The sequence below is a fragment of the Sinorhizobium sp. M4_45 genome (assembly GCF_002885915.1).
In the GTDB taxonomy this organism is placed as follows: Bacteria; Pseudomonadota; Alphaproteobacteria; order Rhizobiales; family Rhizobiaceae; genus Sinorhizobium; species Sinorhizobium meliloti_A.
In genome coordinates this window covers 166968-224638 of the sequence record NZ_NWVE01000010.1, presented here as the reverse complement: position 1 = coordinate 224638, position 57671 = coordinate 166968, and the positions used below count along the sequence as shown (strand labels likewise).

49 protein-coding genes and 1 pseudogene (2 of these 50 cut by a window edge) are annotated in these 57671 nt (G+C 57.7%); 27 read left to right on the top strand and 23 right to left on the bottom strand.

Going from position 1 to position 57671, the window contains the following annotated elements:
* From CN933_RS25140 to CN933_RS25085, 10 genes are all read left to right on the top strand, one after another.
* Positions 1 to 828, top strand: the 3' portion of a protein-coding gene (locus tag CN933_RS25140; protein WP_102762778.1) for an ABC transporter permease subunit. Its footprint begins 204 nt before the window's first position; the window shows 828 of its 1032 coding nt (coding positions 205–1032); its start codon lies off the left edge, out of view; the stop codon is at positions 826 to 828.
* Positions 825 to 1838: an ABC transporter permease subunit gene (locus CN933_RS25135; protein ID WP_102762777.1), complete on the top strand. Its 1014-nt coding sequence runs from the start codon at positions 825 to 827 to the stop codon at positions 1836 to 1838. Before CN933_RS25140 ends, CN933_RS25135 begins: the two co-directional genes overlap by 4 nt.
* Positions 1839 to 1840: 2 nt before the next feature.
* Positions 1841 to 2872 carry an autoinducer 2 ABC transporter substrate-binding protein LsrB gene (gene lsrB / locus CN933_RS25130; RefSeq protein WP_102762776.1) on the top strand — a complete coding sequence of 344 codons (1032 nt, stop codon included), beginning with the start codon at positions 1841 to 1843 and terminating at the stop codon, positions 2870 to 2872.
* Positions 2873 to 2935: 63 nt separating this feature from the next.
* On the top strand, positions 2936 to 4186 hold the full coding sequence (locus tag CN933_RS25125; protein ID WP_102762775.1) for a class II aldolase: 1251 nt from the start codon (positions 2936 to 2938) through the stop codon (positions 4184 to 4186).
* 964 nt (positions 4187 to 5150) lie between these two features.
* Complete coding sequence (locus CN933_RS25110; protein WP_102762773.1) at positions 5151 to 6083, top strand: nucleotidyltransferase and HEPN domain-containing protein; 933 nt, start codon at positions 5151 to 5153, stop codon at positions 6081 to 6083.
* Between the two features lie 88 nt (positions 6084 to 6171).
* Entirely contained in the window at positions 6172 to 7470 is a 1299-nt protein-coding gene (locus CN933_RS25105) for a capsular polysaccharide export protein, LipB/KpsS family (protein WP_102762772.1), read from the top strand.
* Between the two features lie 105 nt (positions 7471 to 7575).
* Positions 7576 to 8118 carry an HNH endonuclease gene (locus CN933_RS25100; protein ID WP_180980804.1) on the top strand — a complete coding sequence of 181 codons (543 nt, stop codon included), beginning with the start codon at positions 7576 to 7578 and terminating at the stop codon, positions 8116 to 8118.
* 354 nt (positions 8119 to 8472) lie between these two features.
* Complete coding sequence (locus tag CN933_RS25095) at positions 8473 to 9252, top strand: FkbM family methyltransferase (protein WP_146032686.1); 780 nt, start codon at positions 8473 to 8475, stop codon at positions 9250 to 9252.
* Positions 9253 to 9389: 137 nt separating this feature from the next.
* Complete coding sequence (locus CN933_RS25090) at positions 9390 to 10160, top strand: FkbM family methyltransferase (RefSeq protein ID WP_102762770.1); 771 nt, start codon at positions 9390 to 9392, stop codon at positions 10158 to 10160.
* A 21-nt stretch (positions 10161 to 10181) separates the two neighbouring features.
* On the top strand, positions 10182 to 11099 hold the full coding sequence (locus CN933_RS25085) for an FkbM family methyltransferase (RefSeq protein ID WP_102762769.1): 918 nt from the start codon (positions 10182 to 10184) through the stop codon (positions 11097 to 11099).
* Positions 11100 to 11347: 248 nt separating this feature from the next.
* Here CN933_RS25085 and CN933_RS25080 read toward each other — a convergent pair whose 3' ends face one another.
* The 5 genes from CN933_RS25080 to CN933_RS25060 form a co-directional block, all read right to left on the bottom strand.
* A complete protein-coding gene (locus CN933_RS25080; RefSeq protein WP_245425172.1) occupies positions 11348 to 12139 on the bottom strand; it encodes an ABC transporter permease in 792 nt (263 codons plus the stop codon).
* Between the two features lie 4 nt (positions 12140 to 12143).
* Entirely contained in the window at positions 12144 to 13409 is a 1266-nt protein-coding gene (locus CN933_RS25075; protein WP_146032685.1) for a KpsE/RkpR family capsule polysaccharide export protein, read from the bottom strand.
* A gap of 156 nt (positions 13410 to 13565) precedes the next feature.
* A complete protein-coding gene (locus tag CN933_RS25070) occupies positions 13566 to 14729 on the bottom strand; it encodes a polysaccharide biosynthesis/export family protein (protein ID WP_102762767.1) in 1164 nt (387 codons plus the stop codon).
* A 151-nt stretch (positions 14730 to 14880) separates the two neighbouring features.
* Positions 14881 to 15924 carry a polysaccharide pyruvyl transferase family protein gene (locus CN933_RS25065; protein ID WP_102762766.1) on the bottom strand — a complete coding sequence of 348 codons (1044 nt, stop codon included), beginning with the start codon at positions 15922 to 15924 and terminating at the stop codon, positions 14881 to 14883.
* A gap of 12 nt (positions 15925 to 15936) precedes the next feature.
* Positions 15937 to 17028, bottom strand: a complete 1092-nt coding sequence (locus CN933_RS25060; RefSeq protein WP_146032684.1) for a polysaccharide pyruvyl transferase family protein — start codon at positions 17026 to 17028, stop codon at positions 15937 to 15939.
* A gap of 746 nt (positions 17029 to 17774) precedes the next feature.
* Here CN933_RS25060 and CN933_RS31645 point away from each other — a divergent pair.
* The 4 genes from CN933_RS31645 (at position 17775) to CN933_RS25040 (ending at position 21712) form a co-directional block, all read left to right on the top strand.
* Positions 17775 to 18512, top strand: coding sequence for a glycosyltransferase family 4 protein (locus CN933_RS31645; protein WP_180980803.1), 738 nt, complete (start codon positions 17775 to 17777; stop codon positions 18510 to 18512).
* Positions 18512 to 19231: a P-loop NTPase family protein gene (locus tag CN933_RS25050; protein WP_102762763.1), complete on the top strand. Its 720-nt coding sequence runs from the start codon at positions 18512 to 18514 to the stop codon at positions 19229 to 19231. Before CN933_RS31645 ends, CN933_RS25050 begins: the two co-directional genes overlap by 1 nt.
* 394 nt (positions 19232 to 19625) lie before the next feature.
* Positions 19626 to 20954 (top strand): glycosyltransferase family 4 protein, encoded by a 1329-nt coding sequence (locus CN933_RS25045; protein WP_245425170.1) that lies wholly within the window; start codon positions 19626 to 19628, stop codon positions 20952 to 20954.
* The gene (locus CN933_RS25040; RefSeq protein WP_102762762.1) at positions 20954 to 21712 is read left to right on the top strand and encodes a hypothetical protein; all 759 of its coding nucleotides are present in this window, start codon (positions 20954 to 20956) and stop codon (positions 21710 to 21712) included. Before CN933_RS25045 ends, CN933_RS25040 begins: the two co-directional genes overlap by 1 nt.
* Positions 21713 to 21765: 53 nt before the next feature.
* Here CN933_RS25040 and CN933_RS25035 read toward each other — a convergent pair whose 3' ends face one another.
* Together CN933_RS25035 and CN933_RS25030 are read right to left on the bottom strand one after the other, a co-directional pair.
* Positions 21766 to 23055 (bottom strand): glycosyltransferase family protein, encoded by a 1290-nt coding sequence (locus CN933_RS25035; RefSeq protein ID WP_146032682.1) that lies wholly within the window; start codon positions 23053 to 23055, stop codon positions 21766 to 21768.
* A 4-nt stretch (positions 23056 to 23059) separates the two neighbouring features.
* Positions 23060 to 24409 (bottom strand): glycosyltransferase family 4 protein, encoded by a 1350-nt coding sequence (locus CN933_RS25030; protein WP_102762760.1) that lies wholly within the window; start codon positions 24407 to 24409, stop codon positions 23060 to 23062.
* A 60-nt stretch (positions 24410 to 24469) separates the two neighbouring features.
* Here CN933_RS25030 and CN933_RS31355 point away from each other — a divergent pair, with 60 nt between their 5' ends.
* Positions 24470 to 25123, top strand: coding sequence for a tetratricopeptide repeat protein (locus CN933_RS31355; RefSeq protein WP_146032681.1), 654 nt, complete (start codon positions 24470 to 24472; stop codon positions 25121 to 25123).
* A 334-nt stretch (positions 25124 to 25457) separates the two neighbouring features.
* Here the strand turns inward: CN933_RS31355 and CN933_RS25025 are convergent, their stop codons facing one another.
* Entirely contained in the window at positions 25458 to 26885 is a 1428-nt protein-coding gene (locus CN933_RS25025) for a mannose-1-phosphate guanylyltransferase/mannose-6-phosphate isomerase (RefSeq protein ID WP_102762759.1), read from the bottom strand.
* 166 nt (positions 26886 to 27051) lie between these two features.
* Here CN933_RS25025 and CN933_RS25020 point away from each other — a divergent pair, with 166 nt between their 5' ends.
* Positions 27052 to 28497 (top strand): phosphomannomutase, encoded by a 1446-nt coding sequence (locus CN933_RS25020; protein ID WP_102762758.1) that lies wholly within the window; start codon positions 27052 to 27054, stop codon positions 28495 to 28497.
* Positions 28498 to 28682: 185 nt separating this feature from the next.
* On the opposite strand, the gene CN933_RS25015 is transcribed toward CN933_RS25020, so the two are convergent.
* The 4 genes from CN933_RS25015 to CN933_RS25000 all read right to left on the bottom strand — a co-directional run bounded on the left by CN933_RS25015 (position 28683) and on the right by CN933_RS25000 (position 32357).
* Positions 28683 to 29483 (bottom strand): 3-methyl-2-oxobutanoate hydroxymethyltransferase, encoded by an 801-nt coding sequence (locus CN933_RS25015; RefSeq protein ID WP_102762757.1) that lies wholly within the window; start codon positions 29481 to 29483, stop codon positions 28683 to 28685.
* Positions 29484 to 29568: 85 nt separating this feature from the next.
* On the bottom strand, positions 29569 to 30795 hold the full coding sequence (locus tag CN933_RS25010) for an NAD(P)/FAD-dependent oxidoreductase (RefSeq protein ID WP_102762756.1): 1227 nt from the start codon (positions 30793 to 30795) through the stop codon (positions 29569 to 29571).
* Positions 30796 to 30904: 109 nt separating this feature from the next.
* Positions 30905 to 31222: a MocE family 2Fe-2S type ferredoxin gene (locus tag CN933_RS25005; RefSeq protein WP_102762755.1), complete on the bottom strand. Its 318-nt coding sequence runs from the start codon at positions 31220 to 31222 to the stop codon at positions 30905 to 30907.
* Positions 31223 to 31265: 43 nt separating this feature from the next.
* The gene (locus tag CN933_RS25000) at positions 31266 to 32357 is read right to left on the bottom strand and encodes a fatty acid desaturase family protein (RefSeq protein WP_102762754.1); all 1092 of its coding nucleotides are present in this window, start codon (positions 32355 to 32357) and stop codon (positions 31266 to 31268) included.
* A gap of 208 nt (positions 32358 to 32565) precedes the next feature.
* Between CN933_RS25000 and CN933_RS24995 the strand changes: the two genes are divergently transcribed.
* Entirely contained in the window at positions 32566 to 33597 is a 1032-nt protein-coding gene (locus CN933_RS24995) for a LacI family DNA-binding transcriptional regulator (protein WP_102762753.1), read from the top strand.
* Between the two features lie 84 nt (positions 33598 to 33681).
* A complete protein-coding gene (locus CN933_RS24990) occupies positions 33682 to 36681 on the top strand; it encodes an AsmA family protein (RefSeq protein WP_102762752.1) in 3000 nt (999 codons plus the stop codon).
* A gap of 41 nt (positions 36682 to 36722) precedes the next feature.
* Here CN933_RS24990 and CN933_RS24985 read toward each other — a convergent pair whose 3' ends face one another.
* Positions 36723 to 38078, bottom strand: coding sequence for an IS110 family RNA-guided transposase (locus tag CN933_RS24985; RefSeq protein ID WP_102762751.1), 1356 nt, complete (start codon positions 38076 to 38078; stop codon positions 36723 to 36725).
* Positions 38079 to 38421: 343 nt separating this feature from the next.
* On the opposite strand from CN933_RS24985, the gene CN933_RS32050 reads away from it, so the two are divergent.
* The 3 genes and pseudogenes from CN933_RS32050 to CN933_RS32595 form a co-directional block, all read left to right on the top strand.
* On the top strand, positions 38422 to 39027 hold the full coding sequence (locus CN933_RS32050; protein WP_245425168.1) for a type II toxin-antitoxin system RelB/DinJ family antitoxin: 606 nt from the start codon (positions 38422 to 38424) through the stop codon (positions 39025 to 39027).
* Positions 38984 to 39352 (top strand): type II toxin-antitoxin system YafQ family toxin, encoded by a 369-nt coding sequence (locus CN933_RS24975; RefSeq protein ID WP_180980810.1) that lies wholly within the window; start codon positions 38984 to 38986, stop codon positions 39350 to 39352. The genes CN933_RS32050 and CN933_RS24975 overlap by 44 nt, the downstream gene beginning before the upstream one ends.
* Positions 39353 to 39494: 142 nt before the next feature.
* Positions 39495 to 39657: pseudogene (locus tag CN933_RS32595) on the top strand (AsmA family protein); the annotation flags it as partial.
* 224 nt (positions 39658 to 39881) lie between these two features.
* On the opposite strand, the gene CN933_RS24970 reads toward CN933_RS32595, so the two are convergent.
* Together CN933_RS24970 and CN933_RS24965 are read right to left on the bottom strand one after the other, a co-directional pair.
* On the bottom strand, positions 39882 to 40622 hold the full coding sequence (locus tag CN933_RS24970) for a sulfotransferase family 2 domain-containing protein (RefSeq protein WP_102762750.1): 741 nt from the start codon (positions 40620 to 40622) through the stop codon (positions 39882 to 39884).
* Positions 40600 to 42417 carry an ABC transporter ATP-binding protein gene (locus tag CN933_RS24965; RefSeq protein ID WP_102762804.1) on the bottom strand — a complete coding sequence of 606 codons (1818 nt, stop codon included), beginning with the start codon at positions 42415 to 42417 and terminating at the stop codon, positions 40600 to 40602. Before CN933_RS24965 ends, CN933_RS24970 begins: the two co-directional genes overlap by 23 nt.
* Positions 42418 to 42899: 482 nt before the next feature.
* Between CN933_RS24965 and CN933_RS24960 the strand changes: the two genes are divergently transcribed.
* Complete coding sequence (locus tag CN933_RS24960) at positions 42900 to 44081, top strand: polysaccharide pyruvyl transferase family protein (protein ID WP_102762803.1); 1182 nt, start codon at positions 42900 to 42902, stop codon at positions 44079 to 44081.
* Between the two features lie 62 nt (positions 44082 to 44143).
* On the opposite strand, the gene CN933_RS24955 is transcribed toward CN933_RS24960, so the two are convergent.
* The 3 genes from CN933_RS24955 to CN933_RS24945 all read right to left on the bottom strand — a co-directional run bounded on the left by CN933_RS24955 (position 44144) and on the right by CN933_RS24945 (position 47748).
* Positions 44144 to 44440 carry a hypothetical protein gene (locus CN933_RS24955; protein WP_026169002.1) on the bottom strand — a complete coding sequence of 99 codons (297 nt, stop codon included), beginning with the start codon at positions 44438 to 44440 and terminating at the stop codon, positions 44144 to 44146.
* Positions 44441 to 44611: 171 nt separating this feature from the next.
* Complete coding sequence (locus CN933_RS24950) at positions 44612 to 46645, bottom strand: acyltransferase family protein (protein WP_102762802.1); 2034 nt, start codon at positions 46643 to 46645, stop codon at positions 44612 to 44614.
* A 113-nt stretch (positions 46646 to 46758) separates the two neighbouring features.
* Positions 46759 to 47748 carry a KpsF/GutQ family sugar-phosphate isomerase gene (locus tag CN933_RS24945; protein ID WP_102762749.1) on the bottom strand — a complete coding sequence of 330 codons (990 nt, stop codon included), beginning with the start codon at positions 47746 to 47748 and terminating at the stop codon, positions 46759 to 46761.
* Between the two features lie 278 nt (positions 47749 to 48026).
* Here CN933_RS24945 and CN933_RS24940 point away from each other — a divergent pair, with 278 nt between their 5' ends.
* A complete protein-coding gene (locus CN933_RS24940) occupies positions 48027 to 48764 on the top strand; it encodes a hypothetical protein (RefSeq protein WP_245425167.1) in 738 nt (245 codons plus the stop codon).
* On the opposite strand, the gene CN933_RS24935 is transcribed toward CN933_RS24940, so the two are convergent.
* On the bottom strand, positions 48740 to 50233 hold the full coding sequence (locus tag CN933_RS24935) for an ArnT family glycosyltransferase (protein WP_102762747.1): 1494 nt from the start codon (positions 50231 to 50233) through the stop codon (positions 48740 to 48742). The genes CN933_RS24940 and CN933_RS24935 overlap by 25 nt on opposite strands.
* Before the next feature lie 317 nt (positions 50234 to 50550).
* On the opposite strand from CN933_RS24935, the gene CN933_RS24930 reads away from it, so the two are divergent.
* Positions 50551 to 51240, top strand: coding sequence for an LPS glycosyltransferase (locus tag CN933_RS24930; RefSeq protein WP_018098610.1), 690 nt, complete (start codon positions 50551 to 50553; stop codon positions 51238 to 51240).
* A gap of 132 nt (positions 51241 to 51372) precedes the next feature.
* Here CN933_RS24930 and CN933_RS24925 read toward each other — a convergent pair whose 3' ends face one another.
* The 3 genes from CN933_RS24925 to CN933_RS24915 form a co-directional block, all read right to left on the bottom strand.
* Positions 51373 to 52272, bottom strand: coding sequence for a glycosyl transferase (locus CN933_RS24925; RefSeq protein ID WP_102762746.1), 900 nt, complete (start codon positions 52270 to 52272; stop codon positions 51373 to 51375).
* A 63-nt stretch (positions 52273 to 52335) separates the two neighbouring features.
* Positions 52336 to 53067 (bottom strand): membrane-anchored protein, encoded by a 732-nt coding sequence (locus CN933_RS24920; protein WP_102762745.1) that lies wholly within the window; start codon positions 53065 to 53067, stop codon positions 52336 to 52338.
* Between the two features lie 39 nt (positions 53068 to 53106).
* Positions 53107 to 53937 (bottom strand): 3-deoxy-manno-octulosonate cytidylyltransferase, encoded by an 831-nt coding sequence (locus CN933_RS24915; protein WP_102762744.1) that lies wholly within the window; start codon positions 53935 to 53937, stop codon positions 53107 to 53109.
* Positions 53938 to 54087: 150 nt separating this feature from the next.
* On the opposite strand from CN933_RS24915, the gene CN933_RS24910 reads away from it, so the two are divergent.
* Both CN933_RS24910 and CN933_RS24905 read left to right on the top strand, forming a co-directional pair.
* Complete coding sequence (locus CN933_RS24910) at positions 54088 to 55002, top strand: glycosyltransferase family 92 protein (RefSeq protein WP_102762743.1); 915 nt, start codon at positions 54088 to 54090, stop codon at positions 55000 to 55002.
* Positions 55003 to 55059: 57 nt separating this feature from the next.
* Complete coding sequence (locus tag CN933_RS24905) at positions 55060 to 56031, top strand: mitochondrial fission ELM1 family protein (protein WP_102762742.1); 972 nt, start codon at positions 55060 to 55062, stop codon at positions 56029 to 56031.
* Between the two features lie 20 nt (positions 56032 to 56051).
* On the opposite strand, the gene CN933_RS24900 is transcribed toward CN933_RS24905, so the two are convergent.
* A complete protein-coding gene (locus CN933_RS24900; RefSeq protein WP_102762741.1) occupies positions 56052 to 56897 on the bottom strand; it encodes a glycosyl transferase in 846 nt (281 codons plus the stop codon).
* Positions 56898 to 57453: 556 nt separating this feature from the next.
* Here CN933_RS24900 and CN933_RS24895 point away from each other — a divergent pair.
* Positions 57454 to 57671, top strand: partial view of a heavy-metal-associated domain-containing protein gene (locus tag CN933_RS24895; RefSeq protein WP_102762740.1) — the 5' portion only. 4 nt of this gene lie beyond the right edge of the window; 218 of the gene's 222 nt are visible here — the first part of the coding sequence; the start codon lies at positions 57454 to 57456; its stop codon lies off the right edge, out of view.

Genomic DNA, 57671 nt, shown 5'->3' with positions numbered 1-57671 from the left:
TCGGTGCTTGGCCTCAGCGCCGCCGTGCTCGGCCTTTCACTCACAGCCGGCGTGAGCCTGCCGCTCGCCATCGCCTTCTGCCTTGCAACCGGTGCTGTCGCCGGGGCCTTCAACGGCCTGATGGTTGCCTATCTCGGCATTCCATCCATCGTCGCCACGCTTGGAACGCTTGGTCTATATCGCGGCATCATGCTTGTCCTGACGGGCGGGCGCTGGATCGAGGACCTGCCGCAGGGCCTCAAGGCGCTCGCTGCCAATCTCGGCTTCGGCTTCTCTGTCCTCACGATTGTTGTGCTGGCACTCGTTGCGCTCGCCTGGATCGTACTGCGCAAGACGCGCTTCGGCCGCAATTTCTACGCGGTGGGCGACAACCGCGCGGCTGCTCACCATCTCGGTGTGCCGGTAAAGCTGGTGCAGTTTTCCGCTTTCGTCGCAACGGGCATCTGCGCCGCCCTCGCCGGCCTAGTCTTCGCGGCACAGATCGGCTTCATCCCAAACCAGGCCGGCAACGGCATCGAACTGAAGGCCATTGCCGTCAATGTGCTAGGAGGCGTGAGCCTTCTCGGAGGCACCGGTTCGGTCGCTGGCGTCTTCGCCGCCGTCATCTTTATCACCTCGATCGACAGTGCCCTCGTTTTCTTGAAGATCCCGGCCTATTGGAACGACTTCATTGCAGGCGCGATCCTGCTCTCGGTGCTGCTGCTCGATGGCCGCATCCGCCAGGTTATCGACCGGCGCATCCGTGCCCGCCGCTATGGGGTGCACGAGCGCGGCCCAACACAATCCCGTGAGACGACGGCGGCGCGCAATGTGGAGGCAAGCCGATGAAAAAGCTGATCTTCCGCTGGGAGACCGCCCTCTTCGCCATGCTCGTCGCAGAACTTCTCATCTTCGGTCTCGTCAATCCGCGCTTCCTCAATCTCGCGAACCTAATCTACGGCACGTCAGACTTCGTCCAGATCGGCATCGTCGCCCTGCCGCTGACCCTTGTCATCATTGCCGGCGGCATCGACGTCTCTTTCGCCTCGGTAATCGGCCTTACCGCCATCATGTTTGGCGTCGCGACATTCTACGGCGTGCCGCTTCCGCTTTCCATCTTGCTCGCGCTGGTCACCGGCGCGCTCTGCGGGCTCCTCAACGCCACAGTCATCCACCTGTCGAAGATACAGCCGCTCGTCGTCACGCTCGGCAGCCTCTATCTCTTCCAGGGTACGGCGACCGTCGCTTCCGGTCTCGTCGGCGCGGGCGGCTACGAGGGCATCGGCAACTTTCCGGAGGCCTTCAACGCCTTCGGCTATGCCGAATTCCTCGGGCTGCCGGCACCTCTGGCGCTCTTCCTCGCACTCTCGCTCGTGCTCATCGTCCTTCTGCATTTCACTCGCTTCGGCCGCACAGTGTTCCTTTCCGGCCAGTCTGAAAGCGCTGCCCGTTTCGCCGGTATCCCGGTCGGGCGCGTCCAGACGATCACCTATGTCATTACCGGCGTTTCGGCGGCCATCGCCGGCCTCGTGATGTCGGCCTATTTCGGCTCCGCGCGCGTCGACCTCGGTTCGGCGACCCTGCTGCCGGCCGTCACCGCGGCCGTACTTGGCGGCGCCTCCATCTATGGCGGTCAGGGCTCCATCCTCGGCACCCTGCTTGCCACCTTCGTCATCGGTTACCTGCAGCAGGGTTTGCAGGCGGCCGGCGTCCCCAGCCAGATTTCCAGCGCACTTTCGGGAGGGTTGCTGGTTGTCGCGGTCGCATTGCGCCACGCAAGCGCGATGCTGGCCGATTTCATCGCAGTCGCCCGGCAACAGAGACAGAACCGGGCGGCCGTCACTTCAGGAGGAGAATGAGAATGATCAACACCATCGTGAAATCCGGCGCCCTCGCCGCGGCGCTTTTGGCCGGCACCATGCTCGCGTCCGGCGTTGCGCATGCGGAAAACCAGATCGCCTTCATCCCCAAGCTGGTGGGTGTCGGCTTCTTCACCTCCGGCGGCGCCGGCGCGGTTAAGGCCGGCGAGGAAGTCGGCGCGAAGGTCACCTATGACGGCCCGACGGAGCCGAGCGTGTCCGGGCAGGTCCAGTTCATCAACAACTTCGTGAACCAGGGCTACAACGCCCTTATCGTCTCCTCCGTCTCTCCGGACGGCCTGTGCCCGGCGCTGAAGCGCGCCATGGATCGCGGCGTGCTCGTCATGACCTGGGACAGCGACGTCAACCCGGATTGCCGCAGCTACTATATCAACCAAGGCACGCCTGAGCAGCTTGGCGGCCTTCTTGTCGACATGGCGGCCGAGGGTGTGAAGAAGGAAAAGGCGAAGGTCGCCTTCTTCTACTCGAGCCCGACCGTGACCGACCAGAACGCCTGGGCGGAAGCCGCCAAGGCGAAGATCGCCAAGGAGCACCCGGGCTGGGAAATCGTGACCACCCAGTACGGCTACAACGACGCGCAGAAGTCGCTGCAGACGGCCGAAAGCATCCTGCAAACCTATCCCGACCTCGACGCGATCATTGCGCCCGACGCAAACGCCCTGCCGGCAGCAGCGCAGGCTGCGGAAAACTTGAAGCGCGCCGAGGGCGTCACTATCGTCGGTTTCTCCACGCCCAACGTCATGCGGCCCTATATCGAGCGCGGCACGATCCAGCGCTTCGGCCTGTGGGACGTCACGCAGCAAGGCAAGATCTCGGTCTTCGTTGCCGATCACGTCTTGAAGAACGGCCCCATGAAGGTAGGCGAAAAGCTGGAGATCCCCGGCGTCGGTACCGTCGAAGTCTCAGCCAACAAGGTACAGGGCTACGACTACGAAGCCGATGGCAACGGCATCATCCTGCTGCCGGAGCGCACCGTTTTCACCAAAGAAAACATTGGCAACTTCGACTTCTAAGCCCGCACAAGCGGCGGGCCGCTCCGGCAGCCCGCCGATCTTAATTCAAGGACAGACAATTCTATGGAAAGCCGCTGGAACGACGAGGACGCAGCACGTTTTGTGGAGGCGGCACGCGCCGAGGGACAGAGCGAGGCACTCGGCCTGCGTATCTACACCTCCCGTATCATCGGCGGCGACCCGGACCTGGTGCTGCACGGCGGCGGCAACACCTCGGTGAAGGTAAGGTCTGACGAGGGCGAGGACCTCATGCACATCAAGGGAAGCGGCTGGGACCTCGACACGATCGAGGCAGCGGGCCTGCCCGCCGTGCGCCTTGCGCCGCTGCTCGAAGCCCGCAATACCCCGAAACTCTCAGACCCGGACATGGTCTTACTATTGCGTGCCAGCCTGATCGAGAAGGACGCGCCGAACCCGTCCGTCGAAGCGCTGCTGCACGCCTTCTTGCCCTTCGACTACGTCGACCACACGCATGCAACGGCGGTCCTGGCGCTCGCCGATCAACCGAACATGCGCGACACCGTTCGCCGCATCTATGGCGATCGCCTCGCCTATGTGCCCTATGTGATGCCCGGTTTCGATCTTTCCATCGCCGCCGACCGCATCTATCGCAACCATCCGGGTTGCGAGGGCCTATGGCTGGAAAATCACGGCCTCTTCACCTTCGCAAACGATGCCCGTGCTTCTTATGAGCTGATGATCGAATTCGTAACACTGGCGGAGCAGGAACTCGCACGCGCCGGCGTGGCGTTGTCGGGTCCCCAGCCCAATGACGGCGAGACAGACGCGGCGCTTGCTGCGCGGCTGGAAAAAGCACTGATGCGAGAAGGGTCGCCTTTTGCAAAGGGAGTCATCCTCGATTACCGTTCGACCGAAGCGATCCGCGAACTCACATCGAAGCCGAATGTGGAAGCGATCAGTCTGCGCGGCACGGTGACGCCCGACCACGTAATCCGCATCAAGCCCTGGCCGATGATCATCGGGGCCGATGCGGATGAATGCGCAATCGAGAGCGCATTAGCCGCCTATGCGGACCGCTACAGGACCTACTTTGAGAATAACGCGGCCCGCGCCAACGAGCCGAAACGGATACTGGACGTCTATCCACGCGTTGTTCTGGTGCTTGGCAAAGGCATGTTCGCAGTCGGCGCGAATACCAAGGCGGCCAAAATCTGCGGAGATCTCTGCGAACAGGCTGCGCGAGCAATCAACGCCGCGGAAGCGTATGGCTGCTTCACTCCGATCAGCGAGGCAGATCTCTTCGACATGGAGTACTGGTCGCTTGAACAGGCTAAGTTGAAAATAGCGGGATAGCATTTGGCCGCACAATCGGCCAAAAGTGGCACGATCGATGTTCTCGCCTTCCCGGAAAGGGATCGACTGCTCCGTCCTCGCTGGAGCACCGATCGCATACTTCAACGCCATAGGAGGTGATGACCTCCGAACCAATTTGGTGGTTGCACCTCCGTGATCGGAGTGCGGGTCCCAATCTTGGCACCGATCTGATCGACGTGGCCGGAGCCAAGAAATCGAGGACCTGTGTGTTGCTCGCGGGAGAAGACACCGCCTATCTTGCCTCATACAGCCTGGCGCGGAACGACGAAACCGAGCTCCAGCTTGTTTGCGAGAGCAGTGAACCTGCCCCTCACCTGCAGCACTGTGATGACCTGGGATGCAGCAGTTGGCCCGCCAGGGCCAGGGCAAGTGAAATGAGCGTACCAGGCGCAGACGCTTCAGCGTCGAAGCCAGTTCGCGCGCAACTTGACCGGTTAACAGCGCAGCCGCAGGAGGCTTAGCATTAGCGCGCGCCCGAAGGGCGGAAGCCGGGACCGACCGCGCCCGGCAAGCTGCTCCGCTTGGCCGCCCAGGTCCACCCCGTCTAAGCTCCACTAACAACCTTGCAAAATCCGTAATGATCGTAGCGGCCGACATTCGTTCCTGCTTGTTCAAGACGCTATGGCTGAAGCGGCGATTGTCGCCCTTGGCTCAGCTTCAGTTCGGGTGCGCGAAATGACGCGTCCCATTCAGGCGCAACGCCCGAGGCTAAGTTGACACTTCTTGTCTGCCATCCAAGAATCCGAAGACGTCCGAGAACAGCATCGCGGTATCGCGGTGATCGCCGGTGGCAGCGTTCAACCTTTCGCTCACCCACAGCCGCAGGTGCCGGCATGGCCAACACGATTTTACGGGTATGCACAAGAGTGACCGCGATCTACAGTAGTTGTGTTTCAATTAGTGGTTTCAAGGAATGGCCGAAGAGAAACGCGCACAATCGTCGATGAGATCGAGTCTCGAACACCTGCCGGAGAAGAAGCAGTGCGAGCTCGCGCGTATTGTCGAGGTCATTCACGAGGAGTTGGAAGACGCGCTGAAGGGCGGGACGAGCGATTTCAAGAAGCGCGGTCGTATTCTCAAAATCATTCTGTTTGGCTCTTACGCCCGCGGGACTTGGGTCGACGAGCCACACACGAAGAAGGGCTACAAATCCGATTACGACCTCTTGGTCGTGGTAAATGACCGGCGGCTGACGGATTTTGCCACCTACTGGTCAAAGGCGCAGGATCGCCTAATGCATCTGTCGGAGGTTCAGACGCCGGTAAGCCTCATTGTTCATTCGCGCCGGGAGGTGAACACGGCCTTATACGAAGGACAATATTTCTTCGTTGATATCCGGCGCGATGGCATCGTGCTCTGCGAACTGGACGACGAGCCGCTGGCGGAACCGAAATCACTGTCTCCGGCCGACGCCCTACGGGTGGCAAAGGAGCATTTTCAAAGACGTTTTCCCGAAGCCCAGTTGATGCTGCGGACAGCGGCTTGGCAATCCGGACAGATCGGTGATGCTACGGAGTGGGCCCGCCTCGCAGCGTTTAGTCTACATCAGGCTAATGAGCATGCTTACTCGACGCTCCTCCTGACCCTCACCAACTACAGTCCGCCATCTCACAATCTTAAATTCTTGCGCGGGCTGGCCGAGGATCACGAGCGTCGGCTGATCCAGGCATGGCCTCGTGAGCAGCACCGCTTCACGGCCTGGTACAACATTCTCAACGAAGCCTATGTAAAAGCACGCTATTCGAAGCACTTCGAAATAACCGAGGAGGCGCTTAGCTGGCTTCTCGAGCGAACCGAACATCTCCTCCGCCTCGTCGAGATGATTTGCACGGAACGACTCGGAGAGCTTGAACGGGCGACCGTCCGAGATGCATAATTTGTGGCAAGCAGCGAGCGCTCAAGACTGGCGGATCGACTGCGGCGCATGTAGATAGCAGTCTTGCTTTCTTGGATCCAAAGCGCCGATGGCGGTAACGCGACGACAAAGGGTAGATTTCGCCAATGTTTCCTCCGCTCCCACACCGGAGCCGGTGACGACCTTTGCCGTCCAGATCGTAGAATGGAAGAGGGAGCCTTTCGAACGATATTTCCCCAACAGGCGCTTCCACTTCCTCCCGATGAATGTCGGCGTGCGCGAATTCGAGCGCGTGTGGAGACCGCGAATTCTCGCCGAGAAGGACGCCGAGTTTCTCGCCTGGGGCCTGGAGCTGCCGGGCGCAGTGGAGGCTCTGGCAAAAGCGCGGAACATTCCCGTCACCTTCATAGAGGACGGTTTCCTCCGCTCGGCCCGGCCGAGTGCCAGCCGCACGCCTCCCCTCTCCCTGGCGCTCGACGGCCGGGCGCTTTATTTCGATTGCCGGCATGCCTCCGACCTTGAAGTGCTGCTGAAGACCTACGACTTCGAAGCGGATGCGGCGCTGATGGAGCGTGCGCGCGCCGGCATCGCGCTTCTCACCGAAAGCGGCATTAGCAAATATAATGGCGCGCGCCGGCGCACGGCCGAGGAGGTCTATGGCGAGAAGACGCGCAAGCGGGTGCTGGTCGTCGGCCAGGTGGAGGACGATGCTTCGATCCGCTACGGCTGTCTCGGCCGCATGACCAACAACGACCTGGTGCGGCTCGCGGCTTCGGAGCAAGCGAACGCCCAGATCCTCTACAAGCCGCATCCGGACGTGCTGAGCCGCGCCCGCCCGGCAAGGTCCGACCCCGCCGCCGTGGCGCATCTTTGCGAGCTGGTGACCGAGAGCCTGCCGCTGGCCGAGGCGCTGCGCACCGTCGACCACGTCTATACGATCACCTCGCTTGCGGGCTTCGAGGCGCTCATCCGCGGCATCCCGGTCACGACCGCAGGCTGTCCCTTCTATTCCGGATGGGGCCTGACGGACGACCGCCAGCCCAACCCGCGCCGCGGCCGGCACTTGAGCATCGAAGCACTTTTCGCCGGCACCTATCTGCTTTATCCTCGCTATTTCGATCCCGAGACTGGAGCCCAAACCTCATTCGAAGAAACAGTAACCGCGATCAGAAGACAGCTCGACGAGCCGCAGGACCTTCGCCCGCGCCGGCCGCAATGGCGCGCCTGGGGCCCGTACGGCCTTCTCGGCTGGCGCCATCTCTTGACCGCCTTCGTCACGCCGGCGATCCGCAAGATTGGCAGTGACCGCGATGTCGAAGACTTCAGGTCCGACCCGATCCGCTTCTTCCGCAATCTTTCCGAGCGGAAGTACCGGATCATCGGCCGCATCCTCTATCCGTTCGGGTGACTGACATGGGCTATCTCACCACCTATTTCCGTGTCGTCGGGGCCGTTCCAGCATGCGCTTTCTGAAAAGTGGACGGTGTTTCGACCCGGCCGCAGGAGAAGACGAGTGAAGGGCACTCGAATCACCTATTCGCCTGAGGAACTGGCTTGGATTGAGAAGTACAGTTCGCTCCCTCGCCGCGAAGCGTATGCAGCATTCATCAAGAAGTTTGGCCGAGCAGATGTATCGCTAGACAACCTCACGGCATTGTGCAAGCGCAAGGGCTGGTTTACAGGCCGAACCGGCCGTTTCGCTCCCGGAAGCGTGCCGGCGAACAAAGGCCAAAAGATACCTTACCATCCGAACAGCGCGAGCGTGCGGTTCAAGAAGGGCCAACTTCCCTATAACACCAAATATCTGGGCCACGAGCGCATAACCAAGGCGGGTTATGTCTTGATCAGCATCGGTGAGAAAAACCCGCACACTGGCTTCGAGCGCCACTACGTGCTCAAGCATCGTTATCTGTGGGAGCAGAAAAATGGCCCGCTGCCCGCGGGAGCCAGACTGAGGTGCCTCGACGGCGATAGGCAAAACACAGATCCGTCCAACTGGGAGGTGAGGCTTTCAAGGCGCCCGAAGCGGAGGTTAGGCTTTCCCTCTAAACTGTAGCGCGTCACGAAAGCAGCGAAATAAAGTGAGCATGCAGTGATCAACGTCACGATCAAAAACGAGCGGGTTGGGCATATCTGGTGATAAAGAAATACCCTACTGGCGATGCGGAGGATGCTGGACTAATAGACTGTAACGTGTACGTTCCGTGTCACTAGGAAGGACCGAGCATTGCCCGAAGAGGTTAACAGAAATGAGCTTCCTCCGTTGGGTGCAATGCGATTTTGGAACTTTCAGTGCACAAATAAACTTCGCCTAAACCACTCCAGGATGCAGCGCAGGGGTCAGTGCTAAAGCCTGCGAGCCGTATGTACAAAATGTCGACGAACTCCGCAGCGAGGGGCGATTGAACCTATGAAGTTAAATAATCATCACCTTCAAGAGGCACTTGGAGTAAACGCTTACTTCGTACATAGAGACCGCTTCGGCGACCTCTTCGAGGAAATGACATTCGCGATTTACACTGCGGTCCTGGGGAATGGTGATTGCGCTGTGGACTGCGGCGTCAACAAAGGCGACCATACACGGGCGCTAATGCGAGCATGCGGGCTGAACGGCCACGTCTTCGCGTTCGAGGCTGCGCCGCAGATGATGGAGATTGCCAAGCAGAACAATCCCGTACGTGAGACCATCAGTTTCACGGACAAGGCAGTTTGGCATCGGTCCGGAGAAGTGATGACATTCAACTTCTATCCTCTAGAGCACGGCCTGTCGTCGCTCGCCGTACGGACGGAAGGCAGCGAGCACGTACCGATCGAAGTCACCACAACGACCTTGGACGATGCGGTTGATAGACATGTTTCGCTGATCAAGCTCGACATTGAAGGCGCGGAATACCATGCCCTAAAGGGGGCCGAACGCATCATGACGGAAGATCGCCCGGTGATCGTCTTCGAAAATGGCAGGCAAACCTCCGCCGACCTGTTCGGCTATACGCGCGACGAGTTTTTCGATTTATTCCATAGCCGCGGCTACTTTCTCTATACCATTGCGGGAATGCCCTTCACGTCTGAGATGTGGGACACCACCATGCCGTGGCAGTTTCTGGCCCTTCATCCTCTCTCTCCGCGCACCCCAAAAGTCTTCCATGCGTGTCAGGCGTTTCACATGAGGCTGTTCAGCAATCATCGCTGACGCCGCCTACGCTGAGCTGATCCCCCGCTGCCTTCTCTCTGCCGACGCCGGCCAGATTTTCGATCTAAAGCTGCTGGACTAATTAGTATTGATGTGTAGGGTCTGGCGACTTCGAGTACTGGCGAGGAAGGCCTCAAATGAATACGCGATCGTTCCGAGCGTTTAGAGCGAGCTATGAAATACAGGGCGACCCGGACGATTCCTATTTTATGGCACTTCCTAATCATGATCTTGGGGCGCTCGCCAATTATTTGTATCGTCTCGTGGCCACCAAGGACATTCACATATCTCTCGATATAGGGGCGAACATCGGGCTTAGCACTCTTCTCATCGCTGAAGCCTGTCCGGGCAGCAAAGTCACCGCTTTCGAGCCTACCCCATCGGCCTATCGACACTTGACTGCGAACGTCGACAGAGCCGCAGGATGGAAGCAAATTTCGCTTCAGCCCTTAGCAGTCGGCGATCAGGTGGGCACCGCCAAGTTCAAAGACAAGCCCGGCAGCTCTCACCAAAATCACGTATTGATGTCAGGAAATGGCATCGACGTTACGATTACGACCGTTGACACGTTTTCAGAACTGCATTCACTTCCCAAGGTCGATTTCATCAAGATCGATGTGGAGGGCTTCGAACTGGCTGTATTGCATGGTGCGGTGAAAACGCTGCTTCGCCACCGGCCCACGATATTTTTTGAGTTCAACGAGCATGCGATAGTCAGCCACACGGGTATGGACCCGCGAGACTATTTTTCTCAAGTGAAGAGAACCCTTGGACTCCTCGCTGTTGTAGATCCTCTAAACGGCGACACCACCCCGCTTCCGCTCGACGAAGACGACGCGCTAGATTTTTTGCGCGCGAGGATGAAAACAGCGGAAGATGTCTTCGATCTAGTCAACCAAGCCGTCTGATCACAAAGAACCGGAATCACAATGTCACGACCTGATAGCGCAATCGCTTCTCGCACCGCCCTTCTGGATGACTTTTTCGGAGGATGGGAACCCTCCGACAAAGAGTTGTTCGCCTCTTTTTACCGGGATTGCGAAGGCACGCCTGGGATGATTACCGATTTCATGGGGATCAAGGCACGAACCGAGTATCACCCTTGGGCCGCACACATGGATGGATGGGTGATCAAAGACTTACCGATTCCCGACGACGCTCTGCGAGCTGAGGCCATTGAATACTTCGTGCTATTCGATGCCATTAACAATAGCCGCGATACGTTTAGGATGGCAGAGATCGGGGCTTCCTATGCACCATGGAGCTGTGCGGCATATATCAACGCAACTCGGCGGGGCCTAACACCTCACATCACAGCTGTCGAAGCCAGCCAAACGTTATACGACCTCATTCCGCAGCATATGTCAGACAATGGCGTAGACCCAACGATGGTCCGCACGATTAAGGCTGCGGTCGCGTCCCAACGAGGTACTCTCCATTTCCCTAAGGTGACCGACTACGGCCAGAACGGCGGTCAGGTCGTGGAGGGAGAACCCGAGGTTGATTATGTCGGGCGCGCTGTCGAGTACGAGGAAGTAACTGCGATCACGCTTACAGACGTCATCAAGGATGATGTGTTCGACCTCCTTCATGTTGACATCCAAGGCGTTGAAGCAGCAGTCCTCGCCTCGGCTATCGAACTGCTCAGCTCGAAGGTCCGGCGCGTCTTTGTTGGCACCCACTCGCGCCTCATAGAGGGGCGGCTGCTCGAGCTGTTTGCCGCTAACGGTTGGGCACTGGTTCGAGAGCGCCCAACCAAGTTTCAATACTTCGCCGACCGGCCAGACATCACGGGGTGGACCTCTCGCGACGGTGGCCAGTATTGGATCAACAATAAGCTTCTTTGATAACCAGTTTGTCGCAACGTCTCTGTTGGGCGCAGAGACGCTGCCATTTACCGTTGTAGTCAGATCCTCATATCCATGAACGCGAGAGCTCCGCGCTAAAAGGTCGCGCGCTTTACTCTCGAAACTTGCGTCGAAGGCGCTCGCCCGATGTAATCACCTCGATAACAAGCCTTGAACCTTGAACGGCTGTTACCTTGAATGCGGATCCGGCGGGCGCAGGCGCAATCAAGCGGCTCCCAAAACTCCGCTTAAACTGAGCGATGGTTGCGTAAAGCTCGCTCGAGCGCAAGACCGAGCAGCAACACCGCGCAGGTCCAGCCAGCCAAATAATTCATAGATAGGAGGTGCGTTGGATAGCTTGGATAAAAGCCAGTACGGAACAAGGCGACGAAATGCATTATTGGGTTATACGCGATCAATTCTCTGATCGGTGGAACCATGTATTCCGGAATAAAGAAGACGGCACTAAAAAAGATCTGGACGCGGGAGATCATCCCCCACACAAATTTCCACAAGGGGAAGAGGTAGATGATGAATGAATTAATCAAACCAAGGCCGAAAGAAAACAGTGCGATCAGCACTGCGAATTGCACGATCCGCTCCGGATCATATGGTATGGCGAAACGGGACATGCCGAAGGCATAGATCATCGCAAAAAACAACAGGAACAGAACGCTGAACGAGAGGAACTCGACGAACGTTCGAGCAATCGAATAGTCAATAGCCTCGACATAAGGAATAGCCGTTACCGACTTCGCGGCCTCGATCGCAGTTGCAGCCCGAATGCTCATGGTTCTGAAGAAAAGGACCGGGAATATGCCGGTTGTGATGAACAGCAGCAGACTGTCTCCAATCAGCAAGCCACGATGCAGAAAAGTGAAAATCACCCAGTGGGCTACAATAAACGCCACAGCCTCAAGCAGATCGAAGAGCTGCATGAACGCGTGCTTACTGTTGCGCAGACGGACCTCTCGGATAGTCAGTGCTGTGACCACCCTCATCTGCCGCGACAGACCTAATGCGAGGTTATCAATAGCCATGACCTCAAACGTGATCTCGAATGCTGTAGTAAATAAGAGTCAGCACCACCCAAACGCCGAAGGCAGCAAGGAAGACAAGGCAGGTATCGAAGATCACTCTCGGATAAGAGGCGATCTCCGCAAGGCCGGGCTGAACATAAGTCGCGAGATAGATCTGGCTGTTGTTAGCTTGCGCACGGGACGCTTCATAATTTGTCAGGGACGATTGATAAAGCTTCGTGGCAATATCCAGATCCGTCTGAATCTGGTCGTACTTAGCTAAGGCTTGCGCGTCATCAAGCATCGTCCCACCGGCACCGGTGGCTGATTGAGCACTGCCGACCTGAGACTGGAGCTGATCGATTTGCTCCTGGGTAGCGGCGATCTGGTTCTTCAGCACGGTGAGTTTGGGCGACTTCGCGTTCATATATTGAGAGAGAACGCTGTATTCCGATTGGAGGGTCGCGAGTTCTCCTCTGAGCTTGATATTGAGCTCGATCTTGCCGTCGGCCTGCTTGCGTGCATCAATCGTTCTTTGCTTCGAGCGAAGTTCGGTCTCCTGCCGACGGGCCTCTTTAAGGCGGTCCTCGGCACGCTGTAGTTCCGAATGCGCGAAGGCCATCTGGCTCTTGCGCGCTGCCTCCGAAATGTCGTTCACAAGCTTTTCGCATAGCAACTTCAATGCGAGTGCGATTTCTTGTGCGTCCTTGGGACTGAAGGCAGAGACCTCAACGACGTTGATTCCGGTGGTAATATCGTAGCTGGTGTGAATGCGGGAATTCCAGTAGCGCACCAGCTGTTCCACTGAAGCGTCGCTACTCAGTCGTGAAAGGAAATCGGCACTGCTGGACGCATAAAGCTTGCGCAGGTCAACGGCCTTGTCGAGACTTATGGCTGCATCACGACTACCGACATAGTCCGACACAATATAACTGTTCGACATCGCCAACATCGTGTCCACGGCAGCCGATGTCGGCGTGCCGGCACCGACATTTGGACGCACGGAGAAGCGGAACTCCGATACATACTGCGGAGAAGCTATGAAAGCGTAATAAATGCCGGCAACTAAGGTTGGAAGGATAACCGCCAGGAAGAAAACTATACCCTTGCCCCACTGGTGGAAACCAGCTTTGGCCACGGCGTCCGTGACCTTATACGTCACCACCGTCTTTTTAGTCGGCGGGGTGATGAGTGGTGACGGCTTCGAAATCGGATCTTTGCGCGCCACTTGCATTGCGCGGCCCGGACGCACTTCGTCTAATCTTAGTACAAGTGAGGCTTCCGATTTCATATCTCGCCCTTTGCGTCTCGTTTCCTGATAACTCACAGGCCCCGCGGTAGCAGCCCCAACGGCCATTTTCCTGTAAACAATATCATCACGTGCACATTCGCAACAGGCACGAGTACCCTGCCGACTCCGAACTGACCAACTGGTCTAAATTATGGCTCATTGACCGAGGTCGTTCAAATTCGACATAACAGCCACGCCTTGAACGACCGGCGTTGCCGTCGTGCTCACCAAGGTCGAGAACTTCCTGACCTCGGCAAGGGACGAATTTGCAATATAGATCAGATCGCGATTGCTAACCTTGAAGCTCTTCAGCAGGAAGAACCCGCTCGGATCCTTCAGGTCGACTTGATAGATCACGTTCACAGTCCCGTCCGGCCGCATGGGCATTGCGGATGGAACAATCCTTCGAACTAGTTCTACGGGCTCGCTACGATAAATAAACACACCCTTCGCATCGGCCCGCTCGTCGTTCAGGCCACCGACCTTTGCCAGAGCCTGATTGAGGTAAAGTTGTGACTCATCAAACTGAACCGAGGCATTAGCGGTGGCAGCGCCGAAAACCGTAAAGCTGCGGGGCTGACGAATGAGCGTAATGACGTCACCCGGCTGAACATAAATGTTCTCTCGCGGATCAGAAATAAGCCGCTCCATCGGGATCGTTTCCGTGCGGGAGCCGCGCGTAATCTGAACGGCAAGCTGGTGCGATTCGACGCGTGGACCACCCGCCGTAGCAATCACATCCAGAAGCTTGTCGCCGCCGAGCGTCAGAGGAATTCTACCACTGCTCGCAACCTCCCCGGTAACTGTCACCGTATTGGAAATGTTCTTGACGACGTTAACGAGAACCTGCGGCTCTATCGCCATCGTTTTCAAGGCATTTTCGATCGCCGCCTTAACCTCATCCGGTGTCCGATTCGCAGCTTGGATTACGCCTGCATAAGGAACACTGATCGTACCTTTCTCAGATACCGGCTGCTCCGGTATCTGCGTACCACCCTGCCGCCCCGTGCCGCTGGCGAAGAGCCCATCGCTGGAGGCCTCCCAAATTGATACAGTTACGACGTCACCCACACCGATCCGGGAAGAACTTCCCCTGCGAGCCGAGCCGAAAGCGACAGAAAGCGGGCGCTCGCCGGCGCTCTCCAAAATGGCTGCGACGGATTGCGTGACGTTTACCAGAATATAAGGAGCATCGACGGCCTTCGCCTGTGATGCGATCTTGACCGCGCTAGGACCGGAACTCGGAATAAGCGTGCATGAAGTTGTCGCCATACACACGGCCACCACTGGGGCGACCACGATCCGCTTAAGAGATTGCATCGTATTGTTAACTTTCGGCCTCGGTCGCCCACGGGATCTGCACTTGCGTCGGCATGAGTACCCCAGGTCCCACGCATCTTCAACCTGCAATGCCGCGCACTCCCTTCCAGTCTACAAAATCCGTTTAGGCAATTTTTGTTAAAATTTTCTCTTAATACGGAATGCTCTCGAGCAGGCCTGGCGGAATATGCCATTGCTCCGACTCAAACCTGACCCTGGGCCTGAGTGGAAAGGCGTTGAACAAAGCCTCCCCCGTATATTCCAAGGGACGCCAGTGATCGTCGATAAACCGGACCGCATTGTCCCAATCCGTCGCAACGTTCAGCGGCTGCAGGTAACTTAAAACATCCGACCGGTTGGCGCCGCTGTAGAAATCCTTCAGGCGATGATCTATTGCCTGTTCTCCATCAATCGCCAAGCGACCCGATTGACCTTGATGCGTTGCAAACCAGGCGCAAGGGATGCCATACGCCTCAGCTATGACCAACCCATGCAGACTCGTGGAGAGTATTCTCCGGCAGGACAGGATTTCGTCTAACTTGTGTCTGAGCCCTGGCACCGATGCTGGCGTGTAAGTGTTAATTATACGAATTCGGCCCGCAAACTCTGACGCGATTTTGTATCGCTCGATCGTCGAGCGCACCACGGACGCTGCTGTTGGCTCGGTCAACTCGGAAATATGAACTACCACGCCAAGTTCATATTCCTTCGTCACTGTTGCTGGAAAGATCTTGGGCAAGAACCACACAGGGTCGCCGTACGCTTCCGGAACACCAATGCCGTGCTCTCGCAAGGCCGCAGCCGTGCGCCTGCCGCGTACCGCGTGTGCAATAAGTTCGGTCTCACGAGGCACCTTATAGCCTTGCAGCGCGCCCGTCCAATCGCGCGACATGTCGAATCCCGTGCCCCACAGATGCACCTTCCCCAAATGGAAGGCGTGGCCGATCGTGCCGACGGCGGCGAGCCTTTCCAATTTGAGACCAAATCCCGCCCGCGTAACGGGTAGATGAGAGATCGCGGAAACGATCACCGCGCTCAGTGCGTCCCCGAGATTGCAGTCGGGATGCGTACCCGTCGTCCAAACCCACGACAGCCTCAATGCGCTCTTGCCGCTTCTCTGATTTGTCGCGATCGCTCCGTCAGCGGGATAGAGCCCGCCACGACGAAAAAAATTCCTAGCTGCGCGAAAAGGCATCAATATCTCGCTTTAATGGAGGCTCAACTTTGTGGCTAGGCGCTTAAGCCATGATGGCGCGCTGGTCAAACCACCCGCTTTGCCGATCGGAACCCCTTTGATCATTGGATGATCGAATGCGCTACCGGTTTTCCCCTTCGGTAACGGCGCAACCGGCAGGGGGAAAGCATGAACGAGAGCTTCCTCGTCCAGGCCTTTTGGAGACCACACCTCATCGATAGCGCGAATGACGGATTCCCAGTCAGTTGCCTTACGTCGCGGTTGATACCACACGTCGAGAAATGCCTGACCGAGCCCCCGGTAAAGGTCATTGAAGCGCAGATCGATTCCCTCTTCGGAGGTCAAGTCCACTCGACCGAGCCCTGCCTCAGCAGCCCGCGGCGAGAAGTAGAGACACGGAATGCCATAAGACTCGGCAAAAACCATCCCATGGAGACTCGTCGAGACGATGCGCTTACAAAGCAGAATCTCGTCCAGACGCTCGCGCAGAGCGGCCACTGTGGGTTCTGTCACCGTATTCAGCAACTTGACGGCACCGCGGTCGCCGGACGAAACGTCATAACGCCGATGATCGGGTTTCGGGACCGCTTCGTAGCTTCGATCCGCCAATTCGGACAGGTGCAGAATGACGCCCAATTCATACCGCTTCTCAACTGGGGCAGTGTGAAAGCGGGGCAAGAGCCACAATGGATCACCGTAGACGCCAGGACCGCTCAGATCCGGCGCAAGAATTTTACGCGTGAAGGGTCCCCTCGTGGCGTAGACAGTAACCTTTGTATCTCGCGGACGCGAATAAAGGACTTTCCCAACGTCGCTTTGGTTCGGGTTAAGATGTGGCGAGGTTCCTGTTCCCCAGAAAGAGACGTCGCCCCCTTCAAACATGTGCCCGATCGTGCCTACCGCTGCCAAGCGCGTCTGGCTGGATTTGGCGGCGACATGGCTCACCGGCAGTCCGGAAAGAAAGGCGACCATGACCGGCGACAGAGCGTCACCAAGATTGAGATAGTTTTGCGTCGATGTTTTGCTAACCCAGGATAGCGGTATTGAACCTCTACAGGATACAAGCTCTCTTAAACTGTCAGACATCTCACCCGTTTTTTCCATTGTCGGCGCCGAGGAAGTGAACTGGCGGCGCAGCGAAGGCTGGCGTATAGCACGAGTTTCTGCGGACCAAAACAGCACATTTGAGCCTGACCCCGATGAGGCGGGTACCGGTAACTAGATGCTTCGGATCCAAAGTGGTTGTCGTAGGGTGGAACTGGGAATTGCCACGACTGTGCTCTGGTCTATTCTCGCTGTTACCTTTAAGACGATATAGCGCCTTGGGCATGCCGCCCGCGGACGCTCACTTCAGCAGTTGGACGTTGCCGGCGAGGAAGGCACCGGAAGATCACGGAACGAAAGCAGCACCAATGTTCAGACTGTCTATGCCGGCCCTCGGGATAGAGACCCGGAAGGTCTTGTTCGACATATCCCGCCTCCTGCGCAGTAGGAATCGCAGATTTGCCACTGGCATCGACCGCATAGATTTGGCAATTGGCTTGGACTTGGCCGAACGCTTTGGAACCAACTGCCATTTCGTCCATGCCGGGTCGTCAGGGCCTTCGCTTCTGCCTACGGCACTCGGAAAGGCGATTTTAGATTTTCTCGACGCCCGATGGAATCGGCAGGACACCTCCGATTTTTCTCGTGCAACGGAGGCACGGCTTGTCGTCGAGCTTGTTCTTGGGTCGGTGACGCGGCGCAGGAAGCGCTCCTGTGTCGGTCCCGATACGACCTACGTAGTGGCATCGCATTCCGGCCTCGGTAAGCGCCCTGGAAGCATGGAGAGACTCGACCCTCGGAAGCGAATGCGCAGGATCGTCTATCTCCACGACATCATTCCGCTGGAGTTCCCAGAATATCAGCGCCCAGCCACTCGCGCGGAATTCAGCGCCTATCTGGATGAGATGTTCGGCACGCCTGTGAAAATCGTTTGCAACTCAGATGACACGGCCAATCGCGTCCGGGTGCTCGCGGAGCGTCAACACTGGCGCGTGGAAGATGTCACCGTGCTGAAGCCGGAACTTGTCGCCAATCCAGTTCCGGTCATCGAACCCCGCAGCGCGGTTCTGAAATTCCTTCGCGACGAACGGCCATTTTTCACTGTCGTCGGTACGATAGAACCTCGGAAGAACCATCTTTTGCTTTTAAATCTCTGGCGCGAATTCGTATCGGCCGGCGAAGCGCCCCGTCTGTGCATAATTGGCAAGAGAGGCTGGGAGAACGCCAGTGTCCTGGACATGCTCGACCGGTGCGAAGCGATTAGAGAATGCATAACGGAGTTCGGAGATCTCGCCGACTATGAAGTTCAGTTACTCATGAAGGCCTCCGAGGCCCTTCTATTTCCGTCCTTCGCCGAAGGCCTAGGCATCCCTATTCTCGAAGCGGCGGCGCTTGGGGTGAACTGTGTCGCTTCAGATATCCCGGCCTTCAGGGAGATCGCTCCGCCGGGGACGATCTTCCTTCATCCGCTCGATGGGCTCGGTTGGAAGCGAGAGATCTACTCGCGTTTAAAGCGTGATACCCAACACATACGAGCCATGTAATGACGGTTACTTTCCTCGACGTCCACAAGACTCTGCGTCAGAAAAATAAAAGGACCAAGGTGTTCGAAGCGGCGTGCGCTGTCTTCGCGTCCGATAGCATTACAGGTATTCTGTCAGCTCCGGGCGCCGGCAAGACAACTGCAGCCAATCTGACAACGGGAAAGTTGCGGCCTGACCTCGGAAGAGTGCAAAGGTCCTCGTTAGTTTCTTTTCCGGTAGCAAGTGGCGGCGTATTCAACGGCTCCCTAACGGGCAGGGAGAACCTTGCGTTTCTTTGCCGTGTCTTCGGCTTCGACCCTCGCCCGATCATTAAATTCGTGGTGGATTTCACGGAACTCGGAGTGGCCATCGACAAGCCCTTCAAACTATACAACCGGGACGAACGAACAAAACTCATGTTCGCCTCGTGTTACGCAATCCCGTTCGACGTATACGTCGTGGACGAATCGATGATTGGGGGACGGGGGCAGTTTCGGGACAAATGCGATGAACTTGTGCGCGAAAGGATGAAGACAGCCGGATTCATCGTATTCAGTTCATCGCCAAGCCTATTACGGAAGTATTGCAATGAGCTCTACGTCATCGACAACTTAGGTTTACATAAAGCGGATTCAATTGAAGGAGCCGTGGCGATGACGGGCGAAGCACTGTTGAAGGAGGGTGAGGGATACACCGAGACTGTGTCTGATGGCGGCGACAGTGATATCATCAACCCCTAAAAAGCCCAACGTTTCAGCCAGCGAGTCAGATTTGTCAAAATGTCGACGGACTTCAACCGTAGAGTGCAAAACATCAGTTCTGTTACACTCTCAGATAACGGACGACGCACACATCTCCCATACGTTCACATGCTCCAGCTGCGAAGCCCGCCGAATTCCCCCTCAAAGAGGACAGTTTTTGCATAAGTGTCTTGCAACAGGGCTTCCGCGCGATAAACGTCCTGACCTATCTCAATAGATGAACTCTGTAGGCCAGATTTGAAAACTCGATTGAAGAATGGTGAAGGCGTTCTTATTGAACAGCCAATCCCAAGTGCCTCAAACGGACTTCCGGCCGAAGCGGCTCATGCCACACGAAAGTACTACGACAACTTCCCACTCCACGAGGAAATTAATGCAAACCAAACGCATCATGGTCGATGGCTACAACCTAGCCCTGGAGAAGGGAACAGGGGTCTCTACCTATGCTCGGAACCTCAGTATTGAACTTTCCAGGCTCGGGCACGAAGTCGATCTGCTCTACGGTGTTCGGTCATCGAAGGGCAAGAATTCACTTGTGAACGAAGTCAGCTTCTTCGATCCAGGCGTTCGGCGGCTTGGTACAGGGGAAGTGATCTGCGCACTAATGTCCTCGCCTCTTGGAGTTCCCGCGCGCCAGGTTCCGATAACCGGCAAAGTCATTGCTCGTAACCCGCTCCGCGCGCTGCCGCCTCATGGCCGGATATTCAACGCTCGAAACTTATTCGCTCTCGCTCGTTGGCATTTCCGCATTTATGGAAATTTCCTTCAAACGGAATACGAAGACGCCGCTTCCGTAGCTCATTGGACCTATCCAATGCCAATTCGTTTGCGACGTGCTGCAAACATCTACACGATCCATGATTTGGTTCCCTTGCGCCTCCCGTACACAACGCTTGATAATAAACGCGAATACTACCGAATCGTACGAGATATTGCGCGTAAGGCAGACCTCATCGTGACCGTTTCCGAAACCTCGAAGCGGGACATAGTCGAGTTGCTGGACGTCGAGGAAACTCGTGTCGTGAATACGTACCAAGCTGTCAACCTCCCGGAAAGCGTCCTTGGTCGTTCATTCGACGCGGTTAGTGACGAAGTTGCCGCTATCTTCGGGTTGGAATCGAAAAAATACTTCCTCTTTTTCGGTGCTATTGAACCGAAGAAGAATGTTGGCCGCATAATAGAGGCATACCTGGCAAGCCAGTCGAAATACCCGCTCGTTATTGTCGGTCAACTGACATGGAAGAATGCCAACGATCTGCGTCTCCTTGGTGTCTCTGGGAATGAAGGATCTAAACGGAAGACCAGCGGAGTAACCGATCCGACAATTACAGCTGTCTCAAGGGCTCAGCAAATCATCCGTTTGGAATATCTGCCACTTAACCTTCTCACCTCGCTCATTCGCTGCGCACGTTCAGTCGTCTTCCCATCCCTCTATGAAGGCTTTGGACTGCCGATATTGGAGGCGATGCAACTGGGAACTGCTGTCATCACAGGGAACGAAGGCTCAAACCCAGAGATAGCGGGCGACGCCGCTTATCTCGTCGACCCCTACGATGTCGGGGCCATTGCCCAAGCGATCCGCGACATGCAAAATGATCAAGCTCTGGTTGATCACTACGAGGGCATTGGCAAAGTTCGAGCTAAGGCGTTTTCTCCTGAGCGGTACTCAGAAAGACTAACTGAGCTCTATGGTCGGCTTTGATGATCCGCATATCAAAAGACGTAGGTGCCGCTCTGAAGCTGTTAAAAAGGAGATTGGTCATTAATATGAATGGGAACCAGCAAGAACCGACGCGCGTGGACGTGTTGCTGTCCCACGCGCGAAGTGCCGCTCAGCAGGATCCCGCCCACCCTTCCTCGAAACTGCTGATTGATATCGCCTCGCTTGTCTCTTCTCTTCAAGCAGACCAAGCGGAACTTCGCCGTCAAGCCTTCCGGGAAGCGGTTCGCGGTCTCGCGAATGTTATTCGCAATCGGCAAATTCCGCCGGAGTCTACGCTCTCCAGCATGGTACCGGGTGCGTACGGGAGCGCAGAGGTGCTGGCAAATGAGATTGAGCGGACGAGCGCCTCCGGCCTCGTAACAATCGCAGAATTGCGCCAGCTCCGGCAGAAGCTCAAGACCGCGACGGAGGGAAATGACGAAATCGACGAAGCGGTAAGACGGATATACTATGCCACGTTGTTCGATCGGAACCCTTCTGTCGAGGATATTCTGCCTCCGGGTTCTCCATCCCGTTCCCTCGAAATCGCTGCATTCCTCGTCGAGAGAATACTTCCGAACGGATGGTGGACACTCGGCAGCAACAGCGTGAATGTGAAGGAACCTCCGGCCGCAAAGGTTGGGACTTGGGCGGGCGACAACCCGAAAGCCGAGTGCGCTGCAACGACTCCCCTAACTCTTTTGGCCGCGCTGGTACTGACGTTGATAGAAACTGAAAAGAAGCAAGGCAAGGATTAGAATTCAGATTACGTCGCACTGGAAGACGTAACCAGGCTTATCTAACCCTGCCGTCAAGAGCGGGAGGTATCGCCCACAGGCAAGAATTGCGGCGAAACCTGCGCCCAGCCGTAATTGGGGTCGATGTTGAAAGATCTCCGGAAAAGATCCCCTAAGTGTGACCTGAGCTCTGATTTGTCGAAGCATTCCTCCCAATACAAATTTCGCCGCCTTTGCCGCGACTTTGCATCGAGAACAAGTGGTGGTTTATTGTAGACGTCCGCCATTGCCTCCGCAAATTCCGCAGATGAGCGTGCAATGATTACGCCGGGATCGTCTTTAAATTCCTCGAATGAACGAAACGCTTTTGGAGAAGCGATGATCCAATTTCCGCTCACAAGCGCTTCAGCCGTCTTGAGGTTACTTCCACCTCCATCCCGGATCGGGAGAACGACTGCATGCGCAGCGTCGCGGACCCATGCCAAGTGTGGATCAGCAATGCTCGGAAAGAAGTGCACTCTACGCCCGTAGGAACGCTCATTCATTTGATAGTCGTGAGACTGGAAAACACCTTCCGAGACGCCGCCGCAAACTGCAAACGTTTTCTCGGGCGGGAGAAAGAATAATCCCTCCCGCAGTACGTAATACTGGAAGCCCTGCGTATTCGGAAGATATGCGCTTCCAACAAATAGAAAATATTTGCCATCAAAACCGTCGGTGACGAACTTTTCCCATTTTTCCGGCTTGACGGAGCTTACGCCGTTTCGAACAATCAACGATGCACTTCTAAGACCGAGATCCTTGTAAGAGGCGATATCAGCGGCCGATACGCCGACCGTCAGCGACGCCGCTGTCAAAACTTCGGTTTCTAGTGTGTCGATGCGATCCCTGATGGATTTAGCTACCTTCCGAGGAATTCCCGCGTTTAGAAGCATCGTTTCCTTCAGCGGCGCTTCATAATTGTGAGACGAGAAAATGACCGGAGTGTTTCTAAACTCAGGCGTTTGGCGTAGTCGCCTGACGAGCGGCCACATGAATGGATGCTCAAGTTGAATTGCGTCGGGAGCGCATCGAAGTGCGGACTCAAAAAAATGCTTGAAGACTGCTTCGTCGTTCGCCGCATACTCTCCGGCATCTACATCCATCACGTAAGGAAGGCGTGAGAGTACGCTATCGAATGGCTTGTAAGGAATATCTAAGGGGCCTACGGCCGCGCCTCCGTAGGCCATGGGATCATACAAACAAATATATTCGTAGTTTATGTGAAGGCGAGCGTAGAAGCTCTTAAAAGCATCTATGCGTCGCTGCCCTCCATGTAGCGGCATACGAATTGGAAAGGTACCGAGACCAAGTATAGTGGTCAAAGCATTACTCCATTATTTCTTTGAAGAACTCAGCGGCCGAGTCATTCCAAGAGTGTATCGAGCCTTTCTCACTAGCCTTCTCCAGCTTCGTCAAGCTCTCGTCATCATTAAAGAGCAATGCCATTTGCTCGGCCCACGAAAAGACGTCCTTAGCTGGCACATGCGCGGCTCGCCCTGCGGCAACCTCGACCAGGGCGGGCGTGTCACTTGCTATACAGGCTTTTCCGAGCCCGATTGCCTCTACAAGGGAAAGACCAAAACCTTCGTAAAAGGACGGAAAAACCACCATACGCGCGTCCTGATAGAGGCTGACGAGAAATTCATCCGGGACCGCCTCGTAAATGATAAATCGGTCTCTTGTAATGGGGTTCGCCCTGATCTCATCTAAGAGATTGCTCACATTCCAACCGGTGTGACCTACGAAAACGACGTAGCATTCGTCGGGGTCGATCAGACCCGCCTCCACTGCGTGTTGATACGCGTCATATAACACGCGATGGTTTTTCCTGGGCTCTATCGTAGATACATAAAGCGCAAACTTTTTCCCAATGAGCTCCGAGGGACGATTTAATTGCTGCTCGGCCACAGGAAGATCGCACCCAAGATGGAACATTCCGAGCTTCGGGGGAGGAATTTTCCACCGCGACAGATGATCCGAGACCGCAGTCAATGTAGTCTTCGAATTCGCTATACACTTATCGGCAAGCCAGAACAGATCTCCGAAGTACCCCCTAAGAAGGTAAACGTAGCTAGGAACGACAAAGTGAGGCAACGTGAGAGGAATCAAATCGTGTATTATAGAATAATACCGAAAATTAGCAGACTTTTTCTTATCAATGATATCAAGAATGTCCTTATATTCCCAATCGAGACCGACGGAGACAAGGATGTCGTTTTTTCCCAAATCATCAATCGGTCCCTTAATGAGATAGTGATTAAGGCTCGGCTCATTACCTAAGGACCAGTCTCGCTCGTATAGCTGCGACCGAAACTCCAAAGCTTGATCCAGGGACAGTGAAGTGAGTGTCGAGATCGAACTCTTTTCTAACCGTTCCGGCAGAATTGCCCTGCTGTGCCGGAGAATTCGATCGACTACCGCATCCTGATGGTCGCCGTCTTCAGGATTCAACTCTGCCGCGGATAGGGAAGCCTCCCCGCGGCAGATGGCATCAACGAACTGATCCTTGACTCTATAGAAGGAACGCAGCTTCCGCGAGTAAACGCTGAATATTACACCGTCGCCTAAGAAACTGCGGGCTCGGCGTGCAAGTTCACGCTCCACTCGCACGATTCCTACCGATGGACCGCTCCATTGGATAATTGTCGTGATATCGAAGATATAGCGTTTATCCATCTTGACTACAAATCAGGGGACTTTCACAAGGGACGCTCTCATTAGAGGAGTTTACCTAGGTTGTCGACCTTGCTTCAAAGACTTTTTTCCGACGCGACTGCGGCGAAAAGGCAGCTAGCAAAAGCTACACTCCTGTTTGAACGTGAGGAGAAATCAAAAGCACTTCAAGCGTTTGAGCGAGGCGCTAGCCGCTTTCCCACCCACTCCAGCGACTTTCAAAGCGCAGCGGCTAGCCTCTTGATGAGGAATGGGCAATGGGAAGAGGCTCGAAAGTTTTGGATCTCTGCCACGCATTGCCTTAAGCGGAGCAAAAGGCGTTCGACGCTTTTAAGGCGTGAGGCCAGCGTGTACATGCTTAATGGCGCAACGTGCGCCTATTTGATGCACGACCGTAAAAGTGCCGCAATCGATATGGTAACGGCGTTAGCCCTAGACCACAGCATTCGCAAGACTCGTGAGTATCTTCTCCTTCAAGCCCGCCTACTCAAACCGTCTTCCCCTGAAGAGGCCGCTGAAGTTCTTATCAAAGGGGCGCGCCAATATCCAACCGATCATGCGCTGAACTATGACGCCGCTGATCTTTTACTCAAGCTGAGGCGCTATCAAGAGGGCATAACCTTTGCAACCAGAGCAGCACGGATAAATTCACGCGACGAACCTTCGCGTCGTCTACTAACGGAACTTAGTGAGAAGGCTGCTCTTGATTCAAATTGACGACACACCCTTTAAGTGAGCGACGCGGCTGGTGCTGCGAACGCGTGTTCTAGAGCGACTTCACCAGGTTGCTTGAGGATCGCGGTGGCGGCAATCGCTCTGTCTGGAGGCATGGATGAGAAATTCAGCGGGGTTGCTCTCCGCGGTTCGGTCTCGGCGTTTGAAACGGATTAAGAGGATCGATTTGATTACTCAGGTTTTTGGCGCCGTGGCGCGCCCTCCAAACGACCCCGTAGGAGACCAACAACGGTTCGAGCGGCGACCAGCGCAGAAGGTAAGGCTATTGCGAAAATAGCCTTCTCCGGTCCCCCAGAGACGCACGCCGGATCAAGTCTCAGGTTCTACCAAATTCATCCACGAGACGGACGATATCGTCCTCCGCCAGATACGATCCGGTCTGAATTTCAATCATCTCAAGCAGAATTTTTCCTGGGTTTCCGAGGCGATGCACTGAACCCTGGGGAATGTAGATCGATTGATTCTCATGTAGAACGGTCATCTTGTCATCGATTGTCACTTCGGCCGCTCCTTTCACACAGATCCAGTGCTCCGAACGATGAAAGTGCTTCTGCAGCGAAAGCATCTTACCGGGATGGACGAAAAGCCGCTTCACCTGGAAACGGTCGCCGCTGAGCATCGTGGTGTACCCTCCCCATGGGCGCAGTGATGTAGGATGCGATTCCGTAAGTCGCGCAGTATTTTTATCGGCTGCCAGCCGCTTGACGAGATTGCCGATTTCCTGCGCGTCTTCCAAACGCCCCACGAAAACGGCGTCCTCGCTCGCAATAACTGCCACCCCGTCCAGGCCCTGCACAGCAAGGTGGCTAGTGTGCGACATAACCAGCGAGTTCGTTGTGTTGTGGACCGTCGCGTTGCCCTTGACTACATTGCCGTCTGCAGTCTGCTCGCCGATCTTCCAAACTGCGTCCCAACTGCCAAGATCCGACCACGCAATTGGCGAGGGAACCACGGCGGCGTTGGTCGTCTTTTCCATTAGCGCGTAGTCGATCGAGATCGCTGGAGCCTGACTGAAACCATCGAAATCGAGACGTACAAAGTCCGTATCGACTTTCGAACTTTCCACTGCAACGTGGGCTGCGGCCAGGACTTCCGGGGCGTATGCTTCCAATTCAGCTATGACCTTGGCCGCCTGGAACAGGAACATTCCGGAGTTCCAATAGTGATTTCCGGCCTCCAAAAGCGCTATTGCCTTTTCGGCACTAGGTTTCTCAACGAATCGGTTGACGGCATAGGCTCCGTCGCCGAGCTGCGTACCCAGTTCGATGTAGCCGTAGCCTGTCGCCGGGCCGCTAGGTTGGATGCCGAACGTGACGAGCTTACCCGATGCGGCGGTAAGGCAAGCAGAGCGGACACAAGATTTGTAGGTGTCGTCGACAGTGATAGCGTGATCCGATGGCAGCACCAGCAGCAGCGAATCATCGCCAAATTTATCGGCGACAATCCGGGCAGCAACCGCTACCGCGGCGGCAGTGTTGCGCGCGATCGGTTCCAATACGATACCGGAAAGTGCGACACCTTGCTCGCGCGCTTGCTCGGCCACTAAGAAGCGAAACTCCTCATTCGTAATGACAAGCGGCGCTTCATACACCGAGGCATCAGATACACGCTGTAGCGTTGCTTGAAACAAAGTTTCTTCACCTACGAGTTTCAGAAACTGTTTTGCAGCGGTCGCGCGCGACAGCGGCCAGAGCCTTGTACCCTTGCCTCCTGCCATGATGACCGGAACAATTTTTGCGAGCATAAAATTACCTTTGACTAAGGTTAACTCAGCGCTCTATAGCCACGAAGGCATAGCGAGGCAACCAATCTTGCTAACGATTTGGAAATGTTCGCCCCCTCCCGATGATGATGCGAGCTATGGCGTGCGAATCACCTTTTGAGCATTGCCCAGAGAAGAGAGTGAAAGAATGGGACCGAAATTCGGCACGAGTGGCCTGCGCGGCTTGGCCACGGAGCTCGTCGGCAGCGTTTCGGCGCTCCACGCAACCGCATTTGCAAGAATGCTCCTGGACGAAGGTTATGCGAGACCGGGCTCAGCAATACTGATTGGGCGAGATTTCCGCCCCTCGAGTCCCGATATTGCCGCCATCTGCATGGGCGCGCTCGATCGAGTAGGATTAACGCCGTTGGATTGCGGCGAACTGCCAACCCCGGCGCTAGCGCTGTACGGCCTGAAAATCGGTGCAGCGTCGCTGATGGTGACGGGTTCGCACATTCCCGCAGACCGGAATGGGATCAAGTTTTATCGGCCAGACGGCGAGATTACTAAGGCGGACGAGCAAGCAATTACGAAGCTGGCGGAACAGCTCTCACTCAACGCCGCGGCAACGGCAATCGAGTATGGTTCGGGCGTCGATCATTCGATTGAAGCTGCCCGTCTGTTCCGTGATCGCTACCAGGTCCTGCTACCGGCAGACGGGTTAAGAGGACTGAAGGTCGGCGTATACCAGCACAGCAGCGTGGCACGCGATATGCTGGTCAGTATCCTAGAGAACTGCGGCGCAACCGTTGTGTCACTTGGCAGGTCGGAGATCTTTATTCCGGTCGATACGGAAGCGGTTTCCGACGAGACTCGCGAGAAACTCGCCGCCTGGGCCAGGGAGTATGAGCTCGACGCCATTGTATCGACAGATGGCGATGCGGACCGTCCCCTCGTGGCGGATGAAGACGGGATACCGCTTCGAGGAGATCTGCTGGGGCTTATTTCCGCAAGTTTTCTGAAGGCTAGTATCATCGCCACACCGGTAACCAGCAATTCGGGTATCGAGGGGGCGAGCGGCGCAGAAGTGATACGCACGCGCGTCGGCTCACCCTATGTTATTGCAGCTATGAACGAAGCCTTAGAACGTGGCGAACGGGCTGTAATTGGGTTCGAGGCCAATGGCGGCGTCATGCTTGCGTCGAACTTTCCCGTTGCGACTGGCACGCTGGAAGCCCTGCCAACCCGGGACTGCATACTTCCGATCCTGACAGCGCTACATGCAGCTGCAGAGGCGAAGGCTCCACTCTCTGTAGTTGCGGGCCAGCATGCTCTGCAAATCGCACTTTCGGATCGAATCCAGAACTATGCGATCGAAAAAAGCGATTTGCTGATGACCTATTTAAGGGCATCAGACGAGAACCTTTCGCAATTCTTAGGGCCAATTGGTCGCGTGAAAGCGAAGAGCGATGTTGACGGCCTGCGGGTGACGTTTGAAGACGGCCGCATCCTCCACATCCGACCTTCTGGCAACGCGCCGGAACTACGCTGCTATGTCGAGGCAGAAAACCAAAGCGAAGCGGAAAAATTAATGGCCCAGGGCTTAGCGTTACTCGATAGTTGGGACGGCGACCTGTCGCAATCTCAGCCGTAGGCGGGGGGAAGGGACACGCGGCATGCTGCGGCGTAAGGGGCGGCGCCTGCATCTTGCCGCCATATTCCGCAAACCGCTCTTGCTGGCAAATCTTTGGCGATCTCCCTCACCAGACAAAAAAGGCCGCCCCGAACCTTTCGGTCGAGGCGGCTAGGCGGCCCCACTGGGAGGTGAGCTCGTCCTGCTCAGCGCTCGCCTTCGAGTTCGCTCAGGAAAGCGCCAAGCTCCTTCTCCTCAATACCGACAAGATGGTTTTTTTCCGGATAGGCGCCGGAGCGGACGTCGAAAGCGAATTCGGAGAAGGCGGCGATGCGCTCCTGCTGCAGGCGGTCGTATTCGGCGGCGAAGTTGCGATAGGTCTTGGCGTGGCGCGGATAATGGCCGCGGTGGGCGCCGAGCACGTCCTCGGCGAAGAGATATTGCGCGTCGCAGCCCGTCCCCGCCCCCATCGACAGCATCAGCATGGAGGTGCGCGCGCTGATCGCGGCGGCGACTTCGCCCGGGACCACCTCGATCTCGGCGGCAAAAGCGCCCGCCTCTTCCAGCGCCTTCGTCTGGTGCCAGATCTCGAGCGCGCTTGCCGCCGTCTTGCCGACGGCGCGAAAGCCGCCGGTCCAGGTGGCCTTGGAAGGGATCAGCCCGACATGGCCGCAGACGGGAATGCCCTCCTCGCGCATGCGCCTGACCGTCGAGAGGCTTGCGGCGCAGTAGACTGCGTCGCCCCCGGCCTTCAGCGCCTGGAAGGCGGCGCGGATATAATCCTCGGCGGTCACGTGGTCCCCATATTCGAGGCCGGGAACGGCGAAGACGGAAGGGGCGGCCTCGCGAAATTCCGGGCCGAGCAGCGCCGGCGGGACGGAGACGAGGTCGATCCTGGCCTTCTCGGCGGCTTCCGCCTCCTCCAGCGTCATCACCCGGAGCATGGTGAGCTGGCGCTTTCCTTTCATCGACAGAAGATCGGTAACGGTCGGGCGGCGGTGTCTCATCTAATATCTCCGGTAGAGCACGTCGAGGCAAAGCGAGCAGCGGTTTTCCGTCCGGAAGTGTGTCCCTTCAAAGAAAAAAGGGCACTCAGGCCGCCAGCAGCTTCTTGAGCCTGGTTTCGGGCGAGGCAAGCGCCAGCGGATCCGGCTTTGCGCCTGCGGCGATCAGCATTTCGGCAAGGCGGATATCGCGGGCGACGGTATTGCCGGGGCCAATGCCGCTTGCGGCGATCAGCCGTCCTTCGCCATCCAGATGAAAGAGGATGAAGGCCCCCTCCTCCATGTCGCGGCGGACGGTCGTTTTCGCACCCTCGGCAAGCCCCGCGATCTGCAGGGTGAACTCGTATTGATCCGACCAGAACCACGGCACGCTGGCCATGGTTTCACCCGCGCCCATCAGGTTGGCGGCTGCGAGCGCTCCCTGGTCCTGGGCGTTGCGCCAGGCCTCGAGCCGCACACGCCGGCCGCCGTAATGCGGCAGAGGGAAGGAGCAGCAGTCGCCGGCGGCGTAGATGTCGGGCTCCGAGGTGCAGAGCCTCTCGTCGACGGCGATGCCGTTTTCGATCGCGAGCCCGGCCGCCTCCGCAAGTTCGGTGTTGGGCACCGCGCCGATGCCGAGGACGATCATGTCGGCCTCGATGCCGACGCCGTCGGAAAGCCGCAGACGCGCGCCGTCTCCGGCTTCCTCGATGGCCGCAATCTGCGCGCCGCAGATGATCTCCACGCCTTCCCGCCTGTGCCGCTCGGCGATGAAGTCGGCAATCTCCTCCGGCACGCCGCGGGAGAGAACGCGGGGCAGGCCTTCGACAAGCACGACTTCGGCGCCGAGCCTCCGCGCAGTCGCGGCAAGCTCCAGGCCGATGAAACCGCCGCCGATGACGGCGAGCCTTGCACCGGGTGTAAGGGCGGCTCGGATCGCCAGCGCGTCGGCATGCGTCCTCAACATGCGGATGCGCCCGGCATTTTCCGGCACGCCCGGGAAGCGGCGCGGCCGGGCGCCGGTTGCCAGAAGCAGGCGGTCGTAAGTGAGGGATCGTCCGTCCGAGAGCGTGACGCTCTTCAGCGCCCGGTCGATGCTCTGCGCCGTGACACTGGTCAGGACCGCAATCCGCGCTTCCTCGTAGCGCGCAGCACCCGCGATGAATTTCGGCGGAGAGGCCTCCGCGAGGCCGTCCTTGGAAAGCGGCGGCCGCTCGTAGGGAAGATGCGGTTCGGTGCCGATCAGCGTGATTTCGCCATCGAAGCCCTTCTCCCGGAGGGCAAAGGCCGCCCGCGCACCGCATTCGCCAGCGCCGATGATAACGATGTGCGTCATGCTCTCCTCCCTTTTCTGCCTAAAGACCCCTCTCCCCGCGAAAGCAACTCGCCCGACGCGTTTCGGAATCATGCCCCTCATCCGCCGGGAGCTTCCAAAATCTCAAGGCCTAAGAAAGCCCGATGAACACGCTCCCCGCCTCCACCTTGACCGGATAGGTCCTGAGGTTGACGCAGACGGGGGCGCCTCTGGCCTGGCCGGTCTTGTAGTTGAAGCGGCCGTTATGCTTCGGACATTCGATAATGTCGCCCATCACCAGGCCGTCGGCGAGGTGGATATGCTCGTGCGTGCAGAGACCGTCTGTCGCGAAATATTCGTCGTCCGGGCTGCGATAGACGGCAAAGGTGCGTCCCTCGTGATCGAAACGGACGACATCTTCCTCGTCGATCTCCTCGGTCGCACAGACCTCCACCCAGTTCGAGCTCATTTCTTCCTCCATTCGATGATTAGCTGCGATCGCCCGCGCCGCCTCACTCCGCGGCGGGAACGAGCCGGTCGTTGTGGAACTCTTCGCGATAGGGCTTTGCCGTCGGCGGCAGCTCGCGTTTCAGGAAATAAGCTTCGTTCCGCAGCTGCCGCAGGAATGCGGGGATCATTTCACGGTAGCCGTGCAGGATCGAAGGGTTGGCCGCCGGCAGGTCGTGCCTGATCATGGCGTGCAGCCTCGGCAGCGCGTGATAGGGCACCATCGGGAACATGTGGTGCTCCACATGGTAGTTCATGTTCCAGTAGACGAAGCGGCTGACCGGATTCATATAAACCGTGCGGCTGTTCAGCCGGTGGTCGGTCACGTTGTCGGCAAGGCCGCCATGCTGCAGCAGCCCGGTCAGCACGTGATGCCAGGCGCCGTAGAGCCGCGGCAGGCCGATGAGCATCAAGGGCAGGATCGAGCCGAGAAAGAGCGAAAGGCCGATCGTCGCCAGATAGATGGCAAGCCAGATCCGGGCGACGCGGATCGCCTTCGGCTGCTCCATCTCCGGAATGAAGGTTTTCTCCGCGGCGCTGATCACGCCGAAGGCGTTCCTGACCATGTCGATCATGGCATGCCAGACGTCGACGATACCGAAGAAGTTGAGAAGCAGGCGCAGGAGATCCGGCGGCCGCATGACGGCGATTTCCGGGTCGCGGCCGACGATGACGGTATCGGTATGATGGCGGGTATGGCTCCAGCGCCAGGTGACCGGATTGCGCATGATCATGAAACAGGCGATCTGGTAGACGGCGTCGTTCATCCACATCGTCTTGAAGGCGGTGCCATGGCCGCATTCATGCCAGCGGCTATCGGAAGCGGAACCGTAAAGGACGCCATAGGCGAGAAAAAAGGGCACCGCCCACCAGCTCCCCCAGAAAAAGATGCCGAGGCCGCCGAGAAGAACCATGCTGCCGAGCCAGATCGCAGTGTCGCGGATGGCGGGACCGTCCTCCCGCTTCATCAGCTCTTTCATCTGCTTGCGCGGAATCTCGGTGTGATACCATTCGGCCGCGGCAAGGCCGCTTGCAACCGCCGCCTCGGCGTCGCGGCCGAGCAGGCTGTAATCGCGCTTCGTCGCAACTGTCGTCATCCCTGCCTCCCCTGCAGCGCAGCACCTCTCTGGGGTGCGCAATGCGGCTGCAGCCTCTTGAACCGGCGCCACTCCCGATCGGCGCCTCTATTCGATGAACCGAGGATAGGTTGACTTCTGACGGTTCTCAATGCAGTCATGATATATTCTCTCAAAACCTATCAGCATGACAGCCTCAAGGATGAGGGAATAGTTTCAGGGAGGAGACATGACGAAGAGGCCGACGATCGCGGATCTCGCCCGAGCCTCCGGTGTGAGCGTCGCAACGGTCGACCGGGTGCTGAACGGCCGCCATCCGGTGCGCGAGGAAACGGCACGCCGCGTCTATGATGCGGCGAAGACCATCGGCTATCACGCGGTCGGCCTGTTGCGGCAAAGGGTCTTCGAGGACCTGCCGCAATACCGGCTCGGCTTTCTCCTGCAAAAGCCGGAGCAGTCGTTCTACAAGGCACTGGCAAAGGAGATCGAAAACGCGGCGCTTTCGGTGACGCATGTCCGTGCCATGGCGCAGCTGGATTTCGTCGCGAGCTCCACGCCCGGCGCCATCGTCGAAAAGCTGAAGGCGATCGCCGCGCGCAATCAGGCGATCGCGCTGGTGTCGCCCGATTACCCGGCCGTGACTGCGGCAATCGAGGAACTGAAGGAGCGCGGCATCCCCGTCTTCGCCCTCCTGTCGGAATTCGCCGCCGGCGTGCGCGAGGGCTATATCGGTTTGAACAATCAGAAGGTCGGCAGGACGGCTGCCTGGATGATCGCCAAGGCGGCCAAGCGGCCGGGAAAGGTCGCAGCCTTCGTCGGCAGCCACCGTTTCCACGGGCACGAACTGCGCGAGATCGGCTTTCGCTCCTATTTTCGTGAGAACGCACCGGATTTCGAGGTCCTCGACACGATGGTGAACCTCGACACGCCCGAGATCACCCACGAGGCGACGCTCGATCTCCTGCAGCGCCATCCGGATCTCCTGGGCTTTTACGTCTGCGGCGGCGGCATGGAGGGCGCCATCTCGGCGATCCGCGAGGAGAAGCTTGGGGGCAAGCTGCTCGCCGTCGTCAACGAGTTGACGCCGGAATCGCGCGCGGCCCTTGCCGACGAGACGGTGCTGATGGCGGTCTCGACGCCCGTCCCTGCTTTGGCCCGGGAAACGATAGACCTCATGGTCGGCGCGATCGACCGGGGTGCTTCGAGCGTGCCCGGCCAGACTTTCCTGCCTTTCGACATCTATACGCCGGAAAATGTCTGACGCCGGCGTCGCGAAGACATTTGCGAAATCGCGCTTTCTGGAAAACGATAGCGAATCAATAGCTTTTACAACCAGGAGAAAGTGATGCGGCGCTTCATTCTTTGTCTTCTGGGCGTTGCCGCGCTCGCCGTCACTGCAATCGCCATTCTGCCGAGCCTGATTTCCAGCGATTGGATGCGGGCCGAACTCGGCCGGCAATTGTCCAGCGCAACGGGAAGTTCGATCGCGTTCAACGGTCCTGTGAAACTTTCGGCATTTCCCTATCTTGCGGTCGTCGCGGAAAACGTGACCCTCTCGGCCGAAGCCGAAGGGATAACCGCCGAATTTGCGGAGGTCGCCGGTTCGGTGGCGATTTCCTCGCTCTGGTCGGACCGGCTGCGTATCAAGCAGATCGCGCTCGACCGTCCCGTCATCGTCCTCGACGAGAAGGCGCCGGGCGACGCGGTGCCGGCTCCTGCCGGCGGCGGCGATGAGACCGGTTCCGGCGACCCGCTTCCCGCCCTCGTCGCTTTCCTTGAACGAAGCGCAATCGAGTCGGTCTCCATCGCCTCCGGCACGTTCGTACGTCGAAGCGCAGCCAATCCCGAGGAGGTCGTTTCCGATGTCGAGCTCACGATCACGGCGCCCGACATCGACGACGCATTCTCTCTTTCCGCATCCGCCCGCATGGGGGGGCGGAACTACGAGACCAGCTTCACCATATCGACCCTGCGGTCGCTGCTCGAGCGCCAGCCCGCCGATGTCACCCTTGCCGTGGAAGCGGATCCCGCTCCCGCGCCGGGCATGTCGAGCCTGGAGGCAAGCGGACAGGTCACCCTGAACGCCAATGGCAGCTATCAGATAAAAGGCGGCGAAGTGGAAGCCGGCGAACAGGTCTTCGGCCTGAACGCGCTCTTCGTCCCCGGGGAGCGTGCGCGTTTTCTCGTCGATCTCGAAGCCGACCGGCTCGACCTGACGCCGTTCATGGATGCCAGGCCGGAAACGTCGCAGTCGGGAGCGCCGGCTGCGGAGACGGCCGGACGGGCGAATTTGCAGTTCCTGGCCGGCTTCGATGCCGACATGAGCATCAACGCGGCCACTCTGGTCCTCGGCGAAATTTCAGCGACGGACGTGTCGTTTTCGGCCGCACTCAGGGACGGGGAACTGGCTGCCGAGCTCGGGCATTTGGGGACCGATGCCGGCAGCCTTGCCGCGAGCGTCGCGACCGACGTCCGGGCCGACGATCCGGTCTTCCGGGGCCGTCTTGCAAGCAAGGGGCTCGACATAGCCAAGCTCTCAGCCCTTGCCGACCAAACCGTCCCGCTCTCCGGAGCCCTGACGATCGACGCCGGCTTTGCTTTCCGCGGCCTTGATGCGCAAGCCATCAGAAAGACGGCCGATCTTACAGGAACGATCGGCCTTCGCGACGCGGCCTATACACTGCCGGGCATTGCCGATGAGGCGATGCGCGAGGTGAAGGCGAAGAAGATCACGGCCCGGATCGAAAGCCTCGCGAAGCCGGTGCGCGTGGCCGGCCGCCTGGAGTGGCGCAGCAAGCCGGTCGACGTCGATCTGCAAATCCCCGCCGCCGATACGATCCTCGCCGGCAATCTCGCCGCCGAGGGAATCCCCCTCAGGCTTCAGGTGAAAATGCCCGACGCAAACCTGTCGCTCGACGGCAAGGCTGCTCTGCCGGGCACCTATGCGGGAAAGCTCGGTTTTTCCACCGCCGATCTCTCAGCTTTCCTCGCCGGTTTCGGGCAGAGCGGTGCCGAGAGCGTCGGTCCGCTGGCCTTCAACGGGCATGTCGATGCGGGCCCGACGAGTGTTTCCTTTAAAAAGGCGACCATCTCCGTCAACGGCGTCGAAGGCGCGGGCAGCGGCTCTGTCGAATTCACGACACCGCTGAAGATCACCACCGCGCTGAACTTCGACGAGCTGGACCTTGCGCGGCTGGCCGGGGTGCAATCGCCGGCTCCGCCGGCAAAAGCGGCGAAAGGGGCCGAACCTGCCGACGCTCCGCTGGATCTCTCTTCGCTCCGTTCGGTCGATGCAACCGTCCAGCTCAATGCCAAAAAGCTCGGCTACGGCAAGGTCTTTGCCGGACCGGTTGCCACCAGTCTCGTCGTCTCCGACGGCGTTGCAAGCCTGACGCTGCCCGAAAGCCCGTTCTATGGCGGTCATATCGTCGCGAGCCTCAAGGCCGACGGCACCCAACCCGAGCCCTCGATCGCTCTACAGGCCTCCATCTCCGGAGCATCGGCCGCACCGCTTTTGACGGACATGGCGGGCTTCAGATATCTGGAAGGTGCATTGAAAGCCCGGTTCGACGTAACCGGGGCGGGCGGCACGACCGGGGCGCTTGCGAAGTCGCTGCAGGGCACGGCGGATGTCGCCTTTTCCGATGGCGCCATTCGCGGCATCGACATTGCCGACGTCTACAACAATCTCGTGAGGCTGATGTCGTCAGGTTTCAAGCAGGACGACGGCACAGCGACGACATTCACCGAGCTTGCGGCATCCTTTGCCATCGAAGGCGGCGTTGCCCGCACCGAAGACATCAAGCTCGTTGGCCCGCTGGTCCGCATGAGCGGCAACGGTGCGGCCGATCTTGCGGAACGCACTCTGAATTTCCGGCTCGAGCCCCGCCTCGTCGCGTCTCTCCAGGGCCAGGGCGCCGAGATTTCCACCGACGGCATCGGCGTCCCCGTCGTGGTCGAAGGCAGCTTCGCCGCACCCCGCATCTATCCGGACCTTTCGGACCTGCTGAAGAATCCCGATGCCGCATTGGCAAAGCTTAAGGATTTCGGGCTGCCGATCGATAAGTTGCCGATTGGCGACCTCGTTAACGGAGGCGGTGCGGGTGGCTCCGTTAAGGATCTGCTTGGCGGCGCCCTGAATAAGGCTCTAGAACAAGAAGAACAGCAGCTCTCGATTGAAGAGATTATTGGCGGCGGTACAGCGCCCAGGCCCGACAAGGCGGCTGGGGAAATTCCGGTGAACGAGGAGCCCGCAACCGCCGAGCAACCGGGAGTCGGAACTGACATGCCCGGTGATGAGGCGGACGGTTCGATGGAGAGCCTGTTCAAAAAGCTCCTACGCTAGCCGACCCTTCCTGCAAATTCTCCGGCATTCCTAAGAAACAATCAGGCGGGCATTGGCGTGGGCTGTAGGACATACCCAAGCGACTTTGCCCTCCGCTCGAGATTAGTCAGGATGCGTCGGCGGTAATTGTCCTCGTAGTGGGAGGCTCCCGGATCGCTGTATTCCATACCGTGCCGCAGGGCGTTGTAGAACAAGACGGCGATTTTGCGAGCCGTGGCAGTGACCGCCTTGGCCTTGCCGACACGTGCCGACAGACGCCGATAGAATGCCCCCAACGCGGTCTGCGTGCGCCCGACCGCAACCGCAGCAAGCCGCAGTAGCGCCGCGGCCCGGCTACCAGATCGTCGGGTCCGTGACGACAACACTTTGCCGCCGGAGATTTTGTTGCTTGGTGAGAGGCATAACCAGGAGGTGAAGTGCTTGGCACTCGGCCAGGCCGAGAGGTTGGTCCCGCACTCTCCGACCAATTTGAGCGTCAGATAAGGCCCGAGCCCGTGTATCTGAGTGACATCGCAGCCGAGCAAGCCGTACAGGGCGGCGCGAACATCGAAGGCTGGGTCATTGGACTGCTTCTGCGTTGTCCGTACGGGCGGCGGTTTGCCTACCGGGGTGGACGAGACCTGCCGCAGCCGTTTCAATACAGCCTCGATGCGCACGTCGCAGAGCGCCACTTTGGCTTGGTAGACGTCGTACAACTCCAGCGCCTGGGTCAGGGCAAAGATGTGCTCTTCGCGATCATTGCCGACGAGCGCGTGACGGATCGTCTCCGCAGACGCATGGCAGCGTGGGTCGCGATAGGACGCCAGAACCATCGGATCGCGCTCACCGGCGACAATCGCACGGATGATGGCCATGCCGGTGACACCCGTGATGTCTGCCACCACGTGGTGGAGCTGCAGATTCATTTGCGTCAGCGCTTTTTGCATGTGCTGGATGTGCGAGGCAGCGTAATCGAGCAAACGTTCACGCTGACGTAGATAGGCGCGCATGACCGCCACTTCGCCCTTCAGCCGGAAGCTGGCCCTGAGCAATCCATATTCATGCAAACGCTGCAGCCATTGGGCGTCGCTGATATCGGTCTTGCGGCCTGGCACGTGCTTGGCATCGCGGGCGTTGACCACTATGACCTCAAAGCCACGCTGATCGAGTATCTCGAAGACCGGAATCCAGTAGACCCCCGTGGACTCCATCGCGACCGTGCGCACGCCACACGTCGTGAACCAGTCCGCCAACCGATGCAGATCGCCGGTGAAGGTTCCAAAACTGCGCACCGGCTCGGAAGCTTGGTCGGGCCCGACTGCGGCCACGTGCATCGTCGCACCGATGTCGATTGCAGCAGCATTCAAGTGAGTAGGGGAAATATCCCGCCTGCTGCGAGACTTCATTGTTCGAGACATGGCAGGCTCTCCTATCCGGTTGTCAAACGGAGGGGCTGGGCTGTGCTAAAAGATCAAATTCCTAACCGGGATCGCCGACAACGGCGTCACCACTCTCAAGTGCGCAGCAGCCCATGGACCACGTTAGGTAACGGGGTGAAATGCCACCAAAATGCCGACGGCCACTCCCCTCCAGCGCTGACACTAGCACACCGTTTCTATCCCCGCAGGCGGGGCACCCCCCGCGAAAGGTTAGGTAGCAAAAACCAACCAGACCTGAAGTGGCATCCCGACTACCCTGGTTTGATGAGAACCGAGCCTAGAATGGGTGTAGCCTGGGAGTTGAGGCAGAAGCGGGGCCGCCTTGACTGACAGGCTGGAGCAGATTGAAAGGGAGCGGGCGCGCGGACATCTTAGACCAGTCGTAGGCAGCTGTATCCCGCATCTTGGCGAGATCGAGCACCGTCAGCCTTCGGCACTCTGGCGACAGCAGGAAATGCTGGCCCCCTGGGCGTGTCTTCGGGGTTCGCCATGGCTCAATCCCTCCGCGATCCAAAGGGATACGACGCCTATTTCGGGCGAGTGTGGGGCAACAATCATAGTGCCCCAGTTCGATCGACCCACCACGGAGCTTGAATATGTTGCTCAGTTGGGCTACATAAATATCAAGCTCGAAAAGGAGGCAAAAATGGCTGCAAACGCATATGTACGCGCCCGCATTGAACCTTCGGTGAAGGATAGCGCCGCCTTGGTACTCGATAGTCTCGGACTGACCACCTCGGATATCATCCGAATCGTTTTGACCAGGATCGCCCGAGATAAAGCGCTTCCCGTCGAATTGACTCGGCCGAACGCCAAAACAATTGCTGCGATGGAGGAAGCAAGGGCCATCAAGGCGGGTCACGGCAAGCATTTTGATACTGCTGATGAGATGTTTGAGTCACTCGAGGGACCCAAGGTTGTCAAGTGATAAGAAACGAGCGAAGTCCGCTTCCAGCAAGCGGGCTTCGCTTCCGCGGCAATCAAGTCATACCAAACAGTTTCAAAAAGATTGGGAGCGCCTTTCTAGGTCCGGCCGATATGATATGGTCGCACTGAAGAAAGTCGTGGGGTTGATCGTAGACAACGATGGCCCTCTGCCGGCGGAACTGAAAGACCACGAGCTGACGGGTGATTGGAAAGATCATCGAGAGTGTCATATCGGCGGTGATTTTCTCCTCATCTACACGTTAGACGAAAGAAAGAACCTGGTTGTGTTCGTAGCCGCTGGGACACACGCCGAGCTCTTTGAATGAAACACTCGCTTGGACGGTTCCCACGCGGCCTACCTCGCTCTTTCAATCGTTTTGCCCAACGGCGGCTGTGTCGCAGCCACCAGGCAACCTAGCAGCGCTATCAATGCCAATCCGATCTTTTCGATGGCTGAAATTTTAAAGCTTTAAACATCTCGAGGGCGCATGAAAGCCGAGTTCGACATTCGACGTCACCGGTGCCGGCGTCACGACCAAGACTCTAGCCAAATCGCTACAGAGAACCGCCAAATGTAGGATTTTCGGATGGAGACATCCGCGGCATCGACACCGCTAACGTCTACAACAACTGGCAAGCGGAGGCCCCGAGGCAAGTGACGGGGCCGATCGTTCGATGGAGGGGTATTCAAGCGGCTCCTCCGGTAGTCGACGCGACTGAAGCTCTTGCCAGCCGAATCGAGCCGCAGGGTGCCCGCGGTTAGAGCCAGAAAAATAGCGCAGCGATTTTCCCTCGGAATGGCCGAGAACGATAGGTTATTGCCCCTTCCGCGATTCGGCGAAAAGCGGAAATGGTCTAATCGGGGAAACGATACTTGAAATGTTCGATCTCGGCGCCGAACAGCCGCGCGACGCGTTCGCGATCGCCTGGTTGATAATAGTTGCGAATGTCCGGTCTCGTCGGGTTCGCCTTAGCCCTGGTCAGAAACCGGTCGTTAAACGGCAGTCCAAGCCTGTCGCATACGATACGCAGATCATCCGAGAGCCGCTCCTGCCGGCCCACGAAATCCACGACGACCTCGTCGTTTCTTGTGTAGAGTTGCCAGGATCTCCAGTTAATACTTTCACGCTCCGCCGCTCCCTCCTCGATCAAACGGAGCATTTCGGAGAAATTCGGCCGCGTCGTCGCTTTCCTGTAATGCCAATTGTAAAGAGAGACGGCCCTTTCGAACGGATTCCGCACGAAGCAGAATTTGAAGTAGTTTTTCCAGGCTGCGGAATCGAAGGCCTCGATTTCGCTGGCGCTTGAATGATCCGAAAGCCTGCCCGCAAAACGCCGACTGAGGGCGGCCCCGGCCAGCGAATCAACACTGTGGTTGCGGACAAGGGTTTTCGCGATCTCGAGCGGAGGAAGATGGCGGAACATGGCGATCAGCGCCAGCCGATTGGCTTTCGCTCCATTTGCAAGCGCGTCCTTCCAGGACCCAAGTTGCAGGTCCCAGGGTCCGAATTCGCGCGCGAGGTAGGCAGAGACCGCACTGCCGGCCGTTTTCGGTACGTGGATGAAAATGAACTTATGGCGATGGGATATAATCATTGCCTTGCCCGACGGATTCCAAAAAACTGCCCTGGATGTTGTGGAGACGAGCGTATATGCCGTCCGAACGGCGCGCGAGCTCCTCATGCGCTCCCTCCTCCACGACCATGCCATCCCTCATCACGACGATCTTGTCGGCATTGACGACAGTGGAAAGCCGATGCGCGATGACGATGACGGTGCGGCCGCTCATCGCCTGGTCCAGCGCTTTCTGGACAGCCGCTTCGGACTCCGTATCAAGGGCCGAAGTAGCCTCGTCCAGCAGCAGAATGGGGGCGTCGCGGACGAGCGCCCGGGCGATCGACAGGCGCTGCCGCTGGCCGCCGGAAAGCGTCATGCCTTGCTCGCCGACGGGCGTGTCGTAGCCCTGCGGCTGCGCCAGGATGAAATCATGCGCATAGGCAAGTCGGGCCGCTTCCTCTACTTCCGCATCCGTCGCTTCGGGCCGGCCGTAGCGGATGTTGTCGCGGATAGAACCTTCAAAGAGGTAAGCTTGTTGTGAGACATAGGCGAGCCCGTTGCGCAGAGACTGCTTGGTGACAGCGGCTATGTCTTGCCCGTCGATCAGGATCACGCCCGATTGTGGATCGTAGAAGCGTGGAATGAGGCTGATGATCGTCGACTTGCCGGCTCCGGACGGGCCAACGAGCGCGGTCGTCTTGCCACCTTCCGCCAGGAAACTAACTCCCTTGAGGACCTCCTCGCCATTGCCATAGGAGAACCGCACGTCTCGAAACTCGACGGCCGCGTCGCGAAAGGCCAGTTGACTCGCACCGGGTAGGTCCCGTTGATGCGGAACCGTGTCCAAAATTTCGTAGAGCATGCGGGCGTTGACGGCAGCGCGCTCCAGCGACACTTGCAGGCGAGCGAGGCGCCGCACCGGGTCGTAAGCCAAGAGAAGCGCCGTTACAAAGGCGAACAAGGCACCCGGGGCCACGTTGCTGTAGATGGTGCGGAAAGCCGCATAGGCAAGCACGCCCGAAATTGCCAGGCCTGCAAACGTCTCCGTCAACGGCGCCGTCCGTTCGCTCAAGCGCGCGATGCGGTTGGCGCGGTTCTCCGCGCCCTTGATGATCCCCTCGACCTTGCGGCCCAACTCGTCCTCCATCGTGAAGGCTTTGACGATGGAAATGCCCTGAATGGTTTCCTGCATCGCGCCTAGTACGCGGCTGTTGGCCTCGACCGCTTCGCGCGTCGCCAGACGCAGCCGCCTGGAAATGTAGCGAAGCCCAAGGAGCAACGGAGGGGCCCCAATGAAGGTGATGAGCGAGAGCAGCCAGTCCTTGCTGATCATGACGCCGACAAGGCCGACCAAGGTCAGGACATCGCGGGCGACCGAGGTGACCGTCATATTGAGCACGTCGCGGATGCCGGAGATGTTCTGGTTGATCTTGGCGGTGAGGTGCGTCGAGCGCTTTTCCTGGAAAAAGCCAATGCTCAACGCCATCAGATGCGTATAAAGCCGGCGCTTATAGCGTGCGACAATATTGTTGCCGATTTTCGAAAGAGCGACGGCTTGCCCATAAGTCGCCAGGCCTCTCAGCACAAAGGCAGCAAATATCGAGAAGCAGACGAGTAGAACGACGTCGCCGCGCTTGTTGGCGAAAGCTTCGTTGATCACCGTTTCACTGATCCAAGCGGTGAAGGCCGTGGTTGCAGCCACAACCATCAGGCACGCAATGGCAAAGGCATAGCCGCGGATGTGGTCGCGGCCGTTTTCGGCAATGACGCGCCTTAGGACCCCAGCGATCGTTTCAGTATCGACCTCGCGCTCTTTTCGATCCTTAACGCTCAAATAGTCCCGTCCCCGCAATCACGCATGGCGTGCCCGTGTACTGGCGCCGTTCCCGGGTCTCTATAGTGCCTTGTGACCGTCTTGACCAGTCATGGGGGGCACCCTGTCGTGGCAGCGTCCAACGGCTCAGCCTTCCAGCCGCCTCCCTTCTGCAACTTCACAGACTTCAGCGCGAATGCGGTCGGAAGCCACCCGCTCTACCATCAATCCATTTTCTATGTTTTCCGTGCGGGCGAGGCTTCGGAGGCCCGTTCGCAATTTCTTGATGTCAGACTGAGATTTGTGCACTTATACAGGAGCCATTATCCTGAACCTGATCGGAAGCACGAAAATTGTTCAAGGGGATAAAGTCCGCCATACATTGGCGGTTCGCCAAAAAACTGAGGGATTCAAATCCTGACAGAGCTGCAAGGCACTTGGTGCTGGCAGCTACAGGACGCGGGGCAGACGTTTCCAGAGCCAGGCGCGCTGTGGGATTTCTCGTGGCAGACAAAAGGTACGCGGACGCCCGCACGATTTGCCGGGAGCATGTATCGGCAGGCGACCCATCCGGCTTTTGGCGGCATTACGAGAGCTTCGTTGACGAGCTCGCAAGCTCCTGCCGACACCAAGAAGTTTCTGGTTCGAAAATCAAGATCGCTCTGTTCAACGACACAGACTTCAGGGTCAATATCGGGTGCCGGCTGACAAGCCAGGGGCTCAAGCAACAGATTCTAGATGCGTTTCCGGACGCCGAGATCACATCCATCGGTTTCAATTTCTCAGCGTTCAGAAGGGAGTTCCCGAAGCCCGCATCCGCTGAAGGATATGGACTCTCGGACATTGAAACCCGACTTTCTGCCGCATATGGCGAAGACGCTGTTGACCATATAGCGGCCGCTGATTTCGTTATCCTTCAGCCGGAGGGATCGTTGGACCACAGGACAACGGCTGAAGGGCTTGCGACCTTTTTCACGCCTATTCTTACCGCCAGGACGTTAGGCAAGCCATTTGCTATATTGAACGGAACGATACCTATCTACGAAGGCGAACGATCGGACTATCTCAAAGGGCTCTTTCGCGAACTCGGCCATGTGGTGGCCGCACGCGACGAAATCTCGGCTGAGCATTACGGGATCGAATTTCTGGTGGATGCCGCATTCCTCCGAGTATCGCCAGCACCTGTGGCCGAACGCGACGGTTGCCTGATAACCACCGGCGCCAGAAACAACGCCGAAGAAGACGTTGAAATCCTAAAGGCTGCACTGAAGGTCTGCGAGGCGCTGAAGCTTCGGCCTGTCGTTCTTACGCACGCAGTTGAACGCTTCTCTCTATATGAGGCAGAGATCATTGGCCGTGGCGGCATTTTTGCTGAGACGGCCAGTATAGAATATGCTGTCGAGACGATCTCAAAATGCCGTCTGCACATCGGCGGGCGATATCATATGGCGATCTTCAGTATCCTCTGTAACGTTCCTTCTCTCCTCTTCGACGTTCAAACACACAAAAACCAGTGGCTGGAGCGCTACTCTCCTCTGATAACGCTTGTGCATCCGCACACCGACCTCGATGCCGCGGCAGCCGCGATGCTGAGTGGTGGCGTATCGCAGGGACATCCGGGATCAACGGCCGCGGAGAAATACGTTCATTTCCTGAAACGCGCTATGGCTGAGCAGCCGCTATAGCCGGTCCCCGGCGGGACTAGCCGCTGCCGCGGCGGGCGGCCATTGACAGCGCTTGTTCCGAACTATCGCCATTGGCGGTAATGCGAGGCAGATAGCGGCCTACCCGTAATCGGCGAGATCGTGGTCGTCCGCCCCTCCACCGCCCAGTTCAGAATTGCATTTGCCTCGGCATGCATCTTTGCCCTGATCTCGGCCCTTTCCACCTCACTGGAGACGAATTGCAGCGGTATACGTTCAAGTGCGCTGAGAACGTCCTGCTTGAGGTCGGCATCGGGATCGTCCCTGAGCCTTTTGGTTGCAAGGACTTTCACCAGAAACTCAAGGGTCGCGACCCGCAATCCGTCATCTTCGAATGGCAAACTTCCGCCCCCCGGTGATTGCACCTTGACTGGAGATTAACAGCGGGGATTGTCAGTGGCAATTGGGGTTTACAGTATACGAAATATAAGAATGATCGCGGCGCAGTATCCAAAATTTCCTGGGTGACGGAGAACTGTCTCACGTGCGGACGAGTACCGGCCGCTGCCGACTCAGCGATTCGAAACCTGGACGCTCTCCCGCATTCTGCTCAACACGGGACCAAAGAGTGCCGAGAGACTTTCCGCACCTTTCGCCGACAGGTGATCTCCGTCCTTATAGAGAACCGTGCCCTCTCGCATGGCATGACACCTGGAGGCGTCGCAGATTGCGCGCATCGGATCGACGACCAAAGCTCCGCTCGATCTGGCCGCATCCGCCAACACCCGGCGGGCCAAGGCTTGGCGCCTGTTGGTGTATTCAAGAGAAGGAGCGATATCGAGCGAGCGTCCAGACGCAGCCGCTCGTGCGAGGGCCTCGGGAACGTCGAAACCCATCTCAGGCACATCCATCACCAGAACAGCCTTCGATCCCTGCCGAGCGAGACTGGTCAAAGTCGCATCAAGTCCCTTCCTCACCGGAACGGACCAATCCGTGCGGGAGGGTACGACGCGAGGGTCAAAGAAGATGCCCTGACCGGGAAGCTCTTCTCGGTGGACGTACTTGGGCCAATACCCCACCATGAAAATGAAGGCGAACTTTCTCTTCTCGATCAGCGACATCACTGCGGAATTGTGATCGATGCACCTCTTGACAGCGCCCGGAGGACCGAAATCCGTATCTGGCAAGGGCGGGCACGATCCACGCCCGACGAACATGCCCGGTAAACCCATTTGGCGAGCGGCAATGTCAATAGCAGGAGCGATCGCAGCGGCATGAGAATCTCCCCATACGAGGAACCGCGGCTCGCCCGCAGTCTCGAGCCCGACCCGGCAGATCTCCCCTCTCCTTATCTGAACCGGTTTCAGACCTTCCCCATTTGAATCGGTGAAACACCGCTTGGAGGAGAATGGGCTCTCATCATAGGTGGCCTGGTAGAGCGTTCGGGCGTTTTCGGGCAATCTTTGGGGAATGCCTTCCAAATCATTGACGATGAAACCGAAGGCGACCGCAGAAGAAATAGCAGCGCTACTCACGCCGACGATCGCGACGCGCGAGGATGCCAGCACGCCATACCGCGCGGGCTGCTCTACGAACCTCCATGAAATGTATGCGAGCGCGAAGGACATCGCCACGGCGGTCAGCGCCCAACCGGTTGTCAGTTCGTGGCCAAGGCCATAGCGCAAGAACACGATTACGGGCCAATGCCAGAGGTAGAGGGAGTATGAGATGCGTCCGATGAAGACCGAAACGGGATTACCCAGTAAGCCCGCTATCGCTCCGCCTCGACAATGTGCGTGGATCACAAGGGCCGTACCGAGGCAGGGCACTGCGGCATAAATACCAGGAAAGGGCGTGTCGGGAGAATAGCCGAAAACGGCCAGGGAAACGGCCAGCAGCCCGAGTGCCGCCAATGCCTGGGAGCCGCGAGGCCCATAATTCGACGCAGGAGCAATGGCAACAAGGACCCCGATCAGCAACTCCCAAACGCGAAAATGCAGCAAGTAGAATGCTTTTTCCGGCGAGTGCACGATCCCCCAAGTGCTTGCCCCGAAGGACAAGAGCGCCACCGTCAAAACGATTGCGGGAATGTGCTTACGTGCGAATTTGAAGGCAAGGAAAACCGCGATGGGAAAAATCAGGTAAAACTGCTCTTCCACAGACAGGGACCAGGTATGAAGCAATGGCTTCATTTCTGACGAGAGATCGAAATAGCCGCTCTCGCTGCGGAACAGGATGTTCGAAGTGAATACGGCAGCGGCTTGCACGCTATCGCCGAAATACCGAAACTCCTGCGGCATCAGTAAAAACCATGCCGCAACGGCCGAAACGGCAATCATCGAGAACAATGCCGGGAAGATGCGTTTCATCCTCCGAACATAGAACGCCCAAAAGCTGAAGCTGCCGCGCTCGAGGTCGGTGAGGATGATCCTGGCCATGAAATAGCCGGACAAGACAAAAAAGACGTCGACCCCGACGAATCCGCCGGAGAACGAAGTGAAGCCTGCGTGAAACAGGAGCACAGGCAGGATCGCCACAGCTCTCAAACCGTCCAGGTCCGGGCGATACTCGAAGTCTCGGTGGATTACTGCCAAGCGCATTCCCATTTCCGTGATGGACTGCCAAGCCAATGCGGCATTTGACGTCCACGTTAGATCATACGGTGTGCTCCCCCTCGGAAGCTGGCTCGTCAACCATCTCCGGGCCGCACTATTTGTCTTCAGGCAACGCCGGCACGCAGAAGATCGTGGACGTGCAAGATGCCCGACGGCCGGCCGAAATCATCGACCAGAAACAGCACCGTGATCTTTTGCGATTGCATCATTTCCATTGCCGCACTTGCCAGCATTCCAGGCGTAATCACGCGAGGCATATGCGACATCACTGTCTCGACCGTGAGGAGCAAAAGATCTTGTGACATATGGCGCCGCAAATCGCCGTCGGTAATGACACCGACAAGCTCACCGTCGCGACCAACGACGCCGACGACCCCGAAGCCCTTCGAGGACATCTGGATGACCGCTTCGCTCATCGGGCTGCCGATCGGCAAAAGTGGCACAGCCTCGCCCGAATGAGCCAGCTCATGGGCAAGCAGCAACTGCGAGCCGAGCTTGCCGCCCGGATGAAAGGTCTTGAAATCCTCGGCCGAAAACCCTCTGCGCTCGAGCAAGGCTATTGCGAGAGCATCCCCCACCGCCAACTGCAGCATTGCAGACGTGGTCGGGGCTAGACCATGAGGGCATGCCTCCGGCACTTTCGGCAGGACGAGCGGGATCGTGGAGTTGCGAGCGATTGTGCTGCCGGAATTCGACGTGACGGAAATGACCGGAACGTTGAAGCGCTTGGCGTAAGTGAGGACGTTCCCGAGTTCCACGGTCTCACCGGACCATGAAAGCAGAATAAGCAGATCCTGCGCGGTGATCATGCCGAGATCGCCGTGACTTGCTTCCGTCGGATGCACGAAATAGGCGGATGTTCCGGTAGAAGCAAGCGTCGCGGCGATCTTGCGTCCGATGTGCCCGCTCTTGCCAACACCCGCAACAACGACCCGCCCACGCTGGGAGGCGACGAGTTCGACGGCGTCGACAAAACTACGGCGCAAGGCCGCATCATCCTCCAGACAGGCCGCCAGGGCATTGATCCCGTCGGCGGCAGTGGCGATCGTACGACTGATCGACGCCAGTATTGGGTCACTTACAACCACGTTCATTTCTCGTCTGCCCGTAATTATCGACGACCGGTGCTAATGGCGTCGCTTACCGTTGAATTCTTCGAAATCAAACCAAGATGGCTAAATTGTGCGATGCACGGGTATTTCCACGCTTTCTGAAGCGTGGCGACGGAGTATTGAAAGAATTGCAATACCGGCTCACTCCCTTCTAGGCGAAGAACCGGCGGCGAATGGACACGTAGGCTGGCTTGTGCGAGACATAAGATGTCAGTTCCTTAAGTGAATCTCGCCTGCCTACCTGCTCAATGGAATTCGCGATGACGATTGAAGCTGAAGCGCTTGAAAAACTGCGAGAAAAGCACCGCCGCTGGCTCTCGCGACTTGGCATTATCGATAAGCCGTGGCTCATTCTCGGTTCGGCGCCCTCCCCCACGATTCCGCCAGACCTGATTGGATATTGCGCACGCGTCGACGTCAATAACGCAGGCAAGACGGCCAATGCACTGGGTCTCCCACCCGCCGATTTGACGTTTCGAAAGCGGAAGAAGTCGTGGGAAGAGCATCCCTATGTAAGGACGAGGGGTCTTTTATGGCTTCATACAAAGTCTATCTGGGTGATGTACCTGAAACTTCTGGCAATGCCGCAAGTTCGCTACAAGAGCCTGATGCGCGCCACCAAAGCTGAGCGCGAAGCGATCGTCGAGGCCGTGAGCGGCGGACTTCCCCCCGATATTGGCGAAGTCGGCAAGGTGACGAACGGAGTTGCCGCGCTATGCTACGCTCTTTTCATGGGAGTGCCGTCCGTGACGCTGGCGGGGTTCTCAGTCACCAAGATGGGCCATTCCTACGACGACAAGGGGAGAATTCGGAGGCAGATTGCCGAAGACACCTTCGTTCTGACGCAGTTGAGAGATCGAGGAAACGTCTACACGACCGAGTTGGAACTCTCCGAGCATATCGGCCTGCCTTTCATTCGCGATAAAGGCGACCTCGCCGTCAAGCCGGGCACCCCGATCGGCCCGGATCGGCGTCAGCGGACGTCCGCCCAAACATAGGCAAACGTGTATACGTCGCCCGGGCGTCCAGCGTTGTAGGGAACCGAGACGATCGTCGGCTTCGAGCCGGCAATTGTTGCGGGCATGAGCTGCAGTAGAGCCGAAATGCGAGGCGGAATCTCTTCTCGTCCCCTGCCTTCGGGCGACCAGGCCGCCAAAATTCGGCCTGCCGGAAGACGTCTTTCCGCCTCCTGAGAAATTCCCGCCAGGATGATCGGCGTGTCGGGAAACTGAATTCTGAGGTTACCCGCCACGATCCTGTCGTCGACCACGATGGCGACCGGCGGCGGGCCGGGCTCAGCGCGCACACGCTGGGCGAACCCGTTAAAGGGCGTATGTGCGAAGGAATAGTCGCCGATTATCGGACCGACGAAAACCCTTGCCCAAAGCATTACGATTACGCCGACGGAGAGGACGCCCGCGATCGAAAGAAGTGCAGGCAGACGACGAGCAGGGTCCAGACCGGCGGCATCGATTTTCAACGTCAGATAAAGTGGGAGAAGCGCAGTAAAAAGCGCCAACCACTTCGCACGGATGTGGGTCGCATCCATTGCAACGACGATAATCGCTATGATGAGGAAGCAGGCGAGAATCATTCTGCCGACGACCCTCGTCCACAGGCTCTCGGCGAGAAGGATCTTCCTGAGATCCGCGTAGAAGAGCAATCCGAAGACGGCAAGGGTCAGCGCGACGCCCTTGAGGCTTGCAACTGCGAGCGAAACAAGCCCTTGGATCGCGTGCGGCAGCATCGCGCTGTCCGCCCCCTCCTTCATTTCAGCGACAGTGACACCAGTCGCATGTCCAAGATTGTTGACGACCCAGTAGGCATGGGGTGCGACGATCACCGCGCAAACCGCAACGGAAGCGAGCACACGCCAGTCAAAGAGATATTTGCGCAGCTTTGCCTCTGGGAGAATGGCGAGCAGTGCCGCCGCGGGGAGGATCACGAAATTGTATTTCGAAAGTGCCCCAAGCCCCACGGCAACGCCGACTAGCAGGTAATTGCCAAGGTTGGGTGGGTTCTTCAGAGCGCGGAAAAAGCCGTAGAGGAACAGCGACACCGCAAAAAGCGCGGCGACGGTGTGGGACAAGTCGCGCTGTGACAGAAGGAAAACCGGTGGCAGTGTCAGAACGCCTAGTACCGCCACTGCCGGACCGAGCCGACTGCTGGAGAGGACACCGGCAGTGAGCCCGTAGAACAGAAGGAAGAGGAACAGAAGACCGTTCTTTACGATGGTCAGCGACGCGACGGAGATACCAAATACGGCCACCACTCCATATTGAAGCCAATTGTAGAAGGGCGGCTGGGCTCCGTATCCGAGCAGCAGATATTGTGAGAGCAGTGCTTGCTCGGATTCGTCGATCTCGAGCGAGTCCGGGCGCAGGATTTTCAGGATGATGCTGAGCAGGCAATAACCGGCAATCAGAACGTATAAGAAATCCGGTCTTCGAACCAGGAGGCTGCGCATTCCTCTCCCCATCGTCCCTGCCCATGCTGGTGGCAATATCGCGGACCAGCGACAAGCTACTAGGCGAAGTTCGCTGGAATTGCCAGAGGCCCGATCGAGGACCGCGAACCACCAAACACATCGTTTCGCTTCATCAGGACGAGACGATGGGGCCGGAAAGCGGTCGCTGCCGGCGAGAGAACGTTATCCGTTACACGAGGCTTCACGGCGCCGCCTTTTTTGGCTACACCTGAAAGCTGCTTATACGCAAATAAGTGAGTTTGAGTCGTTTCGCGGCTGCCAAGCGCGCTTGAAGCCTACCTGTCATCGGAGGTTTAATGACGGAAAGTGCTCATATTTACATCGGCTTCGACAGTAAGGAAGTCGTCGCCTATCATGTTCTTTGCCAAAGTATTTTGGAAAAGAGCTCCATCCCGGTCACGTTCACGCCGATATCCCTGAACAACGTCGACAGGATTTTCACGCGCGAGCGGAATCCTCTCCAATCTACAGAGTTTTCCTTTTCCAGATTCCTCGTGCCTTATCTAAGCCGGTATGAGGGTTGGTCCCTTTTCGCTGATTGCGACATGTTGATGCGGACTGATATCGCCCAGTTGTGGGAACTGAGAGACGATCGCTACGCAGCGATGTGCGTAAAACACGACTACGTTCCGAAAGTCGAAACGAAGTTTCTGGGCCAGGTCCAAACGAAGTACGAAAAGAAGAACTGGTCGAGCGTGATCCTGTTCAACAATGCCAAGTGCCGAAAGCTCGATTTGGATTACGTCAATACCGCTACCGGGCTGGAGCTGCATCAGTTCAAGTGGCTGGATTCCGACGACCTGATCGGCGAACTGCCCGCGAGCTGGAATTGGCTTGTAAACGAGTACGAATATTCGCCGGATGCAAAGCTCGTCCATTTCACCGATGGCGGACCTTACTTCGACGAATATAAGAACGATGACTACGCCGAGGAATGGTTCGCTGCACGTGATCGTGTTCTTCATGTAACGCAGCGCTCGGCTTAATCGCTCGACACCCATAAGCCATTTTCATCGGGGGCGGTTGCCCGTCCCATCGTCGTCTCACGTGCCGATGCGCCGGCGATGGACTTTCGTCAGAAAACCACTTGGCGATAGAGCATCACCGGCGTTGGAGCATCACTGAGCGAAACTTGCGTCGTAGCCGAACCCCATTCCGACAAGGGCCGAGACCGGCGAGTGGTTTACGACCTCAATGCCGCTTTCGGCGGCTATGCTGCGTGCCATGACCAAATGATCGACGATCCGCTTTTGGGCGACGACGATTCCCGAATAGGCCTTGTCGGTTGTTTCGTAGTACCTCGGTTCATCGGCATTACTGAGATCTATCCCCACAAAACCGATCGAGCGGGGCCTCCAGGCGACGGCAAACTGTGCGGCTGAAACCGCGACCGAGCCTGCCTGGAAAATGCCGGCCAAAGGGTCTTCGGAAAAGCCGACGTCGCCGTCCTCGCTCAGCCGCACATACGGCAGCTTGCGCAGTTCCGCGGTGTCCCGACGTGCTACCCCGTACGGCTTTCGCACGTTATCGATCAATACGACCGGCCTGTCCCGCAGCCATGTGCCATCCAGCTCGCAGATCGCCCTTATGACGCTCACGGACAGCAGACAGACGCATCCGGCAGGAATCCGCTTCACGAGATCGAAGTGTCTCCATACGAACCGTTCGTCTTCGATTGCTATCGCCAGAGGCTTTGCTATCACGCTGGGGAAAAGGTGCAACGCGCCGTTCAAGAGAAGGCACGAAGACCCGTCTGCGCGGGTCAGATCGCATCGGGCGACCGAGGGGCCGGAGCCGACGATAAGCACATTGGACGGCCTTTCTTCCAAGGCGTGCGAGGGGCTCGTGAGACGTCCTACCAATTCGCCGCGGTACTGGATCGTGCCGTCTCGATCAGCGCTTGCAAGTTCGAGCTTCAATCCGGGAAACCAGTCTTGGACATGCGCCCTGGAACGACCCAGGAGAAGCCGAACGGCGATCTTGATGCAGGAACGTGAAAAGGGGCGATTTGAAATCATTGATTTCTCTAACGCAGGCGTTGAGCGAGCAAAACGACGAAACAGGGACAAATATGCAAAGTACTAGCGGCTTGCGCCGCTCCACAACGGAATGCCTAATTCTTCCGAAACCGGGGGGTCCGCCGTGTAGATCGGGCAGCCCTCACTCATCAACTTGGAAACAAGGACTTTATCCATCTGAACATGAAGACGCGTCAAACCCGTTGCGTTGTAGACGTGACCGCTCGAGTTCGGGTTTATTCCCGTAATGATGACCGCGGGTGCTCCGTTGTACAGGGCAAAAAGAACCGCATTCATTCCGTTCGAGCACTTGGAATCGGCGTCGATCTCAAGGGACCGCAAGTCAGCCACACGATCCAGCAGCGCCATTCGCTCGTATCGATCAACGATTTCCAGTCGATCGTATTTATAGTCGAACGCCCGCAAACCTTCCTCCAGGCGTGCGCGATCGTCCTTGCGCCAGAGAAATACGTAGAGCGTCCCTGTACGCTGCCCTTTCAGGACGCGCCTCACCTCGATGGCGTTGGGGGTGGTACCTTCGACCTGGTTAAACATCATCATCGTGATGTCAGGCGCATCGACGCCCCACTTGCCGATGACCGATTGCGAGCCGTTCACGGTAATGATCCTGAAGCTGCCGTCCAATCCCGCCGGCCTGTGGGAGACGGGCGCGGATCCGACAACCACGACGGGGCTGTCGAACCGAAACGGGGCAGCCGGCGGATCCGGGCGCAGTATACGGTACTTCAGATTTCGATATATGCGCTTACGCGCATCGGAAATCCATGACCCCATTTATCCTCACCACAAATCGATATCAGAAATTCGATGCTGCTATGCTTTGGTCTTCTTTAGGAACTTCGGCTTCAGCCGACGTAAAAATTCGTCAATGGACCGAAACGCGTTTGTCAGGGAAATCAATTTGTCCACTTGCGCATCGGTCTGGCTCAGACGCAGCGACAGGACCTCTGCGATCGTCGCGGAGATTTCGGCTGCGGGCAGCTCCGGGAAGCGGGAGGCAAGCGTCATGTAACTGTTGGCCGGCCTGGAGCCATGCATCGTCAGCTTGCCGACACGCGCGAAGAGGCGCAGGAAGACCTGCTCGAAAGTCCAGTCGTGGACGTTCACAACCCGCCACTTGTCGCTTCGCTTCGCCGAGAACCCTGCAAGAACGATTTCAGCCGGAAGCGACTGGTTCACGAGCCACAGGGCCATGGCGAAGCCGCTCGTGGCGACCTTGTCCTTCGGGTAAAAGTCTGCGCAGAAGCCGACCAGATCCAGGTGGCCGGTGGGCGTGCCCAGGTAATCCGCGCTTGTGTTCAGCCTCTCGATCTCCGCCAGCCGGATGTTCATGATGCCCAGGAACTTCTGGGGCGCGAGCAGCTTGACGACGTCGGCGACCTCGTTTCGATATACGATGTTGGCGCCTCGTGGCTGAGCGCGCGATATCAGGAGGGAGTTGCCGGAAAATTGTTCATCGAGGATTTTGTAAACCTTGTTGAAGAACACGAAGAGGGCCGTCCCAGGGTATTCCTCCTGGAGTTCCTTCACGCTTACCTCGTCACTGTTGGCAACGAGGACAACGTGTGAAAACCTGGAAAACAGGGCCCGCCATTGCTCAGGCGTCGCCAAATTCTCCGTCGCTCCCGAAGCGGGAAAGTCCATGCCTGCTCGTCCCAACCCTGGCGTGCTTTGAGCCCGCGGCCTCTCGATGTTGCCAAGCCTGGATTCCAAGTTCGGCTCCCACCCTCTATAAAGGCGATGTATTCGAAGTAGAAGCCACCGGCTCGATGTTTTTAAAACCAAGGGATGTATATGTTCAAAATAAAGGCTGAGCGACATCTTACGAGAGAACTTGCGATCACTCCTCCGCCGGGCGACCGCGGCCGGCAAGGGATCGCGATCGTCGCCTGCGTGAAGAACGAAGCCAGCTACATCGAGGAATGGGTGCGTTTTCACCGAGGCGTCGGCGTTCGCCATTTCTGCCTCTACGATGACGGCTCGACCGATGGGACGTTCGATATCCTGCAACGGGTTTTGGCCCGCGAGGAACTGACCGTCGTGCCCTGGAAGATGCGTATGCGGGACGAAAGAAGCGGTGAGTTCCTGAACGGGCAGACGATCGCTTTCGCCCATGCGATCCTGAATTTTGGCAGCCGCTTCGAGCGTATGGCGTTCATCGACGTCGATGAGTTTCTCCTGCCGAAAAACGGGCGAACACTGGACGACGCCTTGCGAGGAGCAGGTGACTTTCCCAACATCTCGTTGCCTTGGCACATGTTCGGCCATAGCGGTCATATTTCGCGACCGGCAGGGCCTGTGTGCCTCAACTATAAAATGCGCGTCTCCGACCCCATGCGGCAGAGCCTCGACGCAAGCAACTTCAAATGCATCGTCGATCCGGTCGAAGTCACGAAAGTGGGCGTGCATCACTTCGAAACAAGGTCCCACGGCGACAGGACGGCGAATGATTCGGGGAAAGTGGCATCGCGACGAGGGCGGAAGGCTGCCGATTTTTACTCCGCCGAGTTCATTCAGCTCAATCACTATTATGCGAAGTCGATGGAGGAGCTGAAGGAAAAGACGGAAAGAGGCTGGTCCTTCGACGGATCTGCAGAGAAATACCGGAACAAGGTGTCGGCCACGATCAAGTATATCGAAGCGAACGTTGTCGAAGACCGCAGCATGCTCGAATTCGTCGAAGAGAACGGGATCGACCTCGGCCGGTGATTTGAAGCCGCGCGAGGCGCGGGCGAAAGAAAACAAGCGTCACATCGGAGCTCAGCTTTGCAAGACAACGTCGATAGAATGGTGAAAACGCCCAGCACGAACTGTGTGTGGGCTGTGGCGGAAAGCAAGGCGGGAACGCTTACGCAGTGCCTCGGCGTTGGAAAGGAGTTCCATCAGGAACCGGTGGTAAAGCTGATCAGTCGGACTCGCGGCCTGAGAAAGCTGTTCGAACCCAGACTGTTTCGCAAAAGGGAACCGCGTCCCGAGCTCGTGATCTCCTGCGGTTTCCGCGCTGAACCGGCGGTCCTCGACATCAAAGCGGCCTATGGCGGCAAGCCTCTCACCGTCCATCTCCAACGCCCGCGCATCGAAGGATATGATCTCGTTTTCGTCTCTCGTCACGATTGGGTCGAGGAACTGGACCGGCGGGCGAACTATCATTCGATGGTCGGAGTACCGCATCAGATTACCTGGGCGCGACTGGCGCCTCTCAGAGATGCCGCACGCAGACGATTGTCGCCGGACGGACGCCCAATAGCCGCCGTCTTCGTCGGCGGCTCGAATGGCGCATATGTCTACGACGAGAGAACTCACCGGAACATAAAGGGTGCGATCGAGCAGTTGGACAAAGAGGGCTGGCGCGTCGTCGTGTCGGTTTCACGCAGATCCGAAGACCACACGCAGCAGGCTCTGTCAGCACTGAACAGCGCCAACATCGCGGTCTGGGACAGACGAAGCGAGAACCCTTATCTCGACTACATGGCCGCCGCCGACGCGTTCGTCATCGCAAAGGACTCGATCACGATGCCGTGCGAGGCTCTGGCCACGGGCAAGCCGGTCTACACACTGGATTTGACCCCCGTCGAGGGGCCGCGGCTGGAGAAGTTCGAGCGCTATCACCGGGACCTGCATGAAACGCTGCAGCTGACCCGGCCGTTTAAGGGAAGGATCGAACCCTACAGCTACGAACCCCTCGATGAGACGCGCCGCATCGCCTCGGTAATCCGTTCCCGGATCACCCGCCCGTAAGGCCTACGGGGGCTGCACGGTCATTCCCGCCAGTGCTCCGCCACCCAGGGCGTCGGACGGATATAGTGTCGCAAGTATTGTAGCGCGCCCTTATCCTTCCTTCGCTTCGCATCGAAGACGCCCGCTATGTGTTTGAACGCTGTCTCGTGGGGGCGCTTCGTTCCGTATCGGCCTTCTATTGCGTGCTGTGGCTGCAGACCGCGCGGAAAAATAACGACACGTGCCTCATGCGGCAGATTTGGCGCAAAGAAGTAATTGAGTGGAAATGGCCAGCGGCAGTCCTGACGAAAATGAAGAACCCATTTTCTTGGAAAGAACGTTATCCCGCCAGGCGCGTTGCGGCTCACGAAGCGCTGCTCATACCGGTATTCGTCGGCGACGCCCTGTGGGTCGGAGCGGAACTTGTCCTGCAGCGGCGCGAGTTTGCCAACGGGAAAGCGGAAGAGGGACGTTTGCCCAAGACGTTCAAAGGGGGTGGTTTGGTTTCTCGCCAGAATTACGTCATCCGCCCGCCCTGTCTCGAAGAAAACGTCCAGCGATGACACGATCACGAGATCCAGATCGAGAAAAAGCACTGGCCCCCTCAGTTTTCCCAGGGTCGGCCCCCATAGCCGCGCCTTGGGCCATATGCCTCTCGTGTTGGTCGGCATGCGCTCTACATCGAGTGGAGGCAAGTCTTCGCAAAGTATCGCCGGGTTCAGACCTGCGCGATTATCGGTAAAACAGGTGAAGGTAAAAGGCGGCGTGATGTTGCGAGCAACCATCGCGTACAGCCTGTTAATGAAGGGAGCCCCATATTTTGTGCCCCAATTGATGCAGATGACTTGCTTGACGCCGCCACTTGCTGCCAAAACGCTTGTAGTCATTTGCTCCGTTCCCTGCACATGTCCTGCAGCCGTCGATCCTCAATCCGCTCGCAGGCGTGCCGAACTGGGCACAAAGAGTGAATAAGCGCGACCATCGTGACCCTATTACTTGCAAGCCGCGCCTTCGCCAAGGCGCTGGCAGCTCGAAATTCGCCAATACATCCACGCAGAAGTGACGAGCAGCTGCCGCGCCTGGTTCGATGCTTACAAGTGATTTCTCGCCGTCAACGCGGGCGTTGCACCAAATGATACTGTCCAGTTCGCGGCTGGAAATCGACGCTGGAGTATCCAATCTCAGCTCCGTCGAGTTCACCGGAAAGCCGCCTTGACGCGTTGGAGCAGCAGCTCGCGACCGGCTGTGGACCTTAACGGCCGCTTTGGGGCACAGCGTTACCTTCAATCGGCCGCATTGCATCGATTTTCCTTTCCTTGGCTCGCCGGTTCTGGTTCCGGCCACCATCAGCAGAGGTACACAGACAGAATTGTAGAGCACACCCTGACCTTGCCATCGTTGGAATCTCCACATTCAGTCAAGTCAGATCAAAGGAGACTTTCGATGCATCACCTCATCGTAGAAGACATGACCTGCGGACATTGCGCCGCCACGGTCGAGAAGGCCGTCAAAGCCGCCGACCCGCAGGCCAAGGTGGCCGTCAATCTCGAGGCGAAAACCGCCTCGATCGAATCCGGGATCGGATCCGATGTATTCATCGCTGCGATTGAAGATGCTGGTTACCGGGCGTCCTTCAAGAAGTCCTGCTGCAGCCATGTCGA

Coding starts and splice junctions, on each gene's coding strand:
- CN933_RS25135 (WP_102762777.1), top strand. CDS start 825: ATGAAAAAGCTGATCTTCCGCTGGGAGACCGCCCTCTTCGCCATGCTC.
- lsrB (WP_102762776.1), top strand. CDS start 1,841: ATGATCAACACCATCGTGAAATCCGGCGCCCTCGCCGCGGCGCTTTTG.
- CN933_RS25125 (WP_102762775.1), top strand. CDS start 2,936: ATGGAAAGCCGCTGGAACGACGAGGACGCAGCACGTTTTGTGGAGGCG.
- CN933_RS25110 (WP_102762773.1), top strand. CDS start 5,151: ATGAGATCGAGTCTCGAACACCTGCCGGAGAAGAAGCAGTGCGAGCTC.
- CN933_RS25105 (WP_102762772.1), top strand. CDS start 6,172: ATGGCGGTAACGCGACGACAAAGGGTAGATTTCGCCAATGTTTCCTCC.
- CN933_RS25095 (WP_146032686.1), top strand. CDS start 8,473: ATGAAGTTAAATAATCATCACCTTCAAGAGGCACTTGGAGTAAACGCT.
- CN933_RS25090 (WP_102762770.1), top strand. CDS start 9,390: ATGAATACGCGATCGTTCCGAGCGTTTAGAGCGAGCTATGAAATACAG.
- CN933_RS25085 (WP_102762769.1), top strand. CDS start 10,182: ATGTCACGACCTGATAGCGCAATCGCTTCTCGCACCGCCCTTCTGGAT.
- CN933_RS25080 (WP_245425172.1), bottom strand. CDS start 12,139: ATGGCTATTGATAACCTCGCATTAGGTCTGTCGCGGCAGATGAGGGTG.
- CN933_RS25075 (WP_146032685.1), bottom strand. CDS start 13,409: ATGAAATCGGAAGCCTCACTTGTACTAAGATTAGACGAAGTGCGTCCG.
- CN933_RS25070 (WP_102762767.1), bottom strand. CDS start 14,729: ATGCAATCTCTTAAGCGGATCGTGGTCGCCCCAGTGGTGGCCGTGTGT.
- CN933_RS25065 (WP_102762766.1), bottom strand. CDS start 15,924: ATGCCTTTTCGCGCAGCTAGGAATTTTTTTCGTCGTGGCGGGCTCTAT.
- CN933_RS25060 (WP_146032684.1), bottom strand. CDS start 17,028: ATGGAAAAAACGGGTGAGATGTCTGACAGTTTAAGAGAGCTTGTATCC.
- CN933_RS31645 (WP_180980803.1), top strand. CDS start 17,775: ATGCGCAGGATCGTCTATCTCCACGACATCATTCCGCTGGAGTTCCCA.
- CN933_RS25050 (WP_102762763.1), top strand. CDS start 18,512: ATGACGGTTACTTTCCTCGACGTCCACAAGACTCTGCGTCAGAAAAAT.
- CN933_RS25045 (WP_245425170.1), top strand. CDS start 19,626: ATGCAAACCAAACGCATCATGGTCGATGGCTACAACCTAGCCCTGGAG.
- CN933_RS25040 (WP_102762762.1), top strand. CDS start 20,954: ATGATCCGCATATCAAAAGACGTAGGTGCCGCTCTGAAGCTGTTAAAA.
- CN933_RS25030 (WP_102762760.1), bottom strand. CDS start 24,409: ATGGATAAACGCTATATCTTCGATATCACGACAATTATCCAATGGAGC.
- CN933_RS25025 (WP_102762759.1), bottom strand. CDS start 26,885: ATGCTCGCAAAAATTGTTCCGGTCATCATGGCAGGAGGCAAGGGTACA.
- CN933_RS25020 (WP_102762758.1), top strand. CDS start 27,052: ATGGGACCGAAATTCGGCACGAGTGGCCTGCGCGGCTTGGCCACGGAG.
- CN933_RS25015 (WP_102762757.1), bottom strand. CDS start 29,483: ATGAGACACCGCCGCCCGACCGTTACCGATCTTCTGTCGATGAAAGGA.
- CN933_RS25010 (WP_102762756.1), bottom strand. CDS start 30,795: ATGACGCACATCGTTATCATCGGCGCTGGCGAATGCGGTGCGCGGGCG.
- CN933_RS25005 (WP_102762755.1), bottom strand. CDS start 31,222: ATGAGCTCGAACTGGGTGGAGGTCTGTGCGACCGAGGAGATCGACGAG.
- CN933_RS25000 (WP_102762754.1), bottom strand. CDS start 32,357: ATGACGACAGTTGCGACGAAGCGCGATTACAGCCTGCTCGGCCGCGAC.
- CN933_RS24995 (WP_102762753.1), top strand. CDS start 32,566: ATGACGAAGAGGCCGACGATCGCGGATCTCGCCCGAGCCTCCGGTGTG.
- CN933_RS24990 (WP_102762752.1), top strand. CDS start 33,682: ATGCGGCGCTTCATTCTTTGTCTTCTGGGCGTTGCCGCGCTCGCCGTC.
- CN933_RS24985 (WP_102762751.1), bottom strand. CDS start 38,078: ATGTCTCGAACAATGAAGTCTCGCAGCAGGCGGGATATTTCCCCTACT.
- CN933_RS24975 (WP_180980810.1), top strand. CDS start 38,984: ATGAGATGTTTGAGTCACTCGAGGGACCCAAGGTTGTCAAGTGATAAG.
- CN933_RS24970 (WP_102762750.1), bottom strand. CDS start 40,622: ATGATTATATCCCATCGCCATAAGTTCATTTTCATCCACGTACCGAAA.
- CN933_RS24950 (WP_102762802.1), bottom strand. CDS start 46,645: ATGGGAATGCGCTTGGCAGTAATCCACCGAGACTTCGAGTATCGCCCG.
- CN933_RS24945 (WP_102762749.1), bottom strand. CDS start 47,748: ATGAACGTGGTTGTAAGTGACCCAATACTGGCGTCGATCAGTCGTACG.
- CN933_RS24940 (WP_245425167.1), top strand. CDS start 48,027: ATGACGATTGAAGCTGAAGCGCTTGAAAAACTGCGAGAAAAGCACCGC.
- CN933_RS24935 (WP_102762747.1), bottom strand. CDS start 50,233: ATGCGCAGCCTCCTGGTTCGAAGACCGGATTTCTTATACGTTCTGATT.
- CN933_RS24930 (WP_018098610.1), top strand. CDS start 50,551: ATGACGGAAAGTGCTCATATTTACATCGGCTTCGACAGTAAGGAAGTC.
- CN933_RS24925 (WP_102762746.1), bottom strand. CDS start 52,272: ATGATTTCAAATCGCCCCTTTTCACGTTCCTGCATCAAGATCGCCGTT.
- CN933_RS24920 (WP_102762745.1), bottom strand. CDS start 53,067: ATGGGGTCATGGATTTCCGATGCGCGTAAGCGCATATATCGAAATCTG.
- CN933_RS24915 (WP_102762744.1), bottom strand. CDS start 53,937: ATGGACTTTCCCGCTTCGGGAGCGACGGAGAATTTGGCGACGCCTGAG.
- CN933_RS24910 (WP_102762743.1), top strand. CDS start 54,088: ATGTTCAAAATAAAGGCTGAGCGACATCTTACGAGAGAACTTGCGATC.
- CN933_RS24900 (WP_102762741.1), bottom strand. CDS start 56,897: ATGACTACAAGCGTTTTGGCAGCAAGTGGCGGCGTCAAGCAAGTCATC.